Consider the following 54826-nt stretch of genomic DNA (forward strand, 5'->3'; position numbering starts at 1 on the left):
AGCCGGAGGACGCCTTCGCCGCGCGCAGCCTGCTGGAGCAGGCGCTGCGCCGGCTCGGGCCGGGCGTGGATGCGGCGCTGGAACGCGCGGGATTGCCGCCGCATGCCGTGGTGGCGCTGCCGCATCTGACCTTGCGCCTGCATCTGCAGGGCGAGGTCAACGCCGCCGAGCTGGGCGACGCCTGGGCCGCCGCGCTCGCACAGGCGATTCTTGCCTCCGTGCCGGCAAGCTCCGCGACCGCAACGCCCCCTGGCACACCTGGCGCCGACGCGGCGGATGCCCCTGCCCTGTTCCGCGACTTCTGGGCAGCCGAGATGGCGGTGCTCGCCGCGCTCGCAGGGGGTGAGCCCGCGCCCTGGTGGGCGGCCGAGTTGCTGGGCGCGGCGCCGGCCACGCCGGAAGACGCTCTGGCCGCGATCCTGGCGCGCTGGATGGCGCGCGATCCCGCCCGCGCGACGCGCCGCATGACCGCCTTGCTGACCGGGATGCCCGCGCTCGCCGCGCGGCTCGAAGCGCGTCCCGCTCGGCTGCTGGCGCTGCGCTTGCTGGAGGCGGTGCAGGCGGCGTTGCGCGCCATCGCGGCACCGGTCGCGGGCGCGCCTGCGGCCTGGACGATCGCACAGGCCGGCACCTCGCCCGCCGTGACGGAGGCGGCGGCACGGCTGCTCGCGCTGCTGCCCGCCACCCTGCGCGCCGCGCTGGCGGCGATGACGCCGGCGCAGCGCGCACCCTGGCTTGCCGCCGCGCTGCTGGTGCATGCGCCGGCCCAGGCAGTGCATCTCGCCACGCTGCTGGAGGCCGCCGCGGCGCAGCCGGACGCACCCGTGCCGTCTTCGCCCGCACCCGCGACGACGGACGCAGCGGCACATGCGGAACGCCCCGCGGAAGCGCCGGAAGCGGACGCTGTCGAGGTCTGGTGCAGCGGGCTGCTGCTGCTGATCCGCCCCCTCGCCTTGCTGCGGCCTGCCTGGCTGCCGCTCGGCGAGGGGCTGTCGGCGCGGCTGCTCGCGCTCGGCCTCGTCGCGTTGCAGCGTCTTGCCGCGCCGCTCGCCCCCGCCGCGCGCCGCGCCGCGCTGGAGCGCGACCGGCCGCTGCTCGCGCTGTTTGCCGGCACCGCGCCGCCCGACGGGCCGCTGGACGAAGCCTGGGTGGCACCCGCGCTGGCCGCCGAGGCGGAGGATGCGCTGTCCGCCTTGCTCGCCGCCCTGCCGGCGGGCGTGGAGCACGCGCCCGGCGCCTTGCGCCGCAGCTACGGCGCGAACCCCTTCGCCGCCGATCCCGCGACAGACGCGCTGTGCCGTCTGCTGCTGCGGCCGGGTCGCCTGGTGCAGGAGGATGGCGCGGCCACGCTGACCTGGCCGCTCGACACGGCCGACATCGCGCTGCGCCGCGCGGGCTGGGACATCGACCCCGGCTGGGTGCCCTGGCTCGGCCGGCGCATCGCCTTCCGCTACGGCGCGCGATGAGCCGGCCCGCCAAGCCCGACGCGGCCGGTCTGCTGCTGGCCATCGCCGCCGGGCGGCTGGCGCTGCACCTGCCCGAGGCCGGGCTCGCACCGCTTGCCGCACCGCTGGATGCCGCGGGCTCGCTGCCGGATGCGCTGGCACTGGCCGAGGATGCGCTGTTGGCCGCGCTGGCGGCCAGCGACACGCCCCTGGCGCGGCTGGCGCGCACCGCGCGGCTCTCCGCCTTCGATCTCGACCTGCTCGGCCTCGCCGTGCTGCCCGCGCTGGACGACCGCGCCGCGGAAGCGGTGGAGGCGCTCTCCCGCGGCGCAAGGCGGCTGACGGCAGGGCGCGCCACGCGGCTGCTGCTGCCGGCCTCGCGCGACGAGGCCGCGCTGCGCCGCGCGCTGCGCGACAGCCCGCTCTGGCAGGCCGGACTGCTGCGCGCCAGCGATCCCGCGCAGCCGCCCGCCGAGCGCCGGCTGGACCCGACGCCGACCCTGCTCGCCGCGCTGGATGGCGACCTGCCGGAGGTGACGGCGGAAGGCTGGCTGGTGCAGCGCGTGCCGGCCGCGAAGGGCGATGCCGGCAGCCTCGCACCCACCGTGGCCACGCTGCGCGACTGGGCGACGCAGGCGGACGCGCCGCTGCTGCTGCTCGACAGCGCGCGGGTCGAGCGCGCGGCCGAGGCGCTGGCCTTGGCCGGCCCGACGCTGCTGCTGCACCCGCCGCAACGCAGCGCCGCACCCCTGCCCCCGCCCTGGGCCGAGGCCGGCGCGCTGGCCGCGGCGAGCGGCGGCTTCGTCGTCCTGCTCGGCGAAGGCGAGGCGCTGCCCGGCCCCAGCGCCGCACCGATCGCCCCGGTGGCGGTGATCGGTGCCGAGGCGGTGCTCGGTCGCCTGGTGGCGCGCCGGCACCTCCGCGTGCCGCGCCCGCTGCTGGCGGAACAGCGCGCGCGCTGGCGGCAGGCGCGCCCCGACCTGCCGGAGGCGGAGGCGACGGCACTCGCCGCGCAGGGCTGGATGTCGGAGGCCGACATCGCCGCCATCGCCGCCGCCGCGCGCGCGCCCGAGCCCGCCGCGCTGCTGGCCGCGCGGATGGAGGTGGCGCCGCCGCGCGGCGCAAGGCTCGCCATGCTGCGCGATCCGCAGGTCGCCTGGGACAGGCTGGTGGTGGACCCGGTGACGCAGGCGCGGCTGGAGGAGGTGGTGCGCCGCACCCGCCACCGCGCCATCGTGCGCGAGGCATGGGGCATGGATGCCGGCGGCAGCGCGCTGGTCGCGCTGCTGACGGGCGATCCCGGCACCGGCAAGACGCTGGCGGCGGAAGCGGTGGCGCTGCGGCTCGGCCTGCCGCTGCTGGCGGCCGACCTCTCGCGCATCGTGTCGAAATACATCGGCGAGACGGAGAAGAACCTGTCGGAGCTCTTCGCCGCCGCCGAGGGCTTTTCCGCCGTGCTGTTCTTCGACGAGGCCGATGCGCTGTTCGGCAAGCGCACCGCGGTGCAGGACGCGCATGACCGCTACGCCAACATCGAGGTGAACTACCTGCTGCAGCGGCTGGAACGCTTCGACGGGGTGGCGCTGCTGGCGACCAACCTGGCCGAGGGCATGGACGAAGCGTTCCTGCGCCGCTTCGACCTCACCATCCCGTTCCGCCGGCCGAACCCGGCGCAGCGCCTGGCACTGTGGCGCGCCCACCTGCCCGCCGCGCTGCTGGCGCCGGGGCTCGACCTCGCCGCGCTCGCCGCCAGCTGCGACGTGACCGGCGGCGAGATCCGCAACGCCGCGCTGACCGCCGCCTATGCCGCTGCGGAGGCCGGCGAGCGGATCGGCGCGCGGCTGCTGCATGCGGCCCTCGCGCAGGAATTCGCCAAGGCGGGGCGCCCGGTGCCGCACGCATTGGCCGTCGGCGGATGAGGCACGCGCCCGCGCCGCCGGTCCCGGTGCTGCGCCATGGCGGGCGCGAACGCGCCGCCGACCACGCGGCGCAGCACGGACCGGATTCGGGCGCGAAGGCCGTCACGACGCGCGCGCCCGCCACGCTCGGCCTCGGCGAAGGCATGCGCCTGCCCGCACGCGACCGGCGCTATTTCGAACAGCGCCTCGGCGCCGATCTCTCCGGCGTGCGCGTGCATCGCGACAGCAGCGCAGCGAGCCGGCTCGGCGCGCGGGCCTTCGCCGCGGGGCGGGACATCGGCTTCGCACCCGGCGCATGGCAGCCCGGCAGCGCCGAGGGCAGGCGCCTGCTCGGCCACGAGCTCGCCCACGTCCTGCAGCAGGGGGCGCATGGCCCCGCCGTGCAGCTCGAGGAGGAGAAGAAGCCGGAGGACGCGGCGAACAGCCTGGAGACCGGCGTGAAGGTCGCCAAGGACGCCGCCAAGGACGACCCGCGCGTCAAGGCGCTGCTCGAGCCGGCAAAGCAGTTCGGCATGCGCAAATGGGACCAGCTTGGCACCGGCGGCCAGATCGGCGTGATCGGCTTCGGCGCGGCAACCTATGGGATCGGGCTCGGCGCCGGGCTTTCCGATCCCGAAGGCCGCAAGGCGCTGTCCGACTTCAACCTGATCGCGCCGATCGGGCTGATCCCCTACGCGACGCTGACCGATTTCCGCTACGTGCTGCCCGATAGCCCGACCGGGCCGACGTTGTTGAAGGCGTCCTTCTCCGGCGACGACCTGCTGGGGCTCGCGCATGAGAAGATCCGCTGGTTCCCGCAGATGACGCTCTCGCTGGACTTCACCTGGTCGCTCGACGCGACCGGGAATGTCACGCTTGCCTCGGGCCTGGCGAACTGGGGAGTACTGCCGGGCATCAACCTGCAGGCCGGCGCCGGCGTGGATCTCGGCTGGAAGCCGCTGCCTGTCGGGACGGGCGCCGACCCCTTCGCGCCCGGTCCGCTGGAGGGCGCGCAGACCAAGCTGCCGGGCGTTGGCGCCTTCGTCACGGTGGACCTGCTGAAGGCGCCGATCCTGCCGGCCGCCGTCCGGCGCGTGCTGGGCGCGCAGCCGGAGAAATGATCAGCCGAAGGCGACACCCGGCAGCCAGGTCGCGATGCCTGGGAACAGGCACAGCAGCAGCACGCCCACAAGCAGCGCGCACCAGAAGGGCAGCGCGGCGCGCGCCGCGGCGGCCAGGTTCACCTCGCCATTGGTGATGCCGACAAGGACAAAAAGATTCATCCCCACCGGCGGCGTCAGCATGCCGATCTCGATCATCAGCGTGACCACCACGCCGAGCCACACGGCGTCGAAGCCCACGCCGGTCATCAGCGGGAAGACCAGCGGCAGCGTCATGATCATCATGGACAGCCCGTCGAAGAAGCAGCCCAGCACCAGGTAGATCGCGACGACCACCAGCAGCAGCACCCATTTCGACAGGCCCCATTCGCCGATGGCGGACAGGATCTGCTGCGGCAGGCCGAGCATGCTGATCGCCTGCGCCAGCACCAGCGCGCCGATGAAGACCATGGCGATGATGGCGAAGATGCGCGCCGTGCCGATCAGCGCCTCGCCCAGCTTGCGCAGCGTGAGGTCGCCGATGGTGACGCCGAGGATCACAGCCGCGGCCACGCCGACGCCGGCGGCCTCGGTCGGCGTCGCGATGCCCGCGAACAGGCTGCCCAGCACCGCCACGATCAGCACGACCAGCGGCAGCACCGCAGGCAGGCCGCGCAGCGCCTCGCGCAGCGCAACGGCCTTCTCCTCCGGCGCGATGGCGGGATTGCGCAGGGCCATCCACAGGATGATCGCCATGAACAGGCCGGCCATCATCAACCCCGGCAGCACGCCCGCCAGGAACAGCCGGCCGATCGAGGTATCGGTCAGCGCGCCATAGATCAGCAGCGAGAGCGAGGGCGGGATCAGCAGCCCCAGCGTACCGCCGCCCGCCAGCGTACCGACCACGGCCGCGGGCTGGTAGCCCCTGCCCTTCAGCTCGGGATACGCGACCGATCCCACCGCCGCCGCGACCGACATGGATGAACCGGAGACCGCGCCGAACACCGTGCAGACCGCGATGTTGGTATGCAGCAGCCCGCCGGGCAGCCGCGCGAAGAAGGGCGCCAGCGCGCGATAGACGCCGCGCGCCAGGCCGGAGGCGACCAGCACCTCGCCCAGCAGGATGAACAGCGGCACGGCGGTCAGCGTGAACTCGTTCAGCACGTTCCACACCGTCTGCGCGCCGAGCCGCGTGGCGCCGCCGACCGCGTAGTGCAGCAGGATGAAGCCGGTGAGGCCGAGCGCGGCGCCAAGCACGGCGCCCGAGAGCACCGTGGCGCTCAGCAGCCCGAACAGCATCGCCCCGTTCACAGCGGCTGCGGCCTGTCCTCGGGTGGCGGGCGCAAAGCGGCCCAGGCGGCGATGAAGCCGGTGATGGCCAGGCAGATCGGCAGCAGCGCCGTCCAGGGGCCGAGCGGCAGGCGCGCCTGCTCGCTGCTCAGGTTGAGCCGGATGGTGAACTCCGCGATGCCCCAGGATTCCCAGGCGAAGATGGCGCAGAAGGCCACCATGATAAGCTGGCCGATCACCCAGGCCACGCGCCGCGGAAGCGGCGGCAGGCGCTCGGTCAGCAGCGTCACCCGGATATTGGCGTTGCCCGCCATGGCGAATGGCAGCGCCAGGAACGCCATGGCGGAGAGCAGAAGGCCCGACAATTCCTCGGTGAAGCGGAAGGGCGCGGCGACGGCGTAGCGCATCACCACCGCCGCCAGCACCAGGCCGAGGATGCCCGCGCAGGCCGCGGCGGAGAGCGCCAGCAACCCGCGCGAGAACAGCAGGATCGCGGAATCGACGCGTGACAGCATGCGATTCAGACCTCCGGTGCTCGGGGCCGGCGGCCCCTGCGCCCTGCGGTCATCGCATGCTCGCTCACTGCCCCGTCAGCGCCTGCTCGATCCGCTGCTTCCAGGCCGGGCCCTGGCCGCCGGCCTCTCGCATCAGCGTGCCCCAGGTGGCGATCGCGGCGGTGCGCAGGGCCTGCTGGTCGGCGTCCGATATCGTGCCGTGGAAGGTCACGCCCTGCCCGCGCAGCCGCTCCCGCGCCGCCTCGTCATCCGCGGCGTCCTGCTCGAAGCGGGCGCTGCGCTGTTCCATCGCGGCCGTGGCGTCCGTCAGGATCTGGCGGTTCTCGTTGGACAGCGCCCGCCAGCGCGCCTGGTTCGCCATGATGATGTAGGGCGTCGGCGGGAAGGCGAAGCCGGTGGACACGGCGTGCTTCGCAACTTCCTGCAGGCTGATCGTGTGCACGATGCGCGGCGGATACAGCGCGCAGTCCACCACGCCGGTCTGCATCGCCGTGTACAGCTCCTGCTGCGGCACGATCTGCGCGGCGACGCCGAGCGCACGGAAGGTCTCCACCTGCTCGCGCGAGCCGACGCGCAGCTTCAGGCGGCGCAACTCGTCAAGGTTGCGCACGGGCGTGCGGCAGAACAGCGAGGCATCCAGCAGGCCAAGCTGCATGAAGCCCACCGTCTGGATGTTCCAGCGGTTCATGCCCTGCGTCAGGCTTTCCTTCAGCGCAGGCATCACGCGGTTCAACTCGGCCGCGTTGCGGATCAGGCCGAACACCAGGATGGAGGACATGGCGGCATCGTCGCGGCCCAGGAAGGGCGGCCAGATGAAGCCCATCTCCGGCGTGCCAGTCTGCATGTAGCGCAGCGCGTCGGCATCGCGCAGGTTCATCGCGTTGCCTTCGAAGACGTTCAGCACGAAGCGGCCGTTGCTGCGCTGGCGCACATCCGCGGCCAGCTCCCGCACATGCTGGCTTTCCACGCGCGTCGGCGCGTAGCTGTTGTGGAAGCGCCATTCCACCGTCTGCGCCATGGCGCTGCCGAGGCCCGCCAGGGTCGCCGCCAGGGCGCCCAGGATCGCACGCCGCATCGTCTTCTCTCCCGTTTCTCCGGTGAGCGGGATGATGGCGGCGCGCCCCGGCGTTGACAACGCCGCCCCTGCCGCCTGCCATGGGCTCATGCCAGGACATGTGGATCGCGCCCGCGCGGCGCGGCTGATGGAAGCGGCCGGGCTCGACGCCCTGCTGATCGCCTCTCCCGAGAGTTTTCGGTGGGCGACCGGTGCGGAGCCAGGCGTGGCCATGGGATGGCGCCGGCTGGGGCCGGCCATGGCGGTGGTTCCGGCCGATCCCGCGCGGCCGGTCGGCGCCGTGGTGACCGACCTGTTCGCCGGCAGCGCGGCGGCGGCGGGCTGCGACCCGCTGCGCGTGCACGCGATCTGGCCGGAGGCGATCTCGGTGCGCGACCTGCTGCCCTCGGAGGCCGATGCGGCGACGCTGGTCGCGGCCGCCACCGCGGACCGGCCAACGGGCTTTGCGCGCCCCGGCACCTTCGACCGCGGCGTGGCTCTCAGTCTTCTGCGGGATCTGTTGGCCGGGATGGGGCTGGCGGGCGCGCGGATCGGCGCGGAGCTCTCGGCGGTGCCCGCGGCAGATCATGCCGTGCTGCTCGATGCAGTGGCGCCTTCGCGCCTCAGCGACGCGACCGCGCTGGTGGACCGGTTGCGCGCCCACAAATCCGCCGCCGAGATCGCGCTGCTGCGGCAGGCCGGCGCGATCACCGAAGCCGCGCTCGCCGCCTTCGTGCCGCTGCTGCGCGAAGGCGCGACGCGCGCCGCGCTCGGCCGCGCCTTCCTCGACCTCGTGCGGGAGGAAGCGACGCGGCGCGGCACGACGGCCAGCGTCACGGCCTGGGAGTATGTCGGCTTCGGCGCCTCGCCCTGGTCCAGCCCGGGCGGGCTGGCGCGCGGCGACGTGGTGAAGGTGGATGTCGGCGCGGTGGTGGGCGGCTACACGGCCGATCTCGCGCGCACCTACACGTTGGGGCCTGCGCCCGTGCGCGCGACGCAGGTGTACGATGCGCTTCGCGCCGCCTTCGAAGCGGGACGCAAGCTGTTCCGCCCGGGGACGGCGCTGCGCGACATCCATGCGGCCGCGATCCGCGCCGTGCACGCCGCCGGCTTCCCTTCCTATGCCCGTGGCCATTTCGGCCACGGCCTCGGCGCCTCGATCTGGTCCGAGGAATGGCCGTACACTGCCGCGGATTCGGATGTGGTGCTGGAACCCGGCATGGTCATGGCCTTCGAAGCGCCGTGGTACATCGACGGCATCGGCGGCTTCATCCTGGAGGACATGCTGCTGATCACCGAGGACGGTGCGGAGACGCTGGCCGGCGCCAGCCTGCCGCGCACCATGCAGGAACTTTAGACCCATGCACGCCTTCACCTATACCGGCCTGCCCGCGCGCGTGGTGTTCGGGTCGGGAACAACGGCGAAGTTGCAGGCTCTCAACCTAGCGCTCTGCGCGTCCATCGGCGTGTTCCTTCCTTCAGCGGTCGTCGGACAGTCTGCCGGCGGTGCCGCGTCGAGACTGCGCGACATCTCTCCGCTGCAGGTCTCCGTTGCCTTCCTTCCGGAGCCCAGCACGGGCGCGCCATGCACACTGGATCGTAATGGGCTCGAAGCACATGCGGCAAGTTCGCTCCGGACAGCCGGGCTTCAGGTGCTGACCGGTGCTGAAACGTTCGCACGAGCAAGGGAGCAGCTTCGCCTGTCGCAAGAAGAGGTCGCTGCTCTTCGTGCCCGCCGCGCGACTCCTGCTCCCAGCGCTACGGAGCAGCAGGAGCGCATGGCAGAGCACAAGTTCCTCCAGACTATCTCTTCGTTGACCGTCGTGTTCCATGCGACCGCCTTCGAGCGGGAAGGCGTAACGACTTGCGCGGTTGCGTACAATGCAAGGTTCCTGGCGCGGCCGGCTGGTCGTCCTGCACTCGCGGTGAATGGGCGGCAGGTCGACGCCGATCTGCTGCTGTGGGAGCGTCAAGCTCGTTCCTTTGTCATTCAAGAACAGCATCTCGCTGAGGGCGTCTCACGTCACCTCGACACGCTGCTCGCATCGTTCCTTGGCAGTTGGCGCAGGGCGAATGAAAGATAGAGCAGTTCGCGCCTTGGCCTCTCTGGGGAATGCCTGGGCGGGGAGCGCGCCGGGGGCGTAAGCGGAAGAGGTTTCGCCGCCCCCAATCCGACCCTCCCCGGTGAACGGGGAAGGAAGAAGATTACTCCTCGAAGATCGCCACCGCACGGCAGAAGCCGGCGCTGGCGGCCTTGATCTTGAAGGGGAAGCAGGCGACCTGGAAACCCGTGGACGGAAGCTGGTCGAGGTTCGCCAGCTTCTCGATATGGCAGTAGCCGCGCACCATGCCGGCGCGATGGCCTTCCCAGATCAGCGAGGCATCCTTCGTCTCGGCATAGCGCCGCGCCGTGTGCAGGAAGGGCGCGTCCCAGGACCAGGCATCGGTGCCGCACACCTTCACGCCGCGCTCCGTCAGATACAGCGTGGCCTCCCGCCCCATGCCGCAGCCGCGCGCCAGGAAGTCCGGCTGGCCATAGCGCGCGCCGGCGGCGGTGTTGACCAGCACGATATCATGGGGCTGCAAGGTCACGCCGATGCGCGCCAGTTCCGCCTCCACCTCCGCCGCGGTCACCACATGGCCATCGTCCAACGCACGGAAGTCGAGCTTCACGCCACGGCCGAAGCACCATTCCAGCGGCACCTCGTCGATCGTCCAGGCGCGCCTGCCGCCATCCATCGTCGAGTGGAAGTGATACGGCGCGTCCAGATGCGTGCCGGTGTGGGTGGTCAGGTTCAGCCGCTCGATCGCCCAGCCCTCGCCGCCCGGCAGGTCCTCGACCCTCAGCCCCGGGAAGAAGCGCACCACCTCCGCCGCGCTCTGCCGGTGGTCGACATAGGTGATTTCCGGCGTGTGCCCGGGCGGGTCGGAGGCGATGCCCGCCTGCAGCGCCACCGAGAGATCGAGGATGCGCCGCGCCATGCTCAGCGATGCAGCCGGTGCCGCCAGTCGCGCAGCGCGGTGAGCTGCTGCGTGATCAGGCTGCGCGAGGTCTCGTCGGTCAGCCGGCCATCGGCGTCGAACTTCGAGGCCGCCTGCCCGATCATCACTTCCGGCTTGTTCAGCACATGCGCGTTCATGAAGACGAAGATCTTGCGCAGGTCGTATTGCGCGCGCGCCGTGCCGAACAGCCCGCCCGATGCGCCCATGATCGCCACCGGCTTGCCGTCGAAGGCCGGCTCCGGCGGGCGGGAGGCCCAGTCCAGCGCGTTCTTCAGCACGCCGCTGATGGAGTAGTTGTACTCGGGCGTCGCGATCAGCACGGCATCCGCGGCCTTCACCGCGTCGCGAAAGGCCTGGACCGGCGCGGGATATCCCTCCCCGGTGCGGACGTCGTCGTCATAGGGGGGAATGTCGCCAAGCCCCTGGTAGATCGTGACCTCCACCCCCTCCGGCGCCAGCTCCTTCGCCGCGCGCAGCGCCGCGCTGTTGAACGAGGCTTTCCGCAGGCTGCCGGAGATGCCGAGAATCTTCACCACGCTCATCCGTTGCTCCTTGGATCAGGCCGGCCAGGCCAGGGTTTCGCCGCGCAGCCAGCCGGCGCCGGCACGGTAGAGGGCTTCGACGCGCTCGCCCTTGAGGCCAGGCATGTCGCGCTTCACGTCGTAGCCGATGCCCGTCTGCAGATAGGCCAGGTGCCGGTAGCCTTCGGGGAAGCGCGCCAGCAGGTCCTTGTCCAGCTCAAGACGCGCCGCGGGGTCCACGGGATCCATCCGGTCCTTCTCATAGATCGGCTGGCGCATCACGATGCCCCAGCGGCCCGCACGCTCTTCGCAGAAATCGTAGAAGCGGCCGGTGCAGACCACGTCCACCAGCACGCCATGCACCTCCGCCCGCTGGCTGATCGTCATCTTGGTCTGGCAGATGGCGCGCGCCCCGGAAACGTCCACGCTGATGCCGCCGAGAAAGTGCAGGATGGAGACGCCCTTCGCCCAGCCCGCCTGGCTCGCCTTGATGAAGTCGGCCGCCGGCGCCTGGCACCAGGTGGCCATCATGAAGCCGTCCTCATGCCAGCAGGTGCGGAAGCGGTCCCAGTCGCCCGCGTCGCGCCACACCGCCCAGTTCTGCACCAGCTCCGCCACGCGCTGGCGCTGGATCATGTCGGCGTCTGGCGTCATCGCGTCTCTCCGGCTTGTCGTGCGGCGGGGTAGAGCGCGGCCGGGGCAGGGTCAAGCGAGCCTGCCTTGCCCCGCCGCGCGCGCCCGTGCCAAGTGACGGCAGGGAGAAACCAACGCATGACATCCAGGATCGTCCTCGCACGCCGGCACCTGCTCGGCGCAACCCTTGCCACGGCCGCGCTGCCGGCCGCGGCGCAGAGCGTGCGGCGAAGCTGGCCGGACCGCCCCATCCGCTTCCTGCAGGGCTTCGGCGCCGGCGGCGCCACCGACATCATCGCCCGGCTCATCGCGCCGCCCATGGCCGCCGAGTTCGGCCAGCCGATGGTGGTGGAGAACCGGCCCGGCGCCGGCGGCACCCTGGCGGCGGAGGCGCTGGCGCGCGCGCCGAAGGATGGCAGCCTACTGATGCTCATCAACAACGGCTTCGCCGTCTCCGCCGCGCTGTATCGCCGCCTACCCTATGATCCGCTGACCGATGTGGACCCGATCTCGCTGGTCTGCTCGGTCGGGCTCGTGTGGCTCGCCGGCCCGGCGGGCGGCGCGGATGCGGTGGCGGATTTCCGTGACCTGGTCCGCCGCGCGCAGGCGCAGCCGGAGAAGCTGAATGTCGCCACCGTCGGTGTCGGCAGCACGCAGCACCTGGTGGCGGAAGCGACGCAAGCCGCGGCCAACTTCAAGCTGACGCATGTGCCCTATCGCGGTACGCCCGCGGCGCTCGTCGGGCTGCGCAACAATGAGGTGCAGGCGGTGGTGGAGCCGATCTCCGCCGTGCTCGGCCAAATCCGCGATGGTGGCGCGCGGGCGCTGGCGGTGACCTCGCGCGAGCGCTCCGCGCTGCTGCCGGATGTGCCGACGGTGGGCGAGCTGCTCGGTCAGCCCGATTTCGACATCCAGACCTGGTATGCCGTTGCTGGCCCTTCGGGCCTGCCGGCGGAGATCGTAACCCGCATCGACGAGGTGACGCGCAAGGCGACGGGCACGCCGGAGGTGCGGGAGAAACTGCTGGCGCTCGGTCTCACGCCGCGCTCCCTCGCCTCCCCCGCCGCGGTGAAGGCGATGGTGCATGGCGACATCGCGCGCTGGAGCCAGATGGTCGAGCGCGCGAACATCGAGCGGCAGTAGCCGGCTGCCCGGAGAAGGCGGCCGTCAGGTGACGATCGTCTCCCCATCGGGTTCGCGGATCACGTAGCCATAGGCGAGGTTGCTGCGCTCTCCGCCGCGTGCGGCGTAGTCGCGCTTCGCCTGGCTGACCGGATCGTTCAGCAGGTCCGCGCGCCGCTGGTAGTTGTACATCCGCGCGCTCGTCTCGCCGAAGATCGCGCGCTTCACCGGGCCATCCGCCGGGCCGAGCGGCGCGAAGCCGTGCTGGCGCTGCATGTCCTCGGGGATCTCCAGGCGGCGCAGCGCCTCGATCTGCCATTGCGGCGATCCCGTCCAAACGGCGTCCGTGCCCCACACGACATGGTCGGCGCCGAGGCCGCGGACCAGCGTGCCCATCAGCGCGGCACACAGGCCTGGCTCGATCACCGTGGTCTGCGCGAAGATCTGGCCGAGGTCGCCATAGACGTTGTTCACCCCGTATTTCGCGGGGATCTCCGCGAGATCGGTCGTCCAGTCCACGCGGCCGGTGCGCGCGAACTGCTCCACCCCGATGCCGGCGCCACCGCCGCCGGTCCAGCGATAGGCGGAGTGGTAGATGACGAAGTTGATCTGCGGCCAGTCCTTCGCCGCCTTGCCCACGTCGTCCACGCCGGCATAGGGCACGAGGTGCGGGAAGCGGTCCGTCACCTGCTGCGGATACAGCCCCTTGTGCACGCAGACGATGTTCTTCCCGGCGCGGAGGATGCGTTCGTAGAAGGGGTAGAGCAGCTTCTCGTCATCCATGCGCCAGGGATGCTGCGCCAGGTGCTTGTTGGTGTTGTCGCCGACCGTGTAGCCCTTCCAGCTGTCGACATCGAGCTCGGTGATGCAGCGCTCGACCTCGTCCATCCAGCCGGGCATGCCGGGGGTGAAGATGCCGTGCGTCAGCACGCGCCGCGTGCCGGCGGCGTCGTTCACGCTCTTGCGCGCATCGAACTTCATGTCGTTGGTGAGGAACCAGTCCCGCGGATCCTCCGACGGCGATCCGCTGATCAGCGCCACCTTGGTGTCGCTGTCGAGGAACATCTCCTTGAACCAGTTCGCCTCCATCAGATGCTCGATGGTCTGCTCGACGCCGACGAGCTGCGGGTTCCACCCGGCGCGGCCGACCGCGCGCCGCGCGTTCACGAAGGTCATGAGCCGCGTATCCGGCCGCAGGAAATGCGTGTGCACGTCGAAGACGAATTCGTTCGACAGCGCGGCGGCGCGCGCATCGGCCGCACCCGGCGTCTGCGCTTCCGCGCGGCTGACGCCGTAGAGCTCGCCATACTCCTCGTTCATCGCGAGGAAGGCGGCGGCCATGCCGGCGGCGGTCTGCAGAAAGCGGCGGCGGGAGAGGCCCTGCTTCGCGCCGTATTCGTCGGCCATCGCCTTGATGCGCGCCTCGACGCGCTTCTGTCGATCGTTCTGCGGCACTGGCATGAACTCGTCGGAGGCGACGACCTGCGTCGGGATCGGCGAGGGGAACATCACCTCATTGGCCGGGCGCAGCTTCTCCAGGTCGTCGTCGGTGAGAAAACCGGACATTCTCGGACGTCTCCCGCCGGGCCGGCGGCCCCCCGCCCGTCACCCGACCGGCGAAGCCTGCGCCGATGGCCGGCGGTGGTTCAAGCCTGAGGTCGCTTGGATCGCATCAGCCGGCCCCTGGGGCGGCGCTGACGGCCCTTGCCAGGGTTCGTTATCCACCCCCATAGTAACCTTCATGCAATAAATGGGAGAGTGACGGTCATGCAGGGTTGGTTGCGCGGGCTGGCGGCCGGCGTCTTCGCGCTTGGCCTGGGCTGGGCCGCATCCGCAACGGCGGCGCCGATCACCCGCACCTTCGAGGTGAGGGGCAGCGGCTTCGTGGACGCGTTCGGCGTGGTTTCGCCGGCGCCGATAGACCCGGTCCTGCTGCGCTTCACCGTGACCTTCGACCCGACCATCATCAACACGCCGGACAGCACCGCCGGCATCACGCTGCTGAGTTCGAACCTGCCGCTGGCTTCGGCCATCGGGTGGAAGATGAGTGGCTTCACGCTGTACGTTGGCGGTTCGGCGGGATGCGTTGGCTGCTTCTCGCCCGGCGACAACGACTGGCTGGTGGGCATTGTCGCTCCGGGAAGCGCGGCGCCATCAATCGATGGTACGGAATTTCAGTTTGCAACTGCCGGGACGCCGAACAGCACCTTCTGGTTCCCGCGCGATTCCAGCGTGACCATCGTCGAGGTGCCCGAACCCTCCACCCTCGCCCTGCTCGGCCTCGGCCTGGCGGGCCTCGCCGGCCTGACCCGTCGCCGCGCCACCTGATCGGCGGCGCCGTCACGGCGCCGGCGAAAGCCGGTGCCGCGCCCAGATCGGCGCGATGGCCGGGCGGGCCGCAACGGCCCGGGCCAGCGCCTCGAGCTTCGGGCAGTTGGCCGGCGTCCATTTGCGCCCGCCCATCCAGCGCGACATCACCGCCAGCGGGATATCGGCCGCCGAGAAGCGCGCGCCGAGCAGGAAGGGCGGGTGGCCCTTCAGGCCGGCCTGCTCCTCGACCAGTCGCAGGATGTCGTGGCCCATCTCCTCGGCGCGCTGGCGGATGACGTCGGCGGCCTCGGCCGGCCCGAAGCGCTGCGGATAGTCCCAGCGCGTGACATGCGGATAGAACTCGGCGGCCATCAGCGTCATCCAGCGCAATGCGACCGCGCGTTCGGTGCTACCGGGCGGCGGCAGCAGCGCCGCCTCGGGGTGGCGCTCCGCGAGGGTCACCAGGATGGCCAGGCTCTCGGTCAGCACGGTGCCGTCGGGCAGGATCAGCGTCGGGATGCGGCCCATCGGGTTGATGGCGCGATACTCCGCGCGCAGCTGGTGATCGCCCTCCAGCGGCACCGCGCGCAGCTCTGCCGCCTGCCCGGCCTCGGCCAGCGCCATCTCGACCATCGCCGAGCCGGAGCCGGTATCGCCATAGAGGATATAGGTCATGCGCCGCAGCCTGCCCTGCCCCGCCGGCGCCTGCCCAACGCATTCGCTTGATGCCTGCCGTAAGCCTGCGTGATGCTGCGGCGCAGGAGGGACCATCCCATGCTGCACATCCGCAAGATCGCCACCTGGCGTGAGGAGATCTTCGAGGAACTGGGCACGCTGCCGGATCGTCCCGTGGTGAAGGCGGTCGCTCTGGCTGTCCTGCGCAACCCCTTCGCCGGGCAGCTTGCGGTCGCCGATCTCACCGAACTGCACGCGGCCGGCGCGGCGCTCGGCGCGCGGCTGATGCCGGGGCTTGTGGCGCTGCTCGGCGGGGCGCCCGTCTCCTACGGCAAGGCCGCGCTGGTGGGCGTGGCCGGCGAGGTGGAGCATGGCGGCGCCTGCGTGCATCCGCGGCTCGGCAAGCCGATGCGCGCGGCGGTGGGCGGCGGCGCGGCGCTGATCGGCAGCGTCGTGAAGGTGGGCCATGCCGGCGCGACGCTCGACATCCCGCTCGGCCACAAGGACGACCCCTGGAGCTTCGCGCATTTCGACGCGGTCACCGTCAGCCTGCACGATGCCCCGCGGCCGGACGAGATCCTGGTGGCGATGGCGGTGGCCGATGGCGGAAGGTTGCGCAACCGCTGCGGCGAGGCACCGGCGCGGTAGCGACCGCCCGACCTTGCCAGGCGCGCAAGGCGTGGCCGGAAGGTCGCAGCGTGGCAGCATATTCGACGCATTGCATTCATCGGCCGGCGCGCCTTACCTCCGCGATGCCGGCACGTCCGGCCACTGAGGAGGGTGAAACCATGTCACGTATCGAGACGCCGGCGCCTGCGCCTGCGCAGGCCCAGACGCATGCGGGCGTCGCCACGCTGCTGGACGGGCCGTTCGCGGCCAATCTCGCGCTCGCCGGAATGGCCGCGCAGATCGCGCAGGAGATGATGGACTTCGCCGGGCGCCGGATGCGGGCGCAGATGGACTTCGTCTCGACCATGCCGATGGGCGACGTGAAGGGCATGATGGACGCGCAGGTCCGCTTCCTCGAGCAGGCCTCCCGCGACTACGTGGCGGAGATAGCGCAGGTCACGGACGTGATGCGCAAGGCCGGCGAAGCGCCGCCACGACGCTGACGCAAGGCGTCACGCCCCCCGCGGCGCCGCCTCCGCCGCGGGCGGCGCGCTGCGCCGATAGAGGATATAGGCGCGGCGTTCGAAGGCGCGGACCATCAGGCGGACGGCTTCGTTGAAGACGGTGCCGATGACGGCCTGCAGGAGACGCGACTTGAATTCGAAGTCGACGAAGAAATCGACTTCGGTACCGTTCGGCACCGGGTTGAAGCGCCAGTGGTTGTTCAGGTAGCGGAACGGGCCGTTGAGGTAGCGCACATGGACATGGTGCGGCCGTTCCAGCGTCACCTGGCTGCGGAAGGTCTCGCGGAACATCTTGAAGCCGATGGTGAGGTCCGCGATCACCTCGGACTCGTTGCTGGAGACGACGCGGGCGCCCACGCACCAGGGCAGGAATTCCGGGTAGCGGCGCACATCGGCCACCATGTCGAAAAGCTGCTCCGGCGTGTAGGGCAGCACCTTCTTCTCGGCATGGGTCGGCATCAGGCGGCCTTGAGCGAGGCCTCGCGCGCTGCCTTCAGCGCGGCGAAATCACGGTCGGCGTGGTAGGAGCTGCGCGTCAGGGGCGTCGCCGAGACGAGCAGGAAACCCTTGCCGCGCGCCACCTTGGCGTATTCCTCGAACTCGTCGGGGGTGACGAAGCGGTCCACCGCGGCGTGCTTCACCGTGGGCTGCAGGTATTGGCCGATGGTGAGGAAATCCACCTCCGCGCTGCGCAGATCGTCCATCACCTGCAGCACCTCGATCCGCTTCTCGCCCAGGCCGACCATCAGGCCGGATTTGGTAAAGATGGTGGGATCGAGCTGCTTCACCCGGTCCAGCAGCCGCAACGAATGATAGTAGCGCGCGCCGGGCCGGATGGTGGGATAGAGCGCGGGTACGGTTTCGAGGTTGTGGTTGAAGACGTCGGGGCGGGCGGCGACCACCACCTCCAGCGCGCCGTCCTTGCGCAGGAAGTCGGGCGTCAGGATCTCGATGGTGGTCTCGGGCGCAGCGTCGCGCAGCGCACGGATGGTGCGGGCGAAGTGTTCCGCGCCGCCATCCCGGAGGTCGTCGCGATCCACGCTGGTGACGACGACATGCCGCAGCCCGAGCTTGGCCACGGCATCGGCGACGCGCCGCGGCTCGTCCGCATCAAGCGCCTTGGGGATGCCCGTGGCGACGTTGCAGAAGGAACAGGCGCGCGTGCAGGTCTCGCCCATGATCATCATGGTGGCGTGGCGCTGCGACCAGCATTCCCCGATATTCGGGCAGGCGGCTTCCTCGCAGACCGTGACCAGGCCGTTGGCCCGCATCAGCGCATGCGTCTCGCGATAGACCGGGCTGGTCGGCGCCTTCACCCGGATCCAGGCTGGCTTGCGCTGGATCGGATTGTCGGGGCGGTTGGCCTTCTCCGGGTGCCTGTCGGCGCCCCGGAGCGGCCCCTCACCTTTCCGGTGGTCGATTTCGACGCGCGTGGTCATGGCGAGGATATAGCGATGCCCGAGCCGGACGGCGAGGTCGTCACGGCTTCACCGCGCGCAGGACAAGGGCGAGCGGCAGCCAGGGCTTGTCGGGCCAGGTCCAGAGCCCGTCGGCATCCTGCACGCAGCCCGGGAAGGGCTGCCAGATGAGGCGCGGGTGTTCCTCCAGCCGCTCCATCGCCAGGCCCGCGCCGCGCAGCGCGCCGAGGATGCCGGCGAGGCCGTGCTGGAACTCCACCGTGCGGCTGTTGGCCAGGTGCGCCTCGGGGTCCTGGTAGTCCGTGGGATCGTCGAACTCGATCGGCCCGGTTTCGAAGTAGGAGCAAGCCCAGCCCGGGAAGCCGGGCGCGGCGGTCGCGGGATCGCCCAGGACACGGGCGACCGGATGCATGTCGGCGAAGACGAAGGCGCCGCCGGGCCGGAGCGCGAAGGCGATGCCAGCCGCCCAGCGATCGAGGTCGGGCAGCCAGCAGATGGTGCCCCAGCTGGTGAAGACCAGGTCGAAGGCGCCTGCCTCGTCCGGCAGCGCCGCCGGGACGTCCTGCGCGTCGGCCAGGACGAAGCGCGTGTCGGGGAGGCCGCATTCGGCCGCCAGCGCCGCCGCGGCGTCCAGCGCGGGCGGGCTGAAATCCACGCCGACCACGCGCCGCGCCCCGCGCTGGGCCAGCGCAACGCTGTCCTGCCCAACATGACATTGCAGGTGCAGGACCGAGCGGCCCGCGATGTCGCCGATCGCGGCCTCCACCATCGGGTCGAGCCAGCCGCGGCCCGCGCGGTGCGTCGAAAGGTCGTAGCCGCGCGGGCCGAGATGCGCGGCTGTCCGCTCGTCCCAGTTGGCCTGGTTCAGCCGGCGCCAGCTTGGGGCTACGTCAGATATGGATGACGCGGCCATAGGCATCCAGCACCGCCTCGTGCATCGTCTCCGACACCGTCGGATGCGGGAACACGGTGTGCATGAGCTCGGCCTCGGTCGATTCCAGCGTCCGGGCGATGCCGTAGCCCTGGATCATCTCCGTCACCTCCGGGCCGACCATGTGGGCGCCCAGCAGTTCGCCGGTCTTCGCGTCGAACACCGTCTTCACCAGGCCCTCAGGCTCGCCCATGGCGATGGCCTTGCCGTTGCCGATGAAGGGGAAGCGGCCGACGCGGACCTCATGGCCGAGTTCCTTGGCGCGGGCCTCGGTCAGGCCGACGCTCGCCACCTGCGGGCGGCAATAGGTGCAGCCGGGGATGTTGAGCACGTCCATCGCGTGCGGATGCTTTCCCGCGATCGCCTCGACACAGATGATCGCCTCATGGCTCGCCTTGTGCGCCAGCCAGGGCGGGCCGGTGAGGTCGCCGATGGCATAGACACCGGGCTCGCCGGTGTTGCCGAAGGGGTCGGTAACCACATGCGTGCGGTCCACCTTTACCTTGGTGCCTTCCAGGCCGAGATCCTCGACATTGCCGACGATGCCGACGGCGGAGATCAGCCGGTCGGCCATGATCTCCTGCACCTTGCCGCCGGCCTCGATGATGGCGGTGATGCTGTCGGCGGCCTTCCGCACGCCCTGCACGCGGGCGCCCGTCAGCAGCTTCATGCCCTGCTTGGTGAAGGCCTTGGCGACAAAGGCGGAGATCTCGGCATCCTCCACCGGCAGGATGCGGTCCATCACCTCCACCAGCGTCACCTGGCAGCCCATGTTGAGGTAGAAGCTGGCGAACTCGCTGCCGATGGCGCCGGAGCCGACGACGATCAGCGACTTCGGCATCGCCGTCGGCGTCATCGCCTCGCGATAAGTCCAGATCAGCTTGCCATCCGGCTCCATGCCGGGGATCACGCGCGCCCGCGCGCCGGTGGCGAGCAGGATGTGCTTCGCCGCGATCTCCGCGACCGGTTTGCCGTCCTTGCTGACCGAAAGCTTGCCCGGACCCGCGAGCTTCCCGTGACCATCGAAGACGGTCACCTTGTTCTTCTTCATCAGGTGCTTCACGCCGGCGGAGAGCTGGCCTGCCACGCCGCGGCTGCGCTTGATGACCTTGCCAAAGTCGAAGCGGATGTTGTCCGCGGCGAAGCCGTACTGGTCGAGCGTGTGCAGCAGGTGGTTGATCTCGCTCGCGCGCAGCAGCGCCTTGGTCGGGATGCAGCCCCAGTTGAGGCAGATGCCGCCGAGATTCTCGCGCTCCACCAGCGCCGTCTTCATGCCGAGCTGGCTGGCGCGGATCGCCGCGACATAGCCGCCGGGGCCGCCACCGACCACGACGATATCGAAATTCTCGGCCATGGCGTTCTTATCCTTGCCGTGCGGCCAGCGCGTTTAGCGCCTCGCCGGTGAGTTGCTGCAGCGTCCAGCCCGCGCGCGGCTTGGCGCCAAGGCTGCGGTAGAAGGCGATGGAGGGCGCGTTCCAGTCCAGCACGGACCATTCCATGCGCCCGCACCCCTGTGCCAGCGCGCGGGAGGCAAGATGGGCGAAGATCGCCTTGCCAATCCCCCTGCCCCGCGCCTCCGGGTTCACGAAGACGTCCTCGACGTAGAGCGAGGGGCGGCCGAGGAAGGTCGAGAAGCTGTAATACCAGACGGCGAAGCCGACCGGCTCCTCGTTCCAGCGCGCGATCAGCGCTTCGGCGCGGCGGGGTTCCTCGAACAGGAACGTCGCGAGCGTTGCCTCATCGGCGTGGACCTCGTGCGACAGCTTCTCGTACTCGGCGAGCGCGCGGATGAAGTGCAGGACGAGTGGCAGATCGGCGCGGGTGGCGTCGCGCAGCAAGAGGCTCATGGCGCGCAGGCCCCCACCCAACCCTCGCCCGCACGGCGGGGAAGCGCTGCTTCTCCCTCCCCCTCCGTGCGGGGGAGGGTCGGGGTGGGGGCCGCGACCACCTCGGCTGTCCGCGCCCTACAGCATCAGGCTGAGCGGGTTCTCGACGATGCGCTTGAACTCGGCGATCCACTCCGCCGCCAGCGCACCGTCCACGATGCGGTGATCCACGGAAAGCGTGCAGGTCATCACGGTCGCGATGGCCAGCGCGCCATCCTTCACCACCGGCCGCTGCTGCCCGGCGGACACCGCGAGGATGCCGGCCTGCGGCGGGTTGATGATGGCGGAGAAGTCGCTGACGCCGTACATCCCCATGTTGGAGATGCTGAAGCCGCCGCCCTGGAACTCCTCGGGCTTCAGCTTGCCGGCCTTCGCGCGCGCGGCGAGGTCCTTCATCTCGTTGCTGATCGCCGCCAGGCCCTTCTGGTCGGCCTTGCGGATGATCGGGGTAATCAGTCCGTCGGGGATGCTGACGGCCACCGAGACGTCCACATCGTCGTAAAGAATGGCCGCCTCATCGGTCCAGGAAGCGTTGACCTTCGGGATCCGCCGCAGCGTCACGGCCGCCGCCTTGATCACCATGTCGTTTACCGAGAGCTTGAACGCCCCGGCGCCATCCTTCGGCGAGGTCGCGTTGAGCTGGCTGCGCAGCTTCAGCAGCGCGTCCAGTTCGATATCCATGGTGACGTAGAAATGCGGGATCGTCGCCTTGGATTCCGACAGGCGCCGCGCGATGACCTTGCGCATCGTGCTGTGCGGCACCGCCTGGTGCGGCGCGGTAATCGCGGCGGCGGGCGCGGCCGGCTTCGGTGCGGGTGCCGGTGCGGCGGCGGCCTGCGGAGCAGAAGCGGCCTTCGGCGCCGGCCCCTTGGCCAACGCGGCTTCGACGTCCGACTTCACGATCCGCCCGTTGGGACCGGACCCGGCAATCGCGGACAGGTCCATGCCCGCCTGCTGCGCCATCCGCCTGGCCAGCGGCGAGGCCACCACGCGATCACCCGGCGCCGTCTTCGGCGGATCGGGCTGCGGGTTGAAGCCCTGTGCCGCACCCGGCGCGGGCGCGGCCGGCGCCGTGGTCGGCGCGGGCGCGGGTTCCGTCTTGGGCGTGGCCGGCGCAGGGGCAGGCTTCGCCGCCGGCGTCGCGTCGGCCTTCTCACCCGGCTCGACGAGCACGGCGATCACGTCGTTGACCTTCACGCTCGCGGTGCCGTCCGGCACCACGATCTTGCCGAGGATGCCTTCATCCACGGCTTCCACTTCCATCGTCGCCTTGTCGGTCTCGATCTCCGCGATGATGTCGCCGGCCTTGACCTGCTCGCCTTCCTTCTTCAGCCAGCGCGCGAGCGTGCCCTCTGTCATCGTCGGCGAGAGCGCGGGCATGAGGATGTTGGTCGCCATCGGCCTGCGCTCCTACTTGTAGGTGACTTTGCGCACGGCCTCGACAACCTGCTCCAGCCGCGGCAGGGCAAGCTTCTCGAGATTCGCGGCATAGGGCATCGGCACGTCTTCGCCGCAGACCCGCACCGGCGGCGCGTCGAGGTCGTCGAAGCAATGCTCCATCACCTGCATCGCGATCTCCGATCCGATGCCGGCGAAGGGCCAGCCTTCCTCCACCGTGACGATGCGGTTGGTCTTCCGCACGCTGCGCGCGATGGTCGCGATGTCGAGCGGGCGGATGGTGCGGAGGTTGACGACTTCCGCGCTGATCCCCTGCGCCGCCAGCGCCTCGGCCGCCTGCATGCAGAGGCCGACCGTGATGGAGAAGCTGACCAACGTCACGTCGGTCCCTTCCCGCTCCACCTTCGCCTGGCCGATCGGCAGGATGAAGTCATCCGCCGTCGGGCATTCGAAGCTGTGGCCGTAGAGGATCTCGTTCTCCAGGAAGATCACCGGGTTCGGGTCGCGGATCGCGGCCCGCAGAAGGCCCTTCGCATCCGCCGCCGACCAGGGTGCGATCACCTTCAGCCCGGGGATATGCGCGTACCAGGATGCGTATTCCTGGCTGTGCTGCGCGGCCACGCGCGCCGCCGCGCCGTTCGGTCCGCGGAACACGATGGGGCAGCCGAGTTGGCCGCCGGACATGTAGAGCGTCTTGGCAGCGGAATTGATGATGTGGTCCATGGCCTGCATCGAGAAGTTGAAGGTCATGAACTCCACGATCGGACGCAGCCCGGTGAAGGCCGCGCCCACCGCCATGCCGGTGAAGCCGTGCTCCGTGATCGGCATGTCGATCACGCGCTTCGGGCCGAACTCCTCCAGCAGGCCCTGGCTGATCTTGTAGGCGCCCTGATACTGCGCGACTTCCTCGCCCATCAGGAACACGTTGGCGTCGGCGCGCATCTCCGCGGCCATCGCATCGCGCAGCGCCTCGCGCACGGTGATCGGCTTGGTCGGGCCCCAATCCTTCTCCGGCGCCGCGGCAGCCGGCTGGGCGGGGATGCTGGCAGCGCCTTCCTTCTTCGCCGCACCGGCGGCCGCGACGGCGCCACGGTCCTCGGCCTTCGGCGTGGGCGCCGCGGGCTGCGGTGCCGGCGCGGCCCCGGCGCCGCCATCAAGCTCCGCGATCGGCGTATTGACCGCGACGGCCTCGGTGCCCTCCGGCACCAGGATCGAGGTCAGCGTGCCCTCGTCCACCGCTTCCACTTCCATCGTGGCCTTGTCGGTCTCGATCTCGGCGATCACGTCGCCGGCCTTGATGGTGTCGCCCTGCTTCTTGAGCCAGCGGGCGAGCTTGCCCTCCGTCATCGTGGGCGACAGCGCGGGCATCAGGATCTGCGTCATGGCTCAGCGCGCCTCGATCAGCACGTCGGTGAACAGCTCGGCCTCGTCCGGCTCCGGCGAGGTCTGCGCGAAATCAGCGCTGTCCTGCACGATCGCCTTCACCTCGTCGTCGATCACCTTCAGCTCGGCCTCGGTGACACCATAGGTTTCCAGCAGCAGCTTGCGCGCGGTCTCGATGCAGTCGTTCTGCTCACGCATCTTCTGCACCTCCTCCCGCGTCCGGTATTTCGCGGGGTCGGACATGGAGTGGCCGCGGTAGCGATAGGTCTTCATCTCCAGCAGATACGGCCCGTTGCCGGCGCGGCAATGCGCCACGGCGCGCTCACCGGCTTCCTTCACGGCGGTCACGTCCATGCCGTTCACCTGCTCGCCCGGAATGCCCCAGGGCGCGCCGTTCTTCGACAGGTCCTTGGAGGCGGAGGCGCGCTCCACGCTGGTGCCCATGCCGTATTTGTTGTTCTCGATGACGAAGATGACCGGCAGCTTGAACAGCGCCGCCAGGTTCTTGCTCTCGTAGACCTGACCCTGGTTGGACGCGCCCTCGCCGAAATAGGTCATCGCGACGTTGTCGTTGCCGCGGTACCAGTTCGCGAAAGCGAGGCCGGTGCCGAGCGGCACCTGCGCGCCGACGATGCCATGCCCGCCGAAGAAGCCCTTCTCTCGGCTGAACATGTGCATCGAGCCGCCCTTGCCCTTGGAGTAACCGCCGATGCGCCCGGTCAGCTCCGCCATCACGCCGCGCGCCTCCATGCCAGTGGCCAGCATGTGACCATGGTCGCGGTAGGAGGTGATCACCTGGTCGCCGGGCTTGGTGCACATGGTGAGGCCCACCACAACCGCTTCCTGGCCGATATACAGGTGGCAGAAGCCGCCGATCAGGCCCATGCCATAGAGCTGCCCGGCCTTCTCCTCGAAGCGGCGGATCAGCAGCATGTCGCGGTAGGCGTTGAGGAGCTGTTCCCGGCTCATCGCCGGCTCCTTCGCGCCCTTGCCGCGCGGCTTGCGGGTGGCGGCTTCGGCCATGCGGCTTTCCTCCTTGGCGAGCTCAGCATTCCGGCATCTACGCGGCCCGGCCACGCCGTGCAAGTTTCGGCACCGGGAGAATTCCGTTATTGTGCAACGCAATAGCCGAATTAACTCGACAGCAGTTAATCGTCATTTCGGCGTTGCACGGTGCGCATGACACCGTTCCGCAGACCGGGCTGTGGTTGCCCAACGGCCAAAGAAAAAGGGGCGCCGGAGCGCCCCTCATCCCATGCCGGCTTGCCGCCCCTCGTCAGAACAGGCGGTTCTCCGGGCCGTAGGGAACGACGATCTCGTTGCGCCCGACCATGTTGAGCAACTGGCGCGCCCGTTCCTCGAGCTGGTCTCGGTCGAGGCGCTCGCCGCGCAGGCCGTTCACGCGGCGCTCCATGGAGGTCAGTTCGGCCATCACCCGCTCCTGCTCGATGCGGGCGTCGGCGATCTCCTGGTCGCGCTGCTCCATCGCCACGAGGCCACGCTCGCCATGCACCGCGTGCCAGGCGAAATAGCCGCAGCAGGCGATGAAAAGCAGCGGCAGCATTGCCGCGCGCGACCATCGTCCCAAACCCGCAAGCACCCCCCGGCGCTCGGCAACCACCTCATCCTCGAACACGGATCGAGCCCCCCAGCCCGCAGGCGGCCGCAGCGATCCCCTCACCGCGCGGCACGGCCGCAGAGAATCAGACGGCGCGCGAAGTGTCCAGCGGAAACCGCGGATTCGACAGGATGTTCCGCAGCCGTCAGGCGCCGGATGCGGCGATCGCTGCGGCCTCGGTGGGATGGATGCTGATCAGGCTGTCGAAGCCGGCGGTGGTCAGCACCTCGGTGACCATTGGCTGCGCCGCGCCGATCTGCAGGTCACCGCCATGCGTCTGCAGCAGCCGCGCCAGCCGCAGGATCACCCGCAGGCCGGCGCTGCTGACGAAATCGAGCTTCGCCAGATTGAGCACCACCTGGCGCGCATCGCTGATGCCGATCGCATCCATGCGGTCGCCGACCTCGCCGGCCGTGCGGGAATCGAGCCGGCCCGCAAGGTCGATGACGAGGACCTTGCCGACCTCCCTGGTGGCAATCTGCATCGCTGGCTCCGGAGGGGAAGGTTGCGCCCGCCGGAAGCCTAGTGGGCCGACGATCCGGCCGTCAAACGAAGCCTCAGCGCCGCACCGCCAGCCTGCCGCCATAGCGCGCCGCGGGGCCGAGCTGCTGCTCGATGCGGATGAGCTGGTTGTACTTCGCCGTGCGGTCGGAGCGCGACAGCGAGCCGGTCTTGATCTGCCCGCAATTGGTGGCCACGGCCAGGTCGGCGATGGTCGCATCCTCGGTCTCGCCGGAGCGGTGCGACATCACGCAGCGGTAGCCGGCGCGCTGCGCCACCTCCATCGCCTCCAGCGTCTCGGTCAGGGTGCCGATCTGGTTGACCTTCACCAGGATGGCGTTGGCCGTGCCGGTCTCGATGCCGCGGCGCAGGCGCTCGGTGTTGGTCACGAACAGGTCGTCGCCGACCAGGTTCACCTTGGCGCCGAGCTTGTCCGTCAGCAGCTTCCAGCCGGCCCAGTCGTCCTCGGCCATGCCATCCTCGATGGAGACGATCGGCCACTTCGCGACCAGCGCAGCGAGGTAGTCCGCCATGCCAGCGGAATCCAGGCTCTTGCCCTCGCCTTCCAGCCTGTAGAGCCCGTCATGGAAGAATTCCGTGGCGGCGCAGTCCAGCGCGAGGACGATGTCCTCGCCCATGCGGTGGCCGGCCTTCTCGGCGGCCTTGGCGATGAAGCCCAGCGCCTCGTCGGCCGAGCCGATATTGGGGGCGAAGCCGCCCTCGTCGCCGACATTGGTGTTGTGGCCGGCGTCGTGCAGCGCCTTCTTGAGCTGCGCGAAGATCTCGGAGCCGATGCGCACGGCGTCCGCGACCGTGCCGGCGGCGACCGGCATGATCATGAATTCCTGGATGTCGATCGGGTTGTCCGCGTGCTTGCCGCCATTGATGATGTTCATCATCGGCACCGGCAGGGTGCGGGCGAAGACGCCGCCGACATAGCGATAGAGCGGCTGGCCGAGATCGGCCGCCGCGGCCTTGGCGGTGGCGAGGGAGACGGCGAGGATGGCATTGGCGCCGAGCCGCGCCTTGTTCGGCGTGCCGTCCAGTTCCAGCATGGTCTCGTCGATCTTCACCTGCTCGGTCGGGTCCATGCCGCCGATGGCGTCGAAGATCTCGCCCTCGACATTGGCGCAGGCCTTGAGCACGCCCTTGCCGCCGTAGCGGGCCTTGTCGCCGTCCCGCAACTCCACCGCCTCATGCGCGCCGGTGGAGGCGCCGGAGGGGACGATGGCGCGGGCGCGAATGCCGGTGTCGAGCACCACCTCGGCCTCGACGGTGGGGTTGCCGCGGGAATCCAGGACTTCGCGGGCGATGATGTCGGCGATGGCGGCCATGTTCGGGCTCCGGCGGTGCGTGCCGCGCGCTTAACGCCGGTGGGGCGGGCGGGCAAGGGTTGGGGGACGGCGCAGGGCGGGCAGGTCGGTCGCGCCCCCACCCCGACCCTCCCCCGCTTCGCGGGAGAGGGAGCTACGCCACCGTCGCGTGCCGCGCCGCGAGGTCCGCGGCCGATAGCCCCACGCGCTCCATCAGCCGCGCCACGATCAGGTCGCAGAACAGCCAGAGGGCGATCTCGTATTGCCCGCCCATCGGCAGCACGGAGTCCCCCTCCCAGACCTGCGCCGGGATCCGCCAGACGAGATCCGCGGCATCCAACGCGGCGCCGCTCTCCGCCGCGGTGAACACGGCTCCTCTCGCCCCCAGGGTCGCCGCATGCCGGAGAAACGCTGTCGCGCTCGGCAGGTCGCCGCGGCTGGCATTGGTCACCAGCAGGTCGCCTTGGCGCAGCGGCGGCGTGGTGACGCCCGGCAGCCAATGCGCATCCAGGCCGAGATGACCCAGCCGCATCGCGAAGCCCATCAGCGCGAAGCCGGTGCGGCCGGCGCCCCAGACCAGCACGCGCGGCGCGGCGGCGATCGCCTCGACGGCGCCGTCCAGCGTTCCCGGCGCAAGCCGGGCGAAGACCGCCGCCTGCTCGGCCAGGATCGGCGCCACCTGCTGCGCGGGCGTCATGCGGTGGCACCGTGCAGCACGCCGCGCGCCAGGAACAGCGCGGTCACCTCCTCCACCGCGGCGATGAAACGCGGGTCGCGGCGGGCGGCGAGGCCGCGAGGACGCGGCAGGTCCACCTGCAGCAGCCGCTCGATCCGGCCGGGCCGCGGCGACATGACGGCGACGCGGTCGGCCAGCAGCACCGCCTCGTCCACGCTGTGGGTGATGAACAGCACCGTCTTGCGGCTGCGCATCCACAGCGCCTCGAGGTCGAGGCGCATCTGCTCCCGTGTCAGCGCGTCCAGCGCGCCGAAGGGCTCGTCCATCAGCAGCAGCGGCGGGTCGTGCAGCAGCGCGCGCGCGATCGAGGCCCGCTGGCGCATGCCGCCCGAGAGCTCATGCGGGTAGCGATCCGCGAAGTCTTCCAGCCCCACCTGGCGCAGCAGCGCCAGGGCGCGGTCGCGGAAGGCGGCTTCGCTCAGGCCGCGGATGCCGGCCTGGAACAGCACGTTGCCGAGCACGTCGCGCCAATCGAGCAGCACCGGCTGCTGGAACACGATGCCGAGTTCCGTCACCGGCCCGGCAACCTCCCGGCCGAAGACCCGCACCTCGCCGGAGGAGGCGGGCATCAGCCCCGCCACCAGACGCAGCAGCGTGGACTTCCCGCAACCGGAAGGACCGACGACGGCCAGGAACTCGCCCTCCGGCACATCGAGGTCCATCGCCTCCAGCGCCAGCGTCTCGCCCTGACGGGTGCGGAACCGCTTGGACACGCCCGCGAGATGGATGCCGCCCGCGCCCTTCGCTTCACCCACAATGCCCGCCCTTGACTGCCCGTGCTTGCGAAGAACACTGTTCCAGCGAAGGGCGCGCTTCAAGGGCAGCGCCAGGGCGGGGGAAGCAAGGGGCATGGGCCAGGCGTCGCGCCAGTGGATCGCGCGGGCGCGCATCGCCGCCGCCTTCATCGGCTTCCTGCTGGTCTGGGAAGTCGCGGTGCATGCCTTCGCGATGCCCGAATACATCCTGCCTGCGCCAAGCCGCATCTTTGCCGATGGCGTCCAGCGCTGGCGCTCGCTGGGCGAGGCGGCGCTGTTCACCGTGCAGCCGATGGTGCTGGGCTTCGTGCTGGCGGTGGTGCTGGGGGTCGCCATCGCGCTCGGCATCGCCTTCTCCGACACGGCGCGGCAGACGGCCTACCCGCTGCTGGTCTTCCTGCAGATCGTGCCGAAGATCGCGGTGGCGCCGCTGTTCATCATCTGGTTCGGCTTCGGGCTGATGCCGAAGGTGCTGCTCGTGTTCCTGCTCTCCTTCTTCCCCGTTGTGGTCAGCGCGCTGCAGGCCTTCCGCAGCCTCGAGGCGGAGGTGGCGGAGCTGCTGCGGTCCTCCGGCGCGACGCGCTGGCGCGCCTTCCGCATGGTGCAGTTGCCGGCCGCGCTGCCGGTGCTGTTCGGCGGCTTCAAGGTGGCCGCGGCGCTTGCGGCGACGGCGGCCGTGGTCGCGGAGTTCGTCGCGTCGGATCGCGGGCTTGGCTATCTGCTGCTGGAATACAACGGCAATCTGGACACGCCGATGAGCTTCGCGGCGATCTTCGTGCTGACGGCGCTGGGCCTGTCGCTCTACGGTCTGGTGGAACTGGCGGAACGCCTCGCGGTGCCCTGGCATGTTTCGCGCCGGCGTGCCGAGGGCGAGGTCGCAGGGTTGTAGGAGGAAACGAAGGATGCTTCGCAGGCTGTTCCTGGCGCTCTGCGCCACCGCCGCTATGGCCGCGCCGGCGGCGGCGCAGGACCGCGTGACCTTCCGGCTGAACTGGCTGATCTACGGCTTCCACACGCCCTTCTACCTGGGCGTGGAGCGCGGCTATTACCGCGAGGCCGGCATCGACCTGACCATCGGCGAGGGCCAGGGCTCGGCGCGCGCGGTGCAGCTCGTCGCCTCCGGCGGCGACATGTTCGGGCTATCCGACGGCGCCTCCATCATCAACGGCGTGGCGCGTGGCGCGCCGGTGCAGGCGGTGATGGGCATCATGAACAAGTCGCCCTTCGCGGTGATCGTGCGTGCCGATTCGGGCATCCGCACCATCCGTGACCTCGCCGGCAAGACCATCGCGGCGACCACCGGCGAGGCCGGGCTGGTGATGTTCCCGGCGATGCTGCGCACCAACAACATGCCGGCCGATGCCGTGCGCTTCCTGCGCGTGGACGGCGCGGGCAAGCTGGTGGCGACGCTGGAGAACCGCACCGTCGGCATGCTCGGCGGCGTAGAGAACCAGGCGCTGATCCTGCCACAGCGCGGCCTGCCGGTGCATTCCATCCTCTATGCCGACAACGGCGCCAACACGATGGGGCTGGCGATCCACGCCACGCGCGACACCATCCAGCGCAATCCCGACCTGGTGCGCCGCTTCGTGCGCGCGACGCAGCGTTCCTTCGAAGCCGGCATGAACGAGCCGGAGGCGGCGATCGCGGCGGGGCTGCGCGTGAAGCCGGACATGGACCGCGACCTGGCGCTGGCGCAGCTTCGCGCCGGGCTGCAGCTGGTGCGCTCGGCGCATGGCGCGAACCGGCCGATCGGCTGGATGGCGCCGCAGGATTGGAGCGAGACGCTGACCCTGATGCGCGAGTTCCAGGAACTGCGCACGGAACTGCCGGCAGACGCCTTCTACAGCAACGCTTTCCTGCCGCAGTGACCGACCGGGCCGAGGAGGCCGCCAGCCGCCTGCCGAAGGCGGGCGAGGCCGCGAACGCGGCCCGCGGCACGTGCCGCGCAGCCGAGCCGGCGCAGGCGGGCGCCGGCGACTGAGGTGCCCATGAGACGCGGCGTCGCGGTCGTCACCGGCGGCGCGGGCGGGATCGGCCGCGCCGTCGCGCAGCGGCTGACGCGCGACGGCTACCGCGTGGCGTCCTGGGACCTCTCCGTGAAGGCGCCGGACGCCGCGCTGGCGCTCGCCGTGGACGTCACGGACGAGGACGCCACGCGGCACGCGGCGCAGGAAACCTGCGCGAAGCTCGGGCCGATCCGCGCTCTGGTGATCAATGCCGGCATTCTCGGCCCGGTCGCACGCGCCTGGGAGGTGCCACTGGCCGAGACGCGGCGCGTGCTGGAGACGAACCTGCTTTCGGGCTTCGCCACGACCGGCGCAGTGATCCCGGCGATGCTGCGCAATCCCCTGCCCGACCGCGGCCGCATCGTGCTGATGGGCTCGGCCGTGGGCAAGGAAGGCAGCGCGCTGGCAGGCGCCTATGCGGCCTCCAAGGCGGGGCTGATGGCGCTGGCGAAGGTGCTCGGCAAGGAACTGGCCACCGAGGGCATCCTGGTGAACGCCATCGCGCCCACGGTGGTGCGCACGCCGATGGAAGCCACGCTTGATCCGGCGCAGCGCGCCGACAAGCTGCGCCGCATCCCGATGGGGCGCTTCGCGGAAGCGGAGGAAGTCGCCGCCATGGTGAGCTTCCTCTGTGGCCCCGATTGCAGCTTCTCCACCGGCGCGGTGTTCGATCTCTCGGGTGGCCGCTTGCATGATTGAGGGACGCGCGAAAAATGCTCGCAGGTGAAGCCGCGGTGGCGATCTGGAACGGCGTGACGCCGGAAGGACGGGCGGAGTTCTACGCCTGGCACTTGCATGAGCACATGGCCGAGCGCGTCGGCATCCCCGGCTTCCGCCGCGGACGCCGCTTCATCGCCCTGGACGGCATGACGCGCCCGGAATTCTTCACGCTCTACGAAGCCGACACGATGCAGGTGCTGCAGGGGCAGGACTACGCCAACCGCCTGAACGCGCCCTCCGCCTGGACGAAGCGCGCCACGCAGGGCTTCAGGGACACCTCCCGCGGCCTGGCGCGGGTGGTGGCGAGCCACGGCGTCGGCCCGGGCGGCGTGATGCTGACGCTGCGCTTCGATGCGCCGCCCTCGGCCATCCCCGCCGTCTCCGCGCTCGTCGCGCAGGCCGCGACGGCTGCGCGCGTCACGGGCGCGCATCTGCTGATCACCGACGACGCGGCCTCCAACGAGGACAGCGCCGAGAAGCGGGGGCGCAACGACATCACCCCGCCACCGGCCTGGATCATCCTGGCCGAAGCGACGGATGCCGAGGCGCTGGCGCCGCTGTTCCCGGAAGCGGCGTTGCGCGCCGCCGGCGCCCTCGCCGCGCCGCTGCGCGGCACCTACCGGCTCGAATTCATGCGCCTGAAGACAAGCTGGGGCACCTGACGGCGCGCTACAGCGACCGTCGCGTATCCCACACCGCGGCGCGGCCGCGCAGCAGCGGGCGGCCCTGCAGGTCGCAGGGCTCCACCCGGCTGCGCGACACCGCCACCGCCCGCACCATGTCCGCGTCCTTGGCGCGGCTGTAGCCGGCGAACTTGATGTCGAGCGAGCCGTCGGGGTTCACGCGCATCACGCGGCCCCAGTCGCCCGCATAGGCGGTGACGAGCGGGCCGTCCTCGTCGCGCTTCAGGCGGACAAGGTCGCCCTGCTCGTAGAAGTAGATGTCGTCGCCGTCATGGCCGGTCATTACGCGCATGACGCCAGTTAGCCGGGGCGGGCTTGCGGAAGTGTAAAGCCCTTAGCGCTTGCCGAGGCCGCCGCCGGCCAGCAGCGTGCCGGCCAGTCCCACGGCAAGCCCGGCGGTGACGCCGAGGGAGCCGAACAGGTAGCCCGCGATCACCACCAGCACCACAGTCGCGGCCAGGCCGTAGCCGAAGCGCCGCAGGCGGGATTTCTCGTTCATCGTGGCCTCCGTCAGACCAGCCGCGCCTGGCGGACCGCGGCGCCGATGAAGCCGCGGAACAGCGGGTGCGGATCGAAGGGCTTCGACTTCAGCTCCGGGTGGAACTGCACACCGATGAACCAGGGATGGTCCGGCCGCTCCACGATCTCCGGCAGCGCGCCATCGGGCGACATTCCGGAGAAGCGCAGCCCCACCTCCTCCAGCCGGTCCTTGTAGTTGACGTTCACCTCGTAGCGGTGGCGGTGCCGCTCATGGATCTCGGCGGCGCCGTCATAGACCTCGCGCACCAGGGATTCCTCGGCCAGCCGCGCGGGAAAGGCGCCGAGCCGCATCGTGCCGCCGAGATCGCCATCGGCCGCGCGCCGCTCCACCAGATTGCCGCGGGTCCATTCGGTCAGCAGGCCAACCACCGGCTCGGCGCAGGGGCCGAACTCGGTGGAGGAGGCGCCCTTCAGCCCGGCCTGGTTCCGTGCCGCCTCGATCACCGCCATCTGCATGCCGAAGCAGATGCCGAAGAAGGGCACGCGGCGTTCGCGCGCGAAGCGCACCGCCTCGATCTTGCCCTCGGTGCCGCGCTCGCCGAAGCCGCCGGGCACCAGGATGCCGTTGACCTTCTCCAGCCGCGCGACAGCGGCCTCGTCATCCTCGAAGATCTGGCTGTCCACCCAGTCCAGGCGGACCTTCACGTTGTGCGCGATGCCGCCATGGGTCAGCGCCTCGGCCAGTGACTTGTACGCGTCGAGCAGGTTCGTATACTTGCCGACCACGGCGATGGTCACTTCGCCCTCGGGCGCGCGGATGCGGTCCACGATGCGCTGCCAGCGCCCCATCTCCGGCTCGCCATAGATCGAAAGCCCGAAATGGCGAAGGACTTCGCGGTCCAGCCCTTCCTCGTGATAGCTGATCGGCACGGCGTAGATGCTGCTGGCGTCGTAGGCAGGGATCACGCTTTCCGGCCGCACGTTGCAGAACAGCGCGATCTTGCGCCGCTCGTTTTCCGGGATCGGGCGGTCGCAGCGGCAGAGCAGGATCTGCGGCTGGATGCCGACGCCGAGCAGTTCCTTCACGCTGTGCTGGGTGGGCTTGGTCTTCAGCTCCCCGGCGGAGGGGATGTAGGGCACCAGGGTCAGGTGGACGAACAGGCTGCGGGTGGGGCCGAGTTCGTTGGCAAGCTGGCGGATCGCTTCCAGGAACGGCAGCGACTCGATGTCGCCCACGGTGCCGCCGACCTCGACGATGACGAAGTCATAGCCCTCGGTCTCGGCCTGGATGACTTCCTTGATCTTGTCGGTGATGTGCGGAATCACCTGCACGGTCCCGCCGAGGTAGTGGCCCCGCCGTTCCGCCGCGATCACGTCGGAATAGATGCGCCCCGTGGTCCAGTTGTCGGCCTTGGTCGCATGCACGCCGGTGAAGCGCTCGTAGTGGCCGAGGTCGAGGTCGGTCTCCGCCCCGTCATCGGTGACGTAGACCTCGCCATGCTGGTACGGGCTCATCGTGCCCGGATCGACGTTGAGATAGGGGTCGAGCTTGCGCAGGCGGACCTTGTAGCCGCGCGCCTGCAACAGCGCCCCGAGGGAAGCAGCCGCGATGCCCTTGCCAAGCGAGGAGACCACGCCGCCGGTCACGAATACGAACCGCGTCATGGACGGCCCTCATACCCTGCCGGAGGAGTCGGGCAAACCCTTGGTGATCGTTGCCGGAGGGCAGCGGCCATGCGGCCGGCGCGGGCCGGCCCTTCTTGATCTCAGTTCGTCGGTACTGCCGGCACGGTCGGCAGCCCGGGCGCCGGAGCCAGCGGCGCGCTCGCCGGGGCATCGGTCGGAGCGTCGAGGATCGAGCCGCGGGGCGCCTGACCCCTGCCGATCATGGCCAGCACCAGGGCCAGGACCATGAAGGCGGTGCCCAGGATCGCGGTGGTGCGGGTGAGCAGATTGGCCGTGCCGCGCCCGCTCATGAAGGAGCCCATGCCCTGGGAGGAGCCCACGCCGAGCCCTCCACCCTCGCTGCGCTGGACCAGGATGACCCCGATCATGGCAAGGGTGACGAGCAGGAACAGGACGAGCAGCACGGTGTTCATGGCGGGCGGTATCTAGCTTGGGCAGGACCGGATTGCCAGGGCCAGCCTCAACCGGCCGCCCGGGCGATCGCCAGGAAGTCCGCCGCGACCAGGCTGGCGCCGCCGACCAGTCCACCATCCACATTCGGCAGGGCGAGGATCGCCTTCGCGTTTCCGGGCTTCATGGAGCCGCCATAGAGGATCCGCATCCCCTGCCCCGCCGCGCCGAAGCGTGCCGCCAGCCGGGCGCGGATCACGTCATGGATGGCGGCGATGTCGGCTTCCGTGGGCGTGCGGCCCGTGCCGATGGCCCAGACCGGCTCATAGGCCACCACCCCGGCGAAGCCGTCGGGCAGACTTTCGGCAAGCTGGCGCTCCACCACCGCCTCGGCCTGGCCGGCCAGGCGCTCGGCCTCGGTCTCGCCCACGCAGACGATGGGGATGAGGCCGGCAGCGGCCGCCGCCTCCGCCTTGGCGCGGACCGCGGCGTCGGTCTCGGCGTGATCCGTCCGGCGCTCGGAATGGCCGAGGATGACGAAGGCGGCGCCGGCATCCTTCAGCATGGGCGCAGCGACATCGCCGGTATGGGCGCCCTTGGCCGCCGCATGGCAGTCCTGGCCACCCACCGCAACCGGCGAACCGGCGAGCGCCGCCGCCACGGAGGCGACATGCAGGAAGGTCGGGCAGACCAGCAGGTCGGCGGGCAGCCCGGCGGCGCCCTCCCGCACGGCAGTCGCCAGCGCGGCGGCCTCGGCCATGCTGCCATGCATCTTCCAGTTGCCGGCGATCAGCGGCCTCACGCCCGGGGTCATGCGCGCCCTCTCCCTTGCCCGGCTCCGGCTAGCAACGCCGGCCCGGGCTGGCAACGGGCGGGCCTCTGCGCTACGCCCCGATCATGATCACCTGGTTCCGCAACCTCGCGAAGTCCTGGGTCGCGAAGGTCCTTTTCGTCCTGCTGATCCTGTCCTTCGGGATCTGGGGCATCGAGGACGTCGTGCGCAATTTCTGGCGCGAGACCGCCGTGGTCCGCATGAACGGCGCGGAGATCGAGGTGCCACAGGCGCAGATGGCGGCGCGGCGCGAGCTGCAGCGCCTGCAGCGCCAGCTCGGCCCGACCTTCGAGCCCGACGCGGCGGTGCGGGAGGCGATCGCCCGCCAGGCGATCGAGACCCTGATCCAGGAGAATGCCCAGCGGATCGAGGCGCAGCGCCTCGGCCTCTCGACGCCCGATGATCAGGTCGCCGCCTATGTCCGCGGCATCCCGAGCTTCCAGATGGGCGGCCAGTTCAGCAGGTCCATCCTGGACCAGTTCCTCCGGCAGAACGACATGACCGAGGGGCAGTTCCTGCAGCTCGTGCGCGACGACCTGCAACGCATGCAGCTTGTCGGCGCGGTGCGCGCCGGCGCGGCCGCCCCCGGCTCCCTCGCGCAAGCCCTGTTCGAATGGGAACGGGAGCGGCGCGTGGCCCAGGTCGCGGAACTCACCCTGCTCGACGCGCCCGAACCGGAGCCGCCGACCGAGGCCCAACTCGAGCGTTTCCACGCGAACAACCCCGACCTCTTCTCCACGCCGGAACTGCGCGAGGTGTTCCTCGGCGTGCTCTCGGCCGAGACGCTGCTGGACCAGGTGGAGGTGAGCGAGGAGGAATTGCGCGCCGCGTTCGAGGCGCGGCGCGGGCAGTTCGAGACGGCGGAGCGCCGCACGCTGCAGCAGGCGCTGCTGCCGACACAGGAGGCCGCGCAGCGCATCGCCGAGGCTTGGCGGCAGGGCGCCGATTTCGCCGCGATCGAGCGCGAGGCGCAGGCAGCAGGCGGATCGGCCGTCGCGCTCGGCGCCGTCGCGCGTGCCGACCTGCCGGTGCCGGAGCTTGCCGCCGCCGCCTTCGACACGCCGCAGGGCGGCGTCTCCGCGCCGGTGCAGACCGCCTTCGGCTGGCACGTGCTGCGCGTCGAGAGCATCGCGCCCGGCACCACCGTCACGCTGGAACAGGTCAGCGACCGGCTGCGCCAGGAGATCGCGCTGGAAAAGGCCGCCGACCTCGCCTTCGACCGCGCAAACCGGGTGGAGGACGCCCTGGCCGGCGGGGCGAGCCTGGCCGAAGCCGGGCAGCGTTTCGGCATGCAGGTGACCCCGCTCACCCTGGATGCCGAGGGCCGCGACGCGGAGGGTGCGCCGGTGCCGCTGCCCGTCCCCGCCGCCGGCCGCGCGGAGACGCTGCGCGCCATCTTCACCGCGCAGCTGGGCAATGCGCCGCGGCTGCAGGAATTGCGCCAAGCCGATGCGTTCGTTGCCGTGGAGCTGCGCGGCGTGATCCCCCCGGCGCTGAAGCCCTTCGCCAGCATCGAGCCGGAGGTGCGGCTCGCCTTCATCAACGACGCCAAGCGCCGGACCCAGGAGGAGCGCGCCGCCGCCCTGCTGGCCGCGGTGCGCGGCGGGCAGACCCTGGAGGAGGCGGCGCGCGCCGCCGGCATCGCGTCCGACAGGCTTGGGCCCTTCGGTCGCCGGCCGGAGCCCGGCACGCCAGGGCTGACCGTTCCGCCGGAGCTTCTCGGCCCGCTCTTCGCCGCGACCCTCAACGAGGCGACGATGGTGCCGACGCGGGACGGCTTCGCGGTGGCGCAGTTGCTGGAGATCGTGAAGCCCGACGCAGGCGCCGAGGCCGAAGCGCTGACCAATGCGCGTCGCAACGCCCAGGCGCAGGCGGCGGAGGACCTGGAGGCGCAATTCGCCGCGGCGCTGCGGGCACGGGCGGATCCGCGCATCAGCCCCACGCTGATGCAGCAGGTCGTGCCGTGATCTTGGGGCGGAAAGGGGAGCAGCGCGGATGCCCGGCAGCCTGACCTTCGCCCAGTTCGCGGAAGGCCTTGCGGCTGGCCGCGGCCAGGTGCTCTCGCGCGAGCGCGTCGCCGATCTGGATACGCCCGTGGGCGCCTTCCTGCGCCTGGCGCAGAACCGGCCGAACGCCTTCCTGCTGGAAAGCGTCGAAGGCGGCGCGGCGCGCGGCCGCTTCTCCTCCATCGGGCTGGAGCCGGACCTGATCTGGCGCTGCCGCGACGGCAAGGCCGAGCTGAACCGCCACGCCCAGGCGGCGCCGCATGGCTTCGTGGCGGAGGATGCAGCGCCGCTGGAGAGCCTGCGCGCGCTGATCGCGGAATCGCGGCTGGTCATGCCGGCGGGGCTGCCCTCGATCTCTGCCGGCCTGTTCGGGCTGCTGGGCTACGACATGGTGCGGCAGATCGAGCGCCTGCCGCAGAAGAACCCGGACGTGCTGGGCATCCCGGATGCGGTGATGTTCCGCCCGACCCTGACCGCGGTGTTCGACCATGTGCGCGACACGCTGACCCTCGTGACTCCGGTCTGGCCCGCCGAGGGCCTCGATCCCCGCGCCGCCTGGGACTTGGCGCAGGCGCGGCTCGACGAGGCGGAGGCGGCGCTGGACCGCCCCCTGCCCCGCCCCGCGCCGCCCGCCGCGCTGCCCGCCCTGCCGGCGCCGAGCTCCAACTTCACCAAGGCCGAGTACATGGCCGCGGTCGAGCGCGGGAAGGAGTACATCGCGGCCGGCGACGTGTTCCAGGTAGTGCCCTCGCAGCGCTTCTCGGTGCCCTTCGCGCTGCCGCCCTTCGCGTTGTATCGCGCGCTGCGGCGGCTGAACCCCGCGCCCTACCTGTTCTTCCTCGACCTTGGCAGCTTCGCGCTGGTCGGCGCCTCGCCCGAGATTCTCGTCAGTGTGAAGCACGGGGAGGTGAAGCTGCGGCCGCTGGCCGGCACCCGCCCGCGCGGCGCGACGCCGGAGGAGGATGCGCGGCTGGAACGCGAGCTGCTGGCGGACCCGAAGGAACTCGCCGAGCACCTGATGCTGCTCGACCTCGGCCGCAACGATGTCGGCCGCGTGGCGGAGATCGGCAGCGTGCGCGTGACGCAGCGCTTCCAAGTGGAGCGCTATTCGCAGGTGATGCACATCATGAGCGAGGTGGTCGGCCGCCTGCGCCCCGGCCTGGATGCGCTGGACGCGCTGATGGCGGGCTTCCCGGCCGGCACGCTCTCCGGCGCGCCGAAGGTGCGGGCGATGGAGATCATCGAGGAGCTGGAGCCCTCGCGCCGCGGCACCTATGCGGGCGGCGTCGGCTATTTCGGCGCCGATGGCGACATGGACACCTGCATCGCGCTGCGCACCGCGCTGGTGAAGGACGGCATGATGCATGTGCAGGCCGGCGCCGGCGTGGTGGCGGATTCCGACCCCGAGGCGGAATACGCCGAGACGCAGCAGAAGGCCCGCGCCCTGTTCCGAGCGGCGGAGGAAGCGGTGCGCTTCGCGGCGGGGCGGAGGGGGTAGGTTCTTCCGCTGTCGGCTGCCCACGAATTGGGCAGCCCGCCCTGCTTCCCTCTCCTGCTTTGCCGGGGAGGGTGCCCGCGTGAAGCGCGGGCGGGTGGGGGCGCGACCGACGACGACAAATTGCGGGCCTCGCTCCGGACGGGTTCTTGATCCCACAGGGACGGTCGCGCCCCCACCCCGACCCTCCCCCGCATGCGGGGGAGGGAGAGAAGGCACGCCCCTTGCAGGACCCCGCGGGTATGACCATCGAGGCCGACCTGTCGCTCGACCGCGCAAGCCTGCACCGCGCCTACGCCGCGGGGCGGCTGCGGCCCGTGGATGTCGTGGCGCTGATCCATCGCCGCATCGCCGCGCTCGACGATCCCGGCATCTTCATCCACCTCATCCCGGAGCCGCAGGCGCGCGCCGCGGCCGAGGCGCTACCCACCTTCGACCCCCAAAAACTCCCGCTCTGGGGCCTGCCGGTCGTGGTGAAGGACAATATCGACGTCGCGGGCCTGCCGACCACGGCTGCCTGCCCGGGCTTCGCCTACACGCCGGACCGCACGGCGCCGGCCGTGCAGCGGCTACTGGATGCGGGCGCGGTGCTGATCGGCAAGACCAATCTCGACCAGTTCGCCACCGGGCTGGTCGGCGTCCGCACCCCCTATCCGGTGCCGCGCAACGCCTTCGATCCCGCGCGGGTGCCGGGCGGATCGAGTTCCGGCTCGGCCGTCGCGGTGGCGCAGGGCCTCGCCACGCTCTCGCTCGGCACGGACACTGCCGGTTCCGGGCGGGTGCCGGCGGCGCTGAACGGGCTGGTCGGGCTGAAGCCTTCGCTCGGCGTTGTCTCCACGCGCGGCGTGGTGCCGGCCTGCCGCAGCCTGGATTGCGTCTCGGTCTTCGCGCGCACCGTGCCCGATGCGTGGGCCGGCTTCGCCGCGATGGCCGGCAACGATCCGGAGGACGCCTTCAGCTGCCCGATCGCCTGGCAGGAGATGGACATCGCCACGCCGCCGCGCCGCATCGGCGTGCCGCGGGTGCCGGAACTGGACGACGAGGCCGGCCGCGCCGCCTGGGACGCGGCGCGCCTGCGCCTGGCGGGGCTCGGGCTGGAGATCGTGCCGCTGGACCTCGCGGATTTCCACGCCACGGCGCGGCTGCTCTATGATGGACCTTGGGTCGCGGAGCGCGCCGCGGCGGTCGGCGATTTCTGCACCGCGCACCTCGACGCCGTGCATCCCGTGACGCGCGGCATCCTTGCCGGCGCCGACCGCTTCTCCGCCGTGGACGCCTTCCGCGGCCTGTATGAGCTGGCCGAGATGCGGCGCCGCACCGCGCCGGTCTGGCAGGACGTGGAGGCGCTGGCCGTGCCCTCCGTCCCCTGCTTCCCGACGCTGGCGGAGCTCGCGGCCGATCCGCTCGGACCGAATGCGCGGCTCGGCACCTACACCAACTTCGTGAACCTGCTGGACCTGGCGGCGCTGGCCGTGCCGGGGCCGATGCGGCCCGATGGGCTGCCCGCCGGCATCACGCTGATCGGCCCGCGCGGCAGCGATGCGCGGCTTGCCGCGCTGGGCGCGCAATTCCAGGAAAGCCCGGCGGCATGAACGACGCGATCGAGATCGTGGTGGTGGGGGCGCATCTTTCGGGCCTGCCGCTGAACCACGAGCTGACCAGCCGCGGCGGCGTGTTCCGGCGCGCGGTGACGACGCAGCCGAGCTACCGCTTCTTCGCCCTCGCCGGCGGCCCGCCGCGCCGTCCCGGCCTGCTGCGCGTGGCGGCGGGCACCGGCCACGCCATCGCGGCCGAGGTCTGGGCACTGCCGCCCGAAGGCTTCGGCAGCTTCGTTGCCGCCATCCCCGCACCGCTCTGCATCGGCACGCTGCTGCTGGCGGACGGCACCACGCCGAAAGGCTTCCTGGTGGAGCCGGAAGGTCTGGCGGGCGCCGAGGAGATCAGCCGCCACGGCGGCTGGCGCGCCTTCCTTGCCGCGCAGGCCGCGCCATGACCCGCCGCGTCGCCGTGCATCGCGTGCCGATGCGCCACCCCGCCGACATGGCCTCCATCGAGGCGCTGTTCGATGGCGGCGCGCTCGATCCCGCCGCGCTGGTCGCGATCCTCGGCAAGACCGAGGGCAATGGCTGCGTCAACGATTTCACGCGCGCCTATGCCGTCTCCGCGCTCGCGGCGATGCTGGCGCGCCGCCTCGGCGAGACCGCCGACGCCGTCGCGGCGCGTGTGGCGATGGTGATGTCGGGCGGGACGGAGGGCGGACTCTCGCCGCATTTCCTGCTGTTCGCGGTGACGGACGCACCCGGCCCGGCGACCGGCGCGATGGCCATCGGCACCGCCTTCACCCGGGATTTTCTCCCCGAGGAACTCGGACGTATGCCGCAGGTGATGGCGACCGCGGAGGCGGTTCGGCAGGCGATGGCGCAGGCGTCCATCCGTGACATCGCGCAGGCCCACTACGTGCAGGTGAAGTGCCCGCTGCTGACCAGCGACCGCATCACGGAGGCCGAAGCCCGCGGCGCGACGGTGGCGACGCACGACACCTATGCCTCGATGGGCCTGTCGCGCGGCGCCTCGGCGCTCGGCGTGGCGCTGGCGCTGGACGAGGTGGCGACGGATGCGCTTACCAATGACGTGATCGGGCGGGACCTGTCGCTGTTCTCCGGGCGGGCCAGCGCCTCGGCCGGGGTGGAGCTGACGCGCAACGAGATCGTGGTGATGGGCAACAGCCCGGATTGGGCCGGCGACCTCGTCATCGCGCATGACGTGATGCAGGACGGCATCGACCTGCCCGCCATGCAGCGCGCGCTGCGGGCGGCGGGGCTGGAGACTGGCGGCGGGCAGCTTGCGGGCGATCAGGCCGCGCGGCTGGTCGCGCTGCTGGCCAAGGCGGAGCCCAGCAGTTCCGGCCGCATCCGCGGCAACCGGCACATCATGGCCGATGACAGCGACATCAACGCCACGCGGCATGCCCGCGCGCTGGTCGGCGGCGTCGCGGCAGCCGCCACCGGCCGCACGGACCTGTTCATCTCCGGCGGCGCCGAGCACCAGGGGCCGGATGGCGGCGGCCCTGTCGCGGTGATCGCGCGGCGCCTTGCTACCTGACCAGCCCGAGGCTGCGCGCGGCCAGCGCGACGCAGCGCTCGAACACCGCCAGGCTGTCGAAGGGCAGGTCCGCGCCACCCTCCGGCAGCAGGATCGGATGACCGCCGCTCTCCACCGCGCCGGGAATCATCAGGTTGTCGGGCAGGCCGAAACCCTCCACCGCCAGGCCTGCGACCGGATCGGGATTGCGCGCGACAAAGGCGGCGCTGCGCTCGGCGAAAGGCGTCGCGCTGTTGGAATAGCCGAAGATCGGCCGGCCGCGGCCGAGAAACCAGCCCACCTCGATCAGCGTGCCGGAATCGGCGCTGGCGCCGCGAAACGGGGTGAGATTGGCGATCACCAGGTCGGCGCGCTCCATCATCTCGATGTCTTTCGCGAAGATGGCGCGCCAGGCGTGGTGCGCCTCCAGCTCCGCCAGGCTCTGGATATCCTCGTTCAGCGGCGGCAGGGCGGTGATGCCGTGGGCGGCGCAGATCGCCGCCTTGCGGGCGGCATGCGCGGGCGCATCGGGCAGGAAGACATCGGGGCCGGCGAGATAGGCGATGGGCATGGGCGCATCTTCACCACCCCCGGGGGCGCGCGCGCAAGGCGTCGATTTCCGCTCGACGCCCGCCGCGCTTCTGCCAAGCTGCGGCGGATGAGGATTCCGGCGTGAAGCCTGCCCCCTTCGACTGGCACGCCCCGGACAGCGTGGCGGAGGCCCTGGCGTTGAAGGCGCAGCATGGCGAGGCGGCGCGCTTCCTCGCCGGCGGGCAGAGCCTGGTGCCGGCGATGAATTTCCGTGTGTCGCAGCCCGCGGTTCTCGTGGATCTGAACCGCGTCGGGCTGGAAGCGATCGAGGCCGGCACCGACGGGTCGCTGACCATCGGCGCCATGGCGCGCTACGTCGCGATCGAGCGGCATGCGGGCGCCGCGGGCAGCCATCCCATCCTGACCGAGGCGCTGCGCGAGGTCGCGCATCCGCAGATCCGCAACCGGGGCACGCTCGGCGGCAACCTGTCTCATGCCGACCCGGCTTCGGAGATGCCGGCGGTGATGCTGGCGCTGAATGCGCGCCTGCGGCTGCGCAGCGCGCGCGGCATGCGGGAGGTCGCGGCGGCGGATTTCTTCGTGGGACCGCTGACCACGGCGCTCGCGGCGGACGAGATGCTGGAAGCGATCCACCTGCCCGCGCTGCCAGCGCGGACCGGCACGGCCTGGCTGGAGATCGCGCGGCGCCGCGGCGACTACGCGATGATGGGCGTCGCCGCGGTGATCTCACGCGACGCGGCCGGGCGCTGCATCGGCGCGCGCATCGCCTGCTGCAGCGCCGGGCCGACACCGATGGCGGCGCCGCTTGCCGCTGCCGCACTGGTCGGCACGATGCTGTCCGATGCCGATCTCGACGCGGCGGCGGAGGCCGTGCGGAAGGAGGTCGCGCCGACCGGCAGCGTGCAGGCCAGCCCCGCCTATCAGCGGCACCTGGCCGGCGTGATCGCGCAGCGCGCGCTGCTTATGGCGCGGGAGCGGGCGGCATGACGCGGCCGCTGCAGGTGACCATCCGCATCAACGGAAGCGACTACACGCGGGAGGTCGAGCCGCGGCTGCTGCTGTCCGACTTCATCCGCCACGAGGCCGGGCTGACGGGCACGCATGTCGGCTGCGAGCACGGCGTCTGCGGCGCCTGCACCATCAGGCTCGACGGCGCACCGGTGCGGTCCTGCCTGGTCTTCGCGGTGCAGGCGCAAGGGCATGATGTGCGCACGGTGGAAAGTCTGGGCGAGCCGGGATCGCTTTCGGTGCTACAGCAGGCATTCCGGGACGCGCATGGGCTGCAATGCGGCTACTGCACGCCGGGCATCCTGATGACGGTCAGCGCCTTCCTGGAGGAGAACGCGGACCCGAGCGAGGAGGCGGTGCGCCATGCGCTGTCGGGCAATCTCTGCCGCTGCACGGGCTACCAGGGCATCGTGGATGCGGTGCTGCTGGCGGCGCGGCGGATGCGGGGGGCGTGACGATGGAGACGCGCCAGATCGGCCGCCCGGTGACCCGCAACGAGGACCCGCGCCTGCTGACGGGACGCGCGCTGTTCGTGGACGATGTGGAGCTGCCGGGCCTGCTGCATGCCGCCTTCCTGCGCAGCCCGCATGCCCGGGCGCGCATCCTGTCCATCGATACGGCAGCGGCGAAGGCGCGGGCGGGCGTGGTCGCGGTGATCACCGCGGAGGATCTCGGCGACTACTGGCAGCCCGGGCCGTTGCTGGTGCCGCCGCCGCCGATCAAGGGCATGACCTTCCGGCAGCGCTGCCAGGTGCCGCTGGCGAAGGGCGAGGTGCGCCATGTCGGCGAGCCCGTGGTGATGGTGGTGGCGGAAAGCCGCTACGTCGCGGAGGATGCGGTCGGCGACATCGAGGTCGAGTACGAGGCGCTGCCACCGGTCATCGCGCTGGAGGCCGCGCTGTCGCCGGAAAGCCCGCGCGTGCATGCCGACCTGCCCGACAACATCGCCGCCGAGGTCCGCCAGACCAAGGGCGATTACGCCGCGGCGCGCGCGAAGGCCGCGCACATCATCCGCCGCCGCTTCACCTATGACCGCGGTGCGTCGAACCCGATGGAAACGCGGGGAATCGTTGCCGACTGGGACCACAAGGCGGAAAAGCTGACGGTCTGGGACACCACCCAGGCGCCGGTCTTCATCCGCAACGGGCTGGCCGCGATGCTCGGCCTCAGCGAGCGCCAGGTGCGCGTGGTCGCGCCCTTCATCGGCGGCGGCTTCGGCCCGAAGATGATGATGTTCTACCCCGAGGAGGTGCTGGTCCCCTGGATCGCGCTGCGCCTGGATCGGCCGGTGAAGTGGATCGAGGATCGCCTCGAGCACTTTTGCGCCACGACGCAGGAGCGCAGCCAGATCCACGAGGCCGAGCTTGCACTGGATGGCGCGGGAAAAATCCTCGGCGTGCGCGATGCCTTCCTGATGGATACCGGCGCCTACAACCCCTACGGCCTGACCGTGCCGCTCAACAGCCAGTGCACGCTGCTGAACTGCTACGACGTGCCGGCCTATGACAGCACCTTCCGCGCGATCTACACGAACCGCACGCTGGTCACGCCCTATCGCGGCGCCGGCCGGCAGCACGGCATCTTCGTGATGGAGCGGCTGCTGGATGCGGCGGCGCGCGAGCTGGGTCTTGACCGTGCGGAGATCCGCCGGCGCAACCTGATCCCCGCCAGCGCCTTCCCCTACCACAACGAGGTCATCTACCAGGATTTCGCGCCGCTGACCTATGACAGCGGCAACTACGCGCCGATCCTCGACAAGGCGCTGGACGCCATTGGCCATGCGGGCTTCGCCGCCGAGAAGGCAGCGGCGCGCGCGGAGGGCCGGCATCTCGGCCTCGGCATCGTCTGCTATGTCGAGGGCACCGGCATCGGTCCGTACGAAGGCGCGCGGGTGCGGGTGCAGGCCAGCGGCAAGGTCACGATGGCGACCGGCGTCGGCACGCAGGGCCAGGGCCATTTCACCGCCTTCGCGCAGGTGGTCGCGGAACAGCTCGGCGTCGATGTGCGCGATGTGGAGGTGACCACCGGCGACACGGATGTCTTCGACTGGGGCGCCGGCACTTTCGCGAGTCGCGGCGCGGTGGTCACCGGCAGCGCGGCGCATGGCGCAGCCGTCGAGGTGCGCGCGAAGATTTTGCGCACCGCCGCCGAGCATTTCGAATGCGCCGAGGCCGATCTGGTGGTGGAGGGCGGCGCCGTTTCCCTCGCCGGCGTGCCAGAGAAAAGAATAACGCTGGGCGCGCTGGCCGGCTTGGCGAACCCGATGCGCGGCGCGGTGAAGCCGGGGACGGTACCGGGGCTGGAGGCGACTTCCTATTTCGGCCCGCAGATGGGCGCCACCGCCGCCGGCGCGCATGCGATGGTGATCGAGGTCGATCCGCGCACGATGCAGATCCGCGTGCTGCGCTACGTCGTGGTGCATGATTGCGGCACGGTGCTGAACCCGCTGATCCTGGCCGGCCAGGTTCAGGGCGGTGTCGCGCAGGGCATCGGCAACGCCTTCTTCGAGCAGCTTGCCTGGACCGAGGATGGGCAGCTGCTGAACGCCTCGCTGGCGGACTACCTGCTGCCCACCGCGCTCGACGTGCCGCGCATGGACGTGCTGCACACCGAGACCCCCTCGCCGCTCAATCCGCTCGGCACCAAGGGCGCGGGCGAAGGCGGCGCGATCCCCGTGGGCGCGCTGTATGCGCAGGCGATCGAGGACGCGCTGGACCTGCCGGCGCGCGGCATCGAGATTGCCGAAATCCCGCTCTCGCCCTCGCGGCTCTGGGAGATCTGCAACCCGTCAGCGTGAGCGCGCGAAGACGCAGACCAGGCCGCCGCCGGGCGGCCCCTGGTGCTCGGCGCCGCCGCTGACGAAGACGCGCCCGTCTCCCGCCACCGCCGCGACGATCGCGCCGAGCGCGCCGCGCAGATGGCGCTGCGCGTCGATATCGGTATCGCCGAGCATGGTGTGGCGCTGCCCGCGGATCGCGCCCGACCTGTCGGGCTCGCCCTTCGCGATCACGCCCAGAACCTCGCCGGGCGCGGCGGCGAAGGCGGCCTGCACGCCGGCGAGGTCCAGCAGGTCCGCCATCGGTGCGACGCCAGCGACGATGCCCTCGGCCCAGCCCTCGGCGTAGCCGAAAACCACCACCTCGTTGCAGGTGACCTCGACGCCGGAGGAGATCGAGACGCGGTTGGAATAGAGAGAGAGGTCCGTCAGCAGCGACGCCTCCGTCGCGCGAGCCGCCGGGATGTCGCCCAGCGCGACGCCGGCGCCGACCGCCGCCGCGGCGCGCGACAGCGCCATCAGGAATTTCGCGTCCGTGCTGCGCGCGGCGGGATCGGGCGCCTGCGGCGCCGGGGCCTTCACCTGCACCAGCGCCACATCCTCGGGCCGCGCGATGCCGGCATCGGCCATCGCGGCGCGCACCGCATCGGCAACGGCGGCAATCTGCGCCGCGCGACCGATCTCGCGAGCCGGCGTAGGCGGCGAAAAAGCGGTGCCGAGCGCCAGCCCGCGTTCGCCGCGGGCCGCTTCGTCCGATGCGCTGAACACGAGAAAATGCGGGCTCAGCGCGCCCTCGGTCCCGCCGGACAGCACGCAGGGAATGCGCGCCGCCAGCGCGGCCGGCTCCTCCCCGGTCTGCGACGCCAGCAGCAGCATCAACGTCTGGGTGAAGAAGCCGCGGGTGAAGTCGTTCAGCCCGCCATTGCCCTCGGTCTTGCCGATCACCGCGCGGATGTCGCCCGCCCGCACCTCGCCGCGCGCCATCAGCCCGGCCAGTGCCGAAAGGTCGCCCGGATGGGCCATGGGCAGGCGATGGATGGCAAGGCGCGGCATGGCGCTAGCATACTGCGTTGCATGAGGATCGGCATCATCGGCACCGGCGTCGCCGGCAGCCTGCTCGCGGAGGCGCTGCTGGACGCGCCCGGCATCGCCGTCACGGCTTATGAGCGCGTCGCCGCCGGCGACCAGGCGGAGGCCGGCACGGGTCTCAATGTCGGCCCCAACGCGCTGAAGGCGCTGCGCCTGCACATGCCGGCGCGCCACGCCGCGCTGCGCGCCGCGTCGCTGCCCTGGCGCCGCTGGTTCGTGGACCTGACGGACGGCACCCGCCTGCTGGACCTCGACCTGCTCGACCTGGCGGAGGAGCCGGGGCTGCGCATCCGCTGGTCGGAACTCTACCGCCTCCTGCGCGCGCCGGTGGCAGGCTGCACGCGCAACGGGCACGCGCTGGACGCGCTGGAGGAGGATGCGGCCGGTCGTCTCGTGCCGGTGTTCCGCACCGCCGATGGCCTGGTGCGCGATGGCGGCTTCGACCTGCTGGTCGGCGCCGATGGCCGCTACAGCCGCCTGCGCGCCCTGACCTGCGGCGAGCCGGAGGGCACGCTGCTCGGCGTGGGCATCTGGCGCCTGCTGGTGACGGAAGCGAGCGACTGCCCCTACGACGATTACGGCCAGTGGTTCCACGGCAATGCTCGGCTGCTGTCCTTCCGCGTGCCGGGAAACGCCGTCTACATCGCCGGCACCTTCCCGCTGGAAGGCGGCGGCCAGATCCCGGCCGAGACGCGCACGGAAGCCGCGCAGCGCGCGCTGTTCACGCCGAAGGATTCGCCCCCCTGCCCCGCCGTCGCCTGGATGCTGGACAAGGTGGCGGCGCATCTGGCGGACATCCACTGGGCGCGCTCCGCCACCGCGCCGCTGCAGCGGCATGATCCCAGCGGCCGCGCACTGTTCCTCGGCGACGCCGCGCAGGCGATGGTGCCGACGCTCGGCCAGGGCGCGACCCAGGCGGTGGAATGCGGCGTGCTGGCTGCGCAGGTCCTGCGCCGTGGCGGCAGCGTGGCGGAGATCGCGGCGCTGCGCGATCCGCGCGTGCGCTTCGTGCGCGATTTCTCGCTGGAAGCCTCCGACACGCTGGCGCCGGGCGTGGATGTGGTCGAGGGCACGCGCGCCAAGGCATCGCCCGACTTCCTCGCGAAACTGCGACGGACCTACACCGAGGTCGCCTGACCCGGGGGCTGGCCTTGGCGCCCCGGACGGGGCCATGCTCCCGCCCGCGGAAGCGGGAGGAACGGCATGACCTGGCCAGCGGCCATCGCGGACGAGGCGGAACTTGAGGAGATCATGACGCGCCCGGATGCGGCGCTGCAGGAGGATCTCGCCGCCGTCCCGGGCGACCTGCTGGTACTGGGCGCCGCCGGCAAGATGGGGCCGACGCTGTGTCGCCTCGCGAAGCGCGCCGATCCCGCCCGCCGCGTCATCGCCGTGGCGCGGTGGTCGGAGCCCGGGCTCCGCGCGCGCATGGAATCCTGGGGCATCGAATGCCTGAGCGCGGACCTGACCGACCGCGCCGCGCTCGCCGCGCTGCCGGACGCACCGAACGTGATCTTCATGGCGGCGCGAAAGTTCGGCTCGACCGGCAATGAGGCGCTGACCTGGGCGATGAACGTGCTGCTGCCGGGGATGGTGGCGGAGCGCTACGCGAGCTCGCGCATCGTGTTCTTCTCCACTGGCAACGTGCTGCCGCTGGTGCCGGTGAACGGACCGATGCCGGATGAGGCCACGACGCCGTCGCCGGTCGGCGAATACGCCGCAAGCTGCCTCGGGCGGGAACGGGTGTTCCAGCATGCCGGCGCCGCAAGCGGCACGCGCTGCTTCGGCATCCGCCTCAACTACGCGATCGACCTGCGCTACGGCGTGCTGCACGACGTCGCCACGAAGGTCTGGAACGGCACGCCGGTGCCGCTGGCCATGGGCCATGCGAACGTCATCTGGCAGGGCGATGCCAATGCCTGGACTCTGCGCGCGCTGCGCCATGCCGATGCGGCCTGCCCCATCATGAACGTCACCGGGCCCGAGACCGTCTCGATCCGCTGGCTCGCCACGCGCTTCGGCGCGCTGATGGGGAAGGAGCCGGCCTTCGCCGGCACCGAGGCGCCGGAGGCGCTGCTCTCCAATGCCGCCTGGGCCTTTGCGCTGTTCGGCTATCCGCATGTGCCGCTGGACCGGCTGGTGCAGTGGACCGCCGACTGGGTCTCGCGCGGCGGCCGTGCGCTGGGCAAGCCGACGAAGTTCGAAGTGCGCGACGGGAGGTTCTGATCGTGACCCTTCGCTGGGAGGATTGGCCTTCGGGGCTGCTCGACCGCCTGCGGGCGGGCTGCGTCATCCCTGCGCATCCGCTGGCGCTGACCGCCGGGCGCAAGCTCGATCCGCGGCGTCAGAAGGCGCTGTCGCGCTACTATCTGGATGCTGGCAGCGGCGGGATCGCCGTGGGCGTGCACACCACGCAATTCGCGATCCGCGAGGTCGGGCTGTATGAGCCGGTGCTGCGCATCGCCGCGGAAGCCGCGGCGGAGCAGGCGACGCCACCGATCCTCGTCGCGGGCGTCGTCGGCCGCACGGAGCAGGCGGTGCGCGAGGCGCGGATCGCACGCGGGCTTGGCTATCACGCCGTGCTGCTCTCGCTGGCGGCCTGGAAGGGCGCTTCCGAGGACGAGCTGGTGGCGCATTGCGAAGCCGTGGCGGCGGAGATGCCGCTGTTCGGCTTCTACCTGCAGCCGGCGGTGGGCGGGCTGCCGCTGCCGGCCAGCTTCTGGCGGCGCTTCGCGCGGATCCCGAACGCCATCGGCATCAAGATCGCGCCGTTCAACCGCTATGCGACGCTGGACGTGCTGCGCGGCGTGCTGGAATCGGGCGCCGCCGACCGCATCGCGCTCTACACCGGCAACGACGATCACATCGTCGGCGACCTGCTGACCCGCTTCGACCTGGGCGGCGCGAAGCCGCTGCGCATCGTCGGCGGGCTGCTCGGCCACTGGTCGGTCTGGACCCGCGCGGCGGTGGAGCTTCAGCGGCGCTGCCAAGTCGTGGGCGACGGCCCGATCCCGGCGGAGTTGCTGGCGCTGGATGCGCAGGTGACGGAGATGAACGCCGCGGTCTTCGATGTGGCGCACGCCTTCCATGGCGTGATCGCCGGCTGCCACGAGATCCTGCGCCGTCAGGGGCTGCTGGAAGGGATCTGGTGCCTCGATCCGCATGAGGACCTGTCGCCGGGACAGGCAGAGCTTCTGACAGCGGTGGCCGCACGATACCCTCATCTCACGGACGATGCCTTCGTGCGCGACAACCTTTCGCGCTGGCTGGCCTGACCGTGCGCACCACCTTCCAGCTCGGCGACGTCACGATTCATCGGCTGGTCGAATCCGAGCCGGCGGCCGGGCTGCGCGACATCCTCGCCTTCTTTCCGAATCTGACCCCGGAACTGCTGGCGGAAAGCCGCCACTGGCTGTGCCCGGACGCGCTGGACGAGAAGGACCGCATCAAGCTCTGCATGCAATCCTTCGTCGTGCAAACGCCGCACCACACGGTGCTGGTCGATTCCTGCCTCGGCAACGACAAGGATCGTCCGGCGCATCCGAACTGGCACCGCAAGCGCGACACGGCCTTCATGGATGCGCTCGCGGCGGTCGGGCTGACGGTGGACGACATCGACGTGGTGACGTGCACGCACCTGCACATCGACCATGTCGGCTGGAACACGCGGCTGGAGAACGGTCGCTGGGTGCCCACCTTCCCTCGCGCCCGCTACCTGTTCTCCGCCCGCGAGCTGGCATTCTGGACCGAGCGCAATGCAGGGACGGAAATCCCGTGGATCGTGGACAGCGTGCTGCCGATCGTCGCCGCGGGACGCGCCGACCTCGTGCGCAGCGATCACGCGCTTGACGACCACCTTCGCCTGCTGCCGACGCCCGGGCACACCATCGACCATTTCGCGGTGGAGCTTGGCCGCGGGCGGATGGCGGGCGTGATCACCGGGGACTTCATCCACTCGCCGCTGCAGGCCCGCTACCCTGAGATCCGGATGATGCTGGACCACGACGCCGACCAGGCGGTGGCGACGCGGCGGGGCATGCTGGAACGGCTCTGCGACACCGACACGCTGTGCTGCTTCGCGCATTTTCCCTCGCCCTCCTGCGGGCAGGTGCGCCGCTGGGGCGAAGGCTTCCGCTGCGAGCCAGCGGCGTAGTCTCAGCCTAGCCGGGCAAGCAGCGCCGCGCTCGGCTCCACGCCGAGGCCGGGACCGTCGGGCAAGGTGTAGAAGCCGGCCTCGCAACCCATGTGCCGCGTGCCGGTGGGCTGCGTCAGCGCCAGGTTTGGCGCGAAGATGCTGTGCTGGTATTCGTGCCACGGCAGAGCCTGGATGGTCGCGGATGCCTGCAGGCTCGCCGCCATGAAGATGCCGACACCGATCGTCGCATGCGGCATCACCGCGACGTGGTTCGCCTGGCACAGCGCGCCAATGCGGACGAATTGCGTGATGCCGGTGCGGCCCATCTCGGGCTGGCCGATGCCCATGCAGCGCGCGGCGAAGCGCGGCTGCCATTCGTGGATGGTGCGCAATTCCTCGCCGAGCGCCACAGGCACGCCGACGCCGCGCGCGACCTGGGCGATGCCCTCGATGTCCTCCGGCGCGCAGGGGGCCTCGGCGAAGGCGAGGCCGTGGGGTTCCAGGCGGCGGATCAGGCGGATGGCATCGGGCGCGGTGTGGCGCCAATGCAGGTCGGCCATGATCTGCGCCTTGGGGCCGAGGCCCTCGCGCAGTGCGGCGATCTCGGCCTCGGCACCGTCATCGGCGACGACGGCGGCGAATTTGAAGCCGGCGAACCCCTTTGCCTGCCAATCGCGCGCGAAGTCCACGCGCTCGGAAAGCGTCGCCTTCGGCAGGCCGGAGACATAGGCGGCGATGCGCTCATGCCGGCGGCCGCCGAGCAGGGTTGAGATCGGCGCGTCCAGTCGCCTGCCGAGCAGGTCCCACAGCGCGATGTCCACGGCGGCAAGGCTGTCGAGATAGAAGCCGCCGAAGAAGCCGCGCACGCGCATGAGGTCGTAGAGGTCCTCATGGATCACCGCGGGCGCGAAGGGATCGCGGCCTTCCAGCACGGGCGCGAGCACGTCGTCCACGATGGCGCGCACGGCTTCCGGGGCGACGATTCCGTAGGTCTCGCCCCAGCCGGTGAGACCCTTCTCGGTGTCGATCCGCAGCAGCACGGAGCGGTCGGCGGTGGGGTAGAGGGTGCGGTTGCCCTGGCGGACGATGTAGCCGCGGCGATTGATCGTCTCGCCCGCGCGCAACGGCCCGAGATAGGGCACGTCGCGCGGGATTTCCGCAACGTAGGCGGTGACCCGTTCGATCTTGTCGGTCATGGGAAGTGCATCGTCATGGCGGGCTTCGCGGTCGCGATCAGCTCGCCAATCTCGGCCAGGTCACCATCGTCCAGCTTCGGCCCGGCGGCGCGCGCGCCGGTGTGGGTGAGCAGGCCGCGGCGCTTCAGGACCTCCTTGGTGGCGCGGACGCGGAAGGTCATCTGGAAGGCAAGCAGCGGCAGCGTCAGGGTGTAGATGCGCCGCGCCTCGGCGCGGTCGCCGCGCTGCCACGCCTTCCAGAGCGCGACATGCGCGTCGGCGAGTTCCAGCGCGGGCATGGTGCCGCAGGCGCCGCGGGCGAGTTCGTCCAGGATGAAGCGCGCGCCGGCGCCGCCCATCACGCCGTCCAGCGTGGTGGCTGCCGCGAGGATGCGCGTGACGTGCTGGCCGCAGGGGAGCGTTTCTTCCTTGACGTAGCGGATGGCGGGGACCTCGGCGGCGATGGCGGCGACCTTCTCGGGCGGCAGGCCGGCGCCGTTCGGCGCGGGCGCGTTCTGCAGCATGATGACGACGCCGGGCGCGGCCTCCGCCACCGCGCGGTAGAAGGCGACGTGCTGCGCGACGTCCTGGCCGCAGCCGGGCGGCGCCATGATCATCGCGGCCACCGCGCCCGCCGCCTGGCCTTCCCGCGCACGCGCCGCGGATTGCGCGGGATCGGCGTGGGAGGCGCCGACGACGAAGGTGGTGCGGCCGCCCAGGTGCCTTCCGAGCGCCGCGACCATCTCCGCGCGTTCCTCGGCGGAGAGTGTCTCCACCTCGCTCGCCATGCCCGGGAAGACCACGCCGTCCACGCCGGATTCCAGCGCGAAGTCCGCCAGCCGCAGGAAGGCCGCGACATCGGGCGGCCCTTCCGGCGTGAAGGGCGTAGGCAGGACGGGAAAGACGCCGGCGATGCTGGTCATGACTCGCAAAAGACTCCGGTTAGCCACGAAAGAAAGATTCGGGCAGGCCGCGCGCGCCGCCCGGATCGAGGGCGAAGACGCTGCCCGAGAGCGGCGCCTCCGCAAGCTGCGCGGCGGAAAGCCGCACGCGCGCGCTGGTCACGTACAGCGTGGCGAGATCGGCGCCGCCGAAGCAGCAGCTTGTCGGGCGCGGCACGGGCAGGTGGATCTCGCGGTCGAGCCTGCCATCGGGCGCGTAGCGCGCGACGCGCCAGCCATCCCAGAGCGCGATCCAGACCCCGCCCTCGGCGTCCACGCAAAGTCCATCGGGCACGCCCTCACCTTCCGCCAACGCGACGAAGGGACGGCGGTTGGCGATGGCGCCGGTGGCGAGGTCGAAGTCGTAGACATCCACGCGGCGGCGCGCGCTGTCGGCGAGGTACAGGCGCGTGTCGTCGGGGCTGAAGCCGAGGCCGTTCGGCACATGCAGCCCGGCCTGCATCACCCGCGCGCCGGTCTCGTCCAGCCGGTGCAGCGCGCCGGCATCGGGGGTGGAATCGAGCGCGAGGCTGCCCACCCAAAAGCGCCCGCGCGCATCGCAGCGGCCATCGTTGAGGCGCAGCGCGGCACCTTCCGCGATCGGCGCGGCCAGCACCCTCCCGAGCGTCGCGCCATCGAATGCGCGCAGGCCGGAGCGTGCGGCCGCGACGAAGCCGCCGCTGGCGCGCGGCGCAAGGGCCGCCACCATCTCCTCCGTCGCGATCACACGGTCCGCGCCGGTGGCGGGATCGCTGATGTGGATGGCGGGCGCCAGGATGTCGGCCCAGAGCAGGCGTCCGTCCCGCACCGACCAGAGGGGGCCTTCGCCCAGCAGCGCCTCTGCCCGCACCGCCACCTCCACGCCGGGCGAGACGGTCGCGGGGCGCGGCGCGACGGCCAGCGTCATCGCGGATTGCGCGGCATTGCCGGAGACGCGGCGCGCCGCCTCCATCACCTCGCGCCCGAGCGCGTGCAGCTTCGCTTCCGGCAGGCGGAAGGCCGGGCCGACGAGGGCAATGGCGCCGAGCGGTCGCGCGCGGCGATCCAGCACGGCGGCCGCAACGGCATTCACGCCGGCCGCGGCTTCCTCGAGCGAGAGCGCATAGCCGCGCGCGGCGGAAAGGGTGCAG

At 71.1% G+C, this 54826-nt stretch carries 56 protein-coding genes (2 of these 56 only partly in view); 25 read left to right on the plus strand and 31 right to left on the minus strand.

Annotated elements, in window-relative coordinates; all coding sequences use genetic code 11:
• The 3 genes in view from E4T13_RS05530 to E4T13_RS05540 are tightly spaced (each overlapping or abutting the next) and all read left to right on the plus strand, a layout consistent with a single transcriptional unit that may run on beyond the window.
• Positions 1 to 1466, plus strand: partial view of a contractile injection system tape measure protein gene (locus tag E4T13_RS05530; RefSeq protein ID WP_137177203.1) — the 3' portion only. The gene continues 55 nt to the left of window position 1, outside the view; only the last 1466 of its 1521 coding nucleotides appear in the window; its start codon lies beyond the left edge, outside the window; its stop codon occupies positions 1464 to 1466.
• Positions 1463 to 3364: an ATP-binding protein gene (locus E4T13_RS05535; protein WP_137177204.1), complete on the plus strand. Its 1902-nt coding sequence runs from the start codon at positions 1463 to 1465 to the stop codon at positions 3362 to 3364. The genes E4T13_RS05530 and E4T13_RS05535 overlap by 4 nt, the downstream gene beginning before the upstream one ends.
• Entirely contained in the window at positions 3361 to 4464 is a 1104-nt protein-coding gene (locus E4T13_RS05540; protein ID WP_137177205.1) for a DUF4157 domain-containing protein, read from the plus strand. The genes E4T13_RS05535 and E4T13_RS05540 overlap by 4 nt, the downstream gene beginning before the upstream one ends.
• Here the strand turns inward: E4T13_RS05540 and E4T13_RS05545 are convergent, their stop codons facing one another.
• The 3 genes from E4T13_RS05545 to E4T13_RS05555 all read right to left on the minus strand — a co-directional run bounded on the left by E4T13_RS05545 (position 4465) and on the right by E4T13_RS05555 (position 7323).
• Positions 4465 to 5742 (minus strand): TRAP transporter large permease, encoded by a 1278-nt coding sequence (locus E4T13_RS05545; RefSeq protein WP_137177206.1) that lies wholly within the window; start codon positions 5740 to 5742, stop codon positions 4465 to 4467.
• Between the two features lie 8 nt (positions 5743 to 5750).
• On the minus strand, positions 5751 to 6248 hold the full coding sequence (locus tag E4T13_RS05550) for a TRAP transporter small permease (RefSeq protein WP_137177207.1): 498 nt from the start codon (positions 6246 to 6248) through the stop codon (positions 5751 to 5753).
• Between the two features lie 64 nt (positions 6249 to 6312).
• Complete coding sequence (locus E4T13_RS05555) at positions 6313 to 7323, minus strand: TRAP transporter substrate-binding protein (RefSeq protein WP_170984819.1); 1011 nt, start codon at positions 7321 to 7323, stop codon at positions 6313 to 6315.
• An 88-nt stretch (positions 7324 to 7411) separates the two neighbouring features.
• On the opposite strand from E4T13_RS05555, the gene E4T13_RS05560 reads away from it, so the two are divergent.
• Entirely contained in the window at positions 7412 to 8659 is a 1248-nt protein-coding gene (locus E4T13_RS05560) for a Xaa-Pro peptidase family protein (RefSeq protein WP_170984820.1), read from the plus strand.
• Positions 8660 to 8663: 4 nt separating this feature from the next.
• The gene (locus E4T13_RS05565; protein ID WP_137177210.1) at positions 8664 to 9386 is read left to right on the plus strand and encodes a hypothetical protein; all 723 of its coding nucleotides are present in this window, start codon (positions 8664 to 8666) and stop codon (positions 9384 to 9386) included.
• 121 nt (positions 9387 to 9507) lie between these two features.
• On the opposite strand, the gene E4T13_RS05570 is transcribed toward E4T13_RS05565, so the two are convergent.
• The 3 genes from E4T13_RS05570 to E4T13_RS05580 are packed head-to-tail and all read right to left on the minus strand — an operon-like array spanning position 9508 to position 11480.
• Positions 9508 to 10284, minus strand: coding sequence for a cyclase family protein (locus E4T13_RS05570; protein WP_137177211.1), 777 nt, complete (start codon positions 10282 to 10284; stop codon positions 9508 to 9510).
• A gap of 2 nt (positions 10285 to 10286) precedes the next feature.
• Positions 10287 to 10847: an NADPH-dependent FMN reductase gene (locus E4T13_RS05575; RefSeq protein ID WP_137177212.1), complete on the minus strand. Its 561-nt coding sequence runs from the start codon at positions 10845 to 10847 to the stop codon at positions 10287 to 10289.
• A gap of 15 nt (positions 10848 to 10862) precedes the next feature.
• A complete protein-coding gene (locus tag E4T13_RS05580) occupies positions 10863 to 11480 on the minus strand; it encodes a nuclear transport factor 2 family protein (RefSeq protein WP_137177213.1) in 618 nt (205 codons plus the stop codon).
• Positions 11481 to 11597: 117 nt separating this feature from the next.
• Between E4T13_RS05580 and E4T13_RS05585 the strand changes: the two genes are divergently transcribed.
• Entirely contained in the window at positions 11598 to 12602 is a 1005-nt protein-coding gene (locus E4T13_RS05585; protein ID WP_137177214.1) for a tripartite tricarboxylate transporter substrate binding protein, read from the plus strand.
• A gap of 24 nt (positions 12603 to 12626) precedes the next feature.
• Here E4T13_RS05585 and E4T13_RS05590 read toward each other — a convergent pair whose 3' ends face one another.
• Positions 12627 to 14147, minus strand: a complete 1521-nt coding sequence (locus E4T13_RS05590; RefSeq protein ID WP_137177215.1) for an amidohydrolase family protein — start codon at positions 14145 to 14147, stop codon at positions 12627 to 12629.
• A 201-nt stretch (positions 14148 to 14348) separates the two neighbouring features.
• Here E4T13_RS05590 and E4T13_RS05595 point away from each other — a divergent pair, with 201 nt between their 5' ends.
• Positions 14349 to 14909 carry a PEP-CTERM sorting domain-containing protein gene (locus E4T13_RS05595; protein WP_137177717.1) on the plus strand — a complete coding sequence of 187 codons (561 nt, stop codon included), beginning with the start codon at positions 14349 to 14351 and terminating at the stop codon, positions 14907 to 14909.
• Positions 14910 to 14921: 12 nt separating this feature from the next.
• Here the strand turns inward: E4T13_RS05595 and E4T13_RS05600 are convergent, their stop codons facing one another.
• Positions 14922 to 15566, minus strand: coding sequence for a glutathione S-transferase family protein (locus tag E4T13_RS05600; protein WP_137177216.1), 645 nt, complete (start codon positions 15564 to 15566; stop codon positions 14922 to 14924).
• Between the two features lie 99 nt (positions 15567 to 15665).
• Between E4T13_RS05600 and E4T13_RS05605 the strand changes: the two genes are divergently transcribed.
• Both E4T13_RS05605 and E4T13_RS05610 read left to right on the plus strand, forming a co-directional pair.
• Positions 15666 to 16214, plus strand: coding sequence for an amino acid synthesis family protein (locus tag E4T13_RS05605; protein WP_137177217.1), 549 nt, complete (start codon positions 15666 to 15668; stop codon positions 16212 to 16214).
• Positions 16215 to 16354: 140 nt separating this feature from the next.
• Complete coding sequence (locus E4T13_RS05610; protein ID WP_137177218.1) at positions 16355 to 16678, plus strand: phasin family protein; 324 nt, start codon at positions 16355 to 16357, stop codon at positions 16676 to 16678.
• A 9-nt stretch (positions 16679 to 16687) separates the two neighbouring features.
• Here E4T13_RS05610 and E4T13_RS05615 read toward each other — a convergent pair whose 3' ends face one another.
• The 13 genes from E4T13_RS05615 to E4T13_RS05675 all read right to left on the minus strand — a co-directional run bounded on the left by E4T13_RS05615 (position 16688) and on the right by E4T13_RS05675 (position 28638).
• Positions 16688 to 17158 (minus strand): type II toxin-antitoxin system RatA family toxin, encoded by a 471-nt coding sequence (locus E4T13_RS05615; protein WP_137177219.1) that lies wholly within the window; start codon positions 17156 to 17158, stop codon positions 16688 to 16690.
• A complete protein-coding gene (gene lipA, locus E4T13_RS05620; protein ID WP_137177220.1) occupies positions 17158 to 18138 on the minus strand; it encodes a lipoyl synthase in 981 nt (326 codons plus the stop codon). Before lipA ends, E4T13_RS05615 begins: the two co-directional genes overlap by 1 nt.
• Positions 18139 to 18178: 40 nt before the next feature.
• A complete protein-coding gene (locus tag E4T13_RS05625; protein ID WP_170984821.1) occupies positions 18179 to 19030 on the minus strand; it encodes a bifunctional 2-polyprenyl-6-hydroxyphenol methylase/3-demethylubiquinol 3-O-methyltransferase UbiG in 852 nt (283 codons plus the stop codon).
• The gene (gene lpdA / locus E4T13_RS05630; protein WP_137177222.1) at positions 19008 to 20402 is read right to left on the minus strand and encodes a dihydrolipoyl dehydrogenase; all 1395 of its coding nucleotides are present in this window, start codon (positions 20400 to 20402) and stop codon (positions 19008 to 19010) included. Before lpdA ends, E4T13_RS05625 begins: the two co-directional genes overlap by 23 nt.
• Before the next feature lie 7 nt (positions 20403 to 20409).
• Entirely contained in the window at positions 20410 to 20895 is a 486-nt protein-coding gene (locus E4T13_RS05635; protein ID WP_137177223.1) for a GNAT family N-acetyltransferase, read from the minus strand.
• A 117-nt stretch (positions 20896 to 21012) separates the two neighbouring features.
• A complete protein-coding gene (locus tag E4T13_RS05640) occupies positions 21013 to 22332 on the minus strand; it encodes a pyruvate dehydrogenase complex dihydrolipoamide acetyltransferase (protein WP_137177224.1) in 1320 nt (439 codons plus the stop codon).
• A gap of 12 nt (positions 22333 to 22344) precedes the next feature.
• Positions 22345 to 23715, minus strand: a complete 1371-nt coding sequence (locus tag E4T13_RS05645) for a pyruvate dehydrogenase complex E1 component subunit beta (RefSeq protein ID WP_137177225.1) — start codon at positions 23713 to 23715, stop codon at positions 22345 to 22347.
• 3 nt (positions 23716 to 23718) lie between these two features.
• Positions 23719 to 24738, minus strand: coding sequence for a pyruvate dehydrogenase (acetyl-transferring) E1 component subunit alpha (gene pdhA / locus E4T13_RS05650; protein ID WP_137177226.1), 1020 nt, complete (start codon positions 24736 to 24738; stop codon positions 23719 to 23721).
• A gap of 253 nt (positions 24739 to 24991) precedes the next feature.
• Positions 24992 to 25279 carry a septum formation initiator family protein gene (locus tag E4T13_RS05655; RefSeq protein WP_137177227.1) on the minus strand — a complete coding sequence of 96 codons (288 nt, stop codon included), beginning with the start codon at positions 25277 to 25279 and terminating at the stop codon, positions 24992 to 24994.
• Between the two features lie 199 nt (positions 25280 to 25478).
• Positions 25479 to 25817, minus strand: coding sequence for an STAS domain-containing protein (locus tag E4T13_RS05660; RefSeq protein ID WP_170984822.1), 339 nt, complete (start codon positions 25815 to 25817; stop codon positions 25479 to 25481).
• 73 nt (positions 25818 to 25890) lie between these two features.
• Complete coding sequence (eno, locus tag E4T13_RS05665; protein WP_137177229.1) at positions 25891 to 27168, minus strand: phosphopyruvate hydratase; 1278 nt, start codon at positions 27166 to 27168, stop codon at positions 25891 to 25893.
• Between the two features lie 133 nt (positions 27169 to 27301).
• Positions 27302 to 27844, minus strand: coding sequence for a 6-phospho-3-hexuloisomerase (locus tag E4T13_RS05670; RefSeq protein ID WP_137177230.1), 543 nt, complete (start codon positions 27842 to 27844; stop codon positions 27302 to 27304).
• Positions 27841 to 28638: an ABC transporter ATP-binding protein gene (locus tag E4T13_RS05675; RefSeq protein WP_206030073.1), complete on the minus strand. Its 798-nt coding sequence runs from the start codon at positions 28636 to 28638 to the stop codon at positions 27841 to 27843. The genes E4T13_RS05670 and E4T13_RS05675 overlap by 4 nt, the downstream gene beginning before the upstream one ends.
• A gap of 94 nt (positions 28639 to 28732) precedes the next feature.
• Between E4T13_RS05675 and E4T13_RS05680 the strand changes: the two genes are divergently transcribed.
• The 4 genes from E4T13_RS05680 (at position 28733) to E4T13_RS05695 (ending at position 32029) form a co-directional block, all read left to right on the plus strand.
• Positions 28733 to 29527, plus strand: a complete 795-nt coding sequence (locus E4T13_RS05680) for an ABC transporter permease (protein ID WP_137177232.1) — start codon at positions 28733 to 28735, stop codon at positions 29525 to 29527.
• A gap of 13 nt (positions 29528 to 29540) precedes the next feature.
• Positions 29541 to 30509, plus strand: a complete 969-nt coding sequence (locus tag E4T13_RS05685) for an ABC transporter substrate-binding protein (RefSeq protein WP_170984823.1) — start codon at positions 29541 to 29543, stop codon at positions 30507 to 30509.
• A gap of 120 nt (positions 30510 to 30629) precedes the next feature.
• On the plus strand, positions 30630 to 31346 hold the full coding sequence (locus E4T13_RS05690; protein WP_137177234.1) for an SDR family NAD(P)-dependent oxidoreductase: 717 nt from the start codon (positions 30630 to 30632) through the stop codon (positions 31344 to 31346).
• Positions 31347 to 31360: 14 nt separating this feature from the next.
• The gene (locus E4T13_RS05695) at positions 31361 to 32029 is read left to right on the plus strand and encodes a hypothetical protein (protein WP_137177235.1); all 669 of its coding nucleotides are present in this window, start codon (positions 31361 to 31363) and stop codon (positions 32027 to 32029) included.
• 7 nt (positions 32030 to 32036) lie between these two features.
• Here E4T13_RS05695 and E4T13_RS05700 read toward each other — a convergent pair whose 3' ends face one another.
• The 5 genes from E4T13_RS05700 to tpiA all read right to left on the minus strand — a co-directional run bounded on the left by E4T13_RS05700 (position 32037) and on the right by tpiA (position 35408).
• A complete protein-coding gene (locus tag E4T13_RS05700) occupies positions 32037 to 32333 on the minus strand; it encodes a hypothetical protein (RefSeq protein ID WP_137177236.1) in 297 nt (98 codons plus the stop codon).
• Positions 32334 to 32384: 51 nt separating this feature from the next.
• Positions 32385 to 32549 carry a hypothetical protein gene (locus E4T13_RS29775; protein ID WP_170984824.1) on the minus strand — a complete coding sequence of 55 codons (165 nt, stop codon included), beginning with the start codon at positions 32547 to 32549 and terminating at the stop codon, positions 32385 to 32387.
• 11 nt (positions 32550 to 32560) lie between these two features.
• On the minus strand, positions 32561 to 34195 hold the full coding sequence (locus E4T13_RS05705) for a CTP synthase (RefSeq protein ID WP_137177237.1): 1635 nt from the start codon (positions 34193 to 34195) through the stop codon (positions 32561 to 32563).
• A gap of 101 nt (positions 34196 to 34296) precedes the next feature.
• A complete protein-coding gene (secG, locus tag E4T13_RS05710) occupies positions 34297 to 34629 on the minus strand; it encodes a preprotein translocase subunit SecG (protein WP_137177238.1) in 333 nt (110 codons plus the stop codon).
• Positions 34630 to 34676: 47 nt separating this feature from the next.
• Positions 34677 to 35408, minus strand: coding sequence for a triose-phosphate isomerase (tpiA, locus tag E4T13_RS05715; protein ID WP_206030112.1), 732 nt, complete (start codon positions 35406 to 35408; stop codon positions 34677 to 34679).
• 95 nt (positions 35409 to 35503) lie between these two features.
• Between tpiA and E4T13_RS05720 the strand changes: the two genes are divergently transcribed.
• From E4T13_RS05720 to E4T13_RS05735, 5 genes are all read left to right on the plus strand, one after another.
• Entirely contained in the window at positions 35504 to 37405 is a 1902-nt protein-coding gene (locus E4T13_RS05720) for a peptidylprolyl isomerase (protein WP_137177240.1), read from the plus strand.
• A 28-nt stretch (positions 37406 to 37433) separates the two neighbouring features.
• Positions 37434 to 38942, plus strand: a complete 1509-nt coding sequence (gene trpE, locus E4T13_RS05725) for an anthranilate synthase component I (protein ID WP_137177241.1) — start codon at positions 37434 to 37436, stop codon at positions 38940 to 38942.
• Positions 38943 to 39181: 239 nt separating this feature from the next.
• Entirely contained in the window at positions 39182 to 40531 is a 1350-nt protein-coding gene (gene atzF, locus E4T13_RS05730) for an allophanate hydrolase (protein WP_240790994.1), read from the plus strand.
• Positions 40528 to 40932, plus strand: coding sequence for an amidase (locus tag E4T13_RS30395; RefSeq protein WP_240790995.1), 405 nt, complete (start codon positions 40528 to 40530; stop codon positions 40930 to 40932). Before atzF ends, E4T13_RS30395 begins: the two co-directional genes overlap by 4 nt.
• Entirely contained in the window at positions 40929 to 42041 is a 1113-nt protein-coding gene (locus tag E4T13_RS05735; RefSeq protein ID WP_137177242.1) for a ring-opening amidohydrolase, read from the plus strand. The genes E4T13_RS30395 and E4T13_RS05735 overlap by 4 nt, the downstream gene beginning before the upstream one ends.
• Here the strand turns inward: E4T13_RS05735 and E4T13_RS05740 are convergent.
• Positions 42034 to 42591: a nucleoside 2-deoxyribosyltransferase gene (locus tag E4T13_RS05740; protein WP_137177243.1), complete on the minus strand. Its 558-nt coding sequence runs from the start codon at positions 42589 to 42591 to the stop codon at positions 42034 to 42036. The two genes, E4T13_RS05735 and E4T13_RS05740, sit on opposite strands and share 8 nt — an antisense overlap.
• A 101-nt stretch (positions 42592 to 42692) precedes the next feature.
• Between E4T13_RS05740 and E4T13_RS05745 the strand changes: the two genes are divergently transcribed.
• From E4T13_RS05745 to E4T13_RS05755, 3 genes are read left to right on the plus strand one after another with little or no spacing between them, the layout of a single operon-like run.
• Entirely contained in the window at positions 42693 to 43559 is an 867-nt protein-coding gene (locus E4T13_RS05745) for a xanthine dehydrogenase family protein subunit M (RefSeq protein WP_137177244.1), read from the plus strand.
• Positions 43556 to 44035, plus strand: coding sequence for a (2Fe-2S)-binding protein (locus E4T13_RS05750; protein WP_137177245.1), 480 nt, complete (start codon positions 43556 to 43558; stop codon positions 44033 to 44035). Before E4T13_RS05745 ends, E4T13_RS05750 begins: the two co-directional genes overlap by 4 nt.
• A 2-nt stretch (positions 44036 to 44037) precedes the next feature.
• On the plus strand, positions 44038 to 46377 hold the full coding sequence (locus tag E4T13_RS05755) for a xanthine dehydrogenase family protein molybdopterin-binding subunit (protein WP_137177718.1): 2340 nt from the start codon (positions 44038 to 44040) through the stop codon (positions 46375 to 46377).
• Here E4T13_RS05755 and E4T13_RS05760 read toward each other — a convergent pair.
• On the minus strand, positions 46369 to 47409 hold the full coding sequence (locus tag E4T13_RS05760) for a ring-opening amidohydrolase (protein WP_137177246.1): 1041 nt from the start codon (positions 47407 to 47409) through the stop codon (positions 46369 to 46371). The two genes, E4T13_RS05755 and E4T13_RS05760, sit on opposite strands and share 9 nt — an antisense overlap.
• A gap of 21 nt (positions 47410 to 47430) precedes the next feature.
• Here E4T13_RS05760 and E4T13_RS05765 point away from each other — a divergent pair, with 21 nt between their 5' ends.
• The 4 genes from E4T13_RS05765 (at position 47431) to E4T13_RS05780 (ending at position 51598) form a co-directional block, all read left to right on the plus strand.
• Positions 47431 to 48582, plus strand: a complete 1152-nt coding sequence (locus E4T13_RS05765; RefSeq protein ID WP_137177247.1) for an NAD(P)/FAD-dependent oxidoreductase — start codon at positions 47431 to 47433, stop codon at positions 48580 to 48582.
• A 66-nt stretch (positions 48583 to 48648) separates the two neighbouring features.
• The gene (locus tag E4T13_RS05770; RefSeq protein ID WP_137177248.1) at positions 48649 to 49671 is read left to right on the plus strand and encodes an NAD(P)-dependent oxidoreductase; all 1023 of its coding nucleotides are present in this window, start codon (positions 48649 to 48651) and stop codon (positions 49669 to 49671) included.
• A gap of 2 nt (positions 49672 to 49673) precedes the next feature.
• Positions 49674 to 50720, plus strand: coding sequence for a dihydrodipicolinate synthase family protein (locus E4T13_RS05775; protein WP_137177249.1), 1047 nt, complete (start codon positions 49674 to 49676; stop codon positions 50718 to 50720).
• A 2-nt stretch (positions 50721 to 50722) separates the two neighbouring features.
• On the plus strand, positions 50723 to 51598 hold the full coding sequence (locus E4T13_RS05780; RefSeq protein ID WP_137177250.1) for an MBL fold metallo-hydrolase: 876 nt from the start codon (positions 50723 to 50725) through the stop codon (positions 51596 to 51598).
• A gap of 2 nt (positions 51599 to 51600) precedes the next feature.
• Here the strand turns inward: E4T13_RS05780 and E4T13_RS05785 are convergent, their stop codons facing one another.
• The 3 genes in view from E4T13_RS05785 to E4T13_RS05795 are tightly spaced (at most 19 nt apart) and all read right to left on the minus strand, a layout consistent with a single transcriptional unit that may run on beyond the window.
• On the minus strand, positions 51601 to 52776 hold the full coding sequence (locus E4T13_RS05785) for a mandelate racemase/muconate lactonizing enzyme family protein (protein WP_137177251.1): 1176 nt from the start codon (positions 52774 to 52776) through the stop codon (positions 51601 to 51603).
• On the minus strand, positions 52773 to 53678 hold the full coding sequence (locus tag E4T13_RS05790) for a dihydrodipicolinate synthase family protein (protein ID WP_137177252.1): 906 nt from the start codon (positions 53676 to 53678) through the stop codon (positions 52773 to 52775). Before E4T13_RS05790 ends, E4T13_RS05785 begins: the two co-directional genes overlap by 4 nt.
• Before the next feature lie 19 nt (positions 53679 to 53697).
• Positions 53698 to 54826 carry the 3' portion of an SMP-30/gluconolactonase/LRE family protein gene (locus E4T13_RS05795; protein ID WP_137177253.1) on the minus strand. Its footprint extends 560 nt past the window's final position, so 1129 of the gene's 1689 nt are visible here — the last part of the coding sequence; its start codon lies beyond the right edge, outside the window; the stop codon is at positions 53698 to 53700.

Origin of the sequence: Roseomonas sp. AR75 (assembly GCF_005222815.1) — a bacterium.
In the GTDB taxonomy this organism is placed as follows: domain Bacteria; phylum Pseudomonadota; class Alphaproteobacteria; order Acetobacterales; family Acetobacteraceae; genus Falsiroseomonas.

Coding starts and splice junctions, on each gene's coding strand:
- E4T13_RS05535 (WP_137177204.1), top strand. CDS start 1,463: ATGAGCCGGCCCGCCAAGCCCGACGCGGCCGGTCTGCTGCTGGCCATC.
- E4T13_RS05540 (WP_137177205.1), top strand. CDS start 3,361: ATGAGGCACGCGCCCGCGCCGCCGGTCCCGGTGCTGCGCCATGGCGGG.
- E4T13_RS05545 (WP_137177206.1), bottom strand. CDS start 5,742: ATGCTGTTCGGGCTGCTGAGCGCCACGGTGCTCTCGGGCGCCGTGCTT.
- E4T13_RS05550 (WP_137177207.1), bottom strand. CDS start 6,248: ATGCTGTCACGCGTCGATTCCGCGATCCTGCTGTTCTCGCGCGGGTTG.
- E4T13_RS05555 (WP_170984819.1), bottom strand. CDS start 7,323: ATGCGGCGTGCGATCCTGGGCGCCCTGGCGGCGACCCTGGCGGGCCTC.
- E4T13_RS05560 (WP_170984820.1), top strand. CDS start 7,412: ATGCCAGGACATGTGGATCGCGCCCGCGCGGCGCGGCTGATGGAAGCG.
- E4T13_RS05565 (WP_137177210.1), top strand. CDS start 8,664: ATGCACGCCTTCACCTATACCGGCCTGCCCGCGCGCGTGGTGTTCGGG.
- E4T13_RS05570 (WP_137177211.1), bottom strand. CDS start 10,284: ATGGCGCGGCGCATCCTCGATCTCTCGGTGGCGCTGCAGGCGGGCATC.
- E4T13_RS05575 (WP_137177212.1), bottom strand. CDS start 10,847: ATGAGCGTGGTGAAGATTCTCGGCATCTCCGGCAGCCTGCGGAAAGCC.
- E4T13_RS05580 (WP_137177213.1), bottom strand. CDS start 11,480: ATGACGCCAGACGCCGACATGATCCAGCGCCAGCGCGTGGCGGAGCTG.
- E4T13_RS05585 (WP_137177214.1), top strand. CDS start 11,598: ATGACATCCAGGATCGTCCTCGCACGCCGGCACCTGCTCGGCGCAACC.
- E4T13_RS05590 (WP_137177215.1), bottom strand. CDS start 14,147: ATGTCCGGTTTTCTCACCGACGACGACCTGGAGAAGCTGCGCCCGGCC.
- E4T13_RS05595 (WP_137177717.1), top strand. CDS start 14,349: ATGCAGGGTTGGTTGCGCGGGCTGGCGGCCGGCGTCTTCGCGCTTGGC.
- E4T13_RS05600 (WP_137177216.1), bottom strand. CDS start 15,566: ATGACCTATATCCTCTATGGCGATACCGGCTCCGGCTCGGCGATGGTC.
- E4T13_RS05605 (WP_137177217.1), top strand. CDS start 15,666: ATGCTGCACATCCGCAAGATCGCCACCTGGCGTGAGGAGATCTTCGAG.
- E4T13_RS05610 (WP_137177218.1), top strand. CDS start 16,355: ATGTCACGTATCGAGACGCCGGCGCCTGCGCCTGCGCAGGCCCAGACG.
- E4T13_RS05615 (WP_137177219.1), bottom strand. CDS start 17,158: ATGCCGACCCATGCCGAGAAGAAGGTGCTGCCCTACACGCCGGAGCAG.
- lipA (WP_137177220.1), bottom strand. CDS start 18,138: ATGACCACGCGCGTCGAAATCGACCACCGGAAAGGTGAGGGGCCGCTC.
- E4T13_RS05625 (WP_170984821.1), bottom strand. CDS start 19,030: ATGGCCGCGTCATCCATATCTGACGTAGCCCCAAGCTGGCGCCGGCTG.
- lpdA (WP_137177222.1), bottom strand. CDS start 20,402: ATGGCCGAGAATTTCGATATCGTCGTGGTCGGTGGCGGCCCCGGCGGC.
- E4T13_RS05635 (WP_137177223.1), bottom strand. CDS start 20,895: ATGAGCCTCTTGCTGCGCGACGCCACCCGCGCCGATCTGCCACTCGTC.
- E4T13_RS05640 (WP_137177224.1), bottom strand. CDS start 22,332: ATGGCGACCAACATCCTCATGCCCGCGCTCTCGCCGACGATGACAGAG.
- E4T13_RS05645 (WP_137177225.1), bottom strand. CDS start 23,715: ATGACGCAGATCCTGATGCCCGCGCTGTCGCCCACGATGACGGAGGGC.
- pdhA (WP_137177226.1), bottom strand. CDS start 24,738: ATGGCCGAAGCCGCCACCCGCAAGCCGCGCGGCAAGGGCGCGAAGGAG.
- E4T13_RS05655 (WP_137177227.1), bottom strand. CDS start 25,279: ATGCTGCCGCTGCTTTTCATCGCCTGCTGCGGCTATTTCGCCTGGCAC.
- E4T13_RS05660 (WP_170984822.1), bottom strand. CDS start 25,817: ATGCAGATTGCCACCAGGGAGGTCGGCAAGGTCCTCGTCATCGACCTT.
- eno (WP_137177229.1), bottom strand. CDS start 27,168: ATGGCCGCCATCGCCGACATCATCGCCCGCGAAGTCCTGGATTCCCGC.
- E4T13_RS05670 (WP_137177230.1), bottom strand. CDS start 27,844: ATGACGCCCGCGCAGCAGGTGGCGCCGATCCTGGCCGAGCAGGCGGCG.
- E4T13_RS05680 (WP_137177232.1), top strand. CDS start 28,733: ATGGGCCAGGCGTCGCGCCAGTGGATCGCGCGGGCGCGCATCGCCGCC.
- E4T13_RS05685 (WP_170984823.1), top strand. CDS start 29,541: ATGCTTCGCAGGCTGTTCCTGGCGCTCTGCGCCACCGCCGCTATGGCC.
- E4T13_RS05690 (WP_137177234.1), top strand. CDS start 30,630: ATGAGACGCGGCGTCGCGGTCGTCACCGGCGGCGCGGGCGGGATCGGC.
- E4T13_RS05695 (WP_137177235.1), top strand. CDS start 31,361: ATGCTCGCAGGTGAAGCCGCGGTGGCGATCTGGAACGGCGTGACGCCG.
- E4T13_RS05700 (WP_137177236.1), bottom strand. CDS start 32,333: ATGACCGGCCATGACGGCGACGACATCTACTTCTACGAGCAGGGCGAC.
- E4T13_RS29775 (WP_170984824.1), bottom strand. CDS start 32,549: ATGAACGAGAAATCCCGCCTGCGGCGCTTCGGCTACGGCCTGGCCGCG.
- E4T13_RS05705 (WP_137177237.1), bottom strand. CDS start 34,195: ATGACGCGGTTCGTATTCGTGACCGGCGGCGTGGTCTCCTCGCTTGGC.
- secG (WP_137177238.1), bottom strand. CDS start 34,629: ATGAACACCGTGCTGCTCGTCCTGTTCCTGCTCGTCACCCTTGCCATG.
- E4T13_RS05720 (WP_137177240.1), top strand. CDS start 35,504: ATGATCACCTGGTTCCGCAACCTCGCGAAGTCCTGGGTCGCGAAGGTC.
- trpE (WP_137177241.1), top strand. CDS start 37,434: ATGCCCGGCAGCCTGACCTTCGCCCAGTTCGCGGAAGGCCTTGCGGCT.
- atzF (WP_240790994.1), top strand. CDS start 39,182: ATGACCATCGAGGCCGACCTGTCGCTCGACCGCGCAAGCCTGCACCGC.
- E4T13_RS30395 (WP_240790995.1), top strand. CDS start 40,528: ATGAACGACGCGATCGAGATCGTGGTGGTGGGGGCGCATCTTTCGGGC.
- E4T13_RS05735 (WP_137177242.1), top strand. CDS start 40,929: ATGACCCGCCGCGTCGCCGTGCATCGCGTGCCGATGCGCCACCCCGCC.
- E4T13_RS05740 (WP_137177243.1), bottom strand. CDS start 42,591: ATGCCCATCGCCTATCTCGCCGGCCCCGATGTCTTCCTGCCCGATGCG.
- E4T13_RS05750 (WP_137177245.1), top strand. CDS start 43,556: ATGACGCGGCCGCTGCAGGTGACCATCCGCATCAACGGAAGCGACTAC.
- E4T13_RS05755 (WP_137177718.1), top strand. CDS start 44,038: ATGGAGACGCGCCAGATCGGCCGCCCGGTGACCCGCAACGAGGACCCG.
- E4T13_RS05760 (WP_137177246.1), bottom strand. CDS start 47,409: ATGCCGCGCCTTGCCATCCATCGCCTGCCCATGGCCCATCCGGGCGAC.
- E4T13_RS05765 (WP_137177247.1), top strand. CDS start 47,431: ATGAGGATCGGCATCATCGGCACCGGCGTCGCCGGCAGCCTGCTCGCG.
- E4T13_RS05770 (WP_137177248.1), top strand. CDS start 48,649: ATGACCTGGCCAGCGGCCATCGCGGACGAGGCGGAACTTGAGGAGATC.
- E4T13_RS05785 (WP_137177251.1), bottom strand. CDS start 52,776: ATGACCGACAAGATCGAACGGGTCACCGCCTACGTTGCGGAAATCCCG.
- E4T13_RS05790 (WP_137177252.1), bottom strand. CDS start 53,678: ATGACCAGCATCGCCGGCGTCTTTCCCGTCCTGCCTACGCCCTTCACG.